Source organism: Stenotrophomonas sp. 116085_Sma (assembly GCF_056479585.1).
The window spans coordinates 1464305-1521842 of record NZ_CM151057.1; the positions used below are offsets into that span (position 1 = coordinate 1464305).

Consider the following 57538-nt stretch of genomic DNA (forward strand, 5'->3'; position numbering starts at 1 on the left):
CGGTATACTGGCGCTCTTTCAGGCCCCGGCCCCCAGGAACCCCTGCCATGCCGGCAGGGGCCCAGGCCCCCAGAGTCCCGCGATTCCATGTCCCAGCTGAACCCCAAAGTCGGCTTCGTCAGCCTTGGCTGCCCGAAGGCCCTTGTCGATTCCGAGCGCATCCTCACCCAGCTCCGCTCGGAAGGCTACGACATCGTCCCGTCCTACGATTCGGCCGATGTGGTGGTGGTCAACACCTGTGGTTTCATCGATTCGGCGGTGACCGAGTCGCTGGACGCGATCGGCGAGGCTATGAACCAGAACGGCAAGGTCATCGTCACCGGCTGCCTGGGCAAGCGCCCCGAGCAGATCCGCGAGGCGTACCCGAACGTGCTGGCGGTGTCCGGTCCGCAGGACTACCAGAGCGTGATGGAGGCGGTGCACGAAGCGCTGCCGCCCAAGCACGATCCGTTCGTGGACCTGGTGCCCGACTACGGCATCAAGCTGACCCCGCGCCACTACGCCTACTTGAAGATTTCCGAAGGCTGCAACCACAAGTGCAGCTTCTGCATCATTCCGTCCATGCGCGGCAAGCTGGTCTCGCGCCCGGTCGATGAGGTGCTGCGTGAGGCCGAGCGCTTGGTGCGTGGCGGTGTGCGCGAGCTGCTGGTGGTGTCGCAGGACACCTCGGCCTACGGCGTGGACGTGAAGTACGCCGAGAAGATGTGGCGCAACAAGGCCTACCAGACCCGACTGAAGGCATTGTGCGAAGGCCTGTCCGAACTCGATGCGTGGGTGCGCATGCATTACGTCTACCCGTACCCGCACGTGGACGAGGTAGTGCCGCTGATGGCCGAGAACCGCATCCTGCCGTACCTGGACATTCCGTTCCAGCACGCCAGCCCACGCATCCTGCGCCTGATGAAGCGCCCCGGCGCGGTCGAGAAGACCCTGGAGCGCGTGCAGAACTGGCGCCGGATTGCCCCGGACATCACCGTGCGTTCGACCTTCATTGTCGGCTTCCCGGGCGAGACCGAGGCCGAGTTCGAAGAACTGCTGTCGTTCCTGGACGAAGCGCAGCTGGACCGTGTCGGCGCGTTCGCCTATTCGCCGGTCGAGGGTGCCACCGCCAACGACCTGCCCGATGCCGTGCCGGAAGAAGTGAAGCAGGAACGCCTGGCCCGCTTCATGGAGAAGCAGGCGCAGATTTCCGCCGCGCGCCTGGAAGCCAGGATCGGTACCGTGCAGCAGTGCCTGGTCGATGCCATCGAAGGTGATATCGCGGTGGCCCGTTCCAGGGCCGATGCGCCGGAGATCGACGGTCTGGTGCACATCCAGAACGCCGATCAGGTGCCGCTGCGTGTGGGCGAATTCGTCGACGTGGAAATCACCGAGAGCGACGAGCACGACCTGTATGGTGACGCGCTGGCGACCGCTACCCGCCCGGCATTCGACCTGAAGATGCTGTGACCGCAGCGACGACCGCCGCCGGTGACGGCAGCGGCGCCCGCCGCTTCGTGCCGCCGCCGCGCGCGGCGGTCGATCCACGGGTGTTCGCGCACCCGCTGTTTGCCGGCTTGCAGGACTTCCGTGATCTGCTGGACGGTGCGGTATGGCCGTCCATCGCTGCACTTGATGCGCGGCTCGCGCTGCCCGGCAAGCGCTTGGTCGAACAGGACGCCGCGCTGCTGGCCGACGGCCTGCATTACGAAGCGCGCATCGCGCAGGGGCATATCGCCACCCGTGCCGGCAACTGGCATGACCTGTTCAATGCGCTGGTGTGGGCCTCCCATCCGCAGCTGAAGCGTGCATTGAACGCGCAGCAATGCCGGCATATCGATGCCATGCCGCCCGGCCAGCGCAATCGCGCACAGGCGGCGCTGACCCAGTTTGATGAAACCGGCGTCATCGTGCGCGTGCGCGATGAGGCGGTGCTGCGCGCGTGGGACCGGCATGACTGGCCTGCATTGTTCGAGCCGTCATGCTGGCAGAGCGGTGACATCGCCATCGCTGTGGTGTTCGGGCATGCGCTGATGGAGCAGGCACTGCTGCCGGGGCGATTGCTGGTCGGCAAGTGCGTGGTGGTGCAGGGCGATGTCGATGCCGCCTGTGTTGACGCGGTGACCGCGGCCATTGCCGAGGGCAGGGCAGTGACTGATCCGCTGCAGCTGCGGCCCCTGCCATTGGCCGGTACTCCCGGCTGGCACGCCGTGCAGGATTGCGCCTTCTATCGCAATGCCGACTATTTTCGCCCGCTGCGAGCAGGACGCGCGTACCCGCCACCGTTGCTGCGGTTGCCGTTGTAGAGCCGAGCCCATGCTCGGCTGCGTTTGCCCATCAGCCGAGCATGGGCTCGGCTCTACATGGGCAGCGCCGTCGAACATGGCTCGACGCTACACAGGCGGGTATTCCACGCTGATCACCGCGAAGGTGAACTGGCCGCCGGGCAGCTCCACTGAAAACTCGTCATCCAGCCGCTTCTTCAGCAGCGCACGCGCCAGCGGCGAATCGATGCTGATCCAGCCCAGGCCCGCATCGGTCTCATCCGGCCCGACAATGCGGTAGCGGCTGGTGTCGCCGCTGTCCACGTTCTCCAGCTCCACCCACGCACCGAAGAACACCGCCTGCGGATCGGTTGGCGTGGTATCGACCACGCGCAGCGATTCCAGCCGCTTGGTCAGGTAGCGCACGCGGCGGTCGATCTCGCCCAACTGCTTCTTGCGGTAGGTGTATTCGGCGTTCTCGGAACGATCGCCTTCCGCGGCCGCGGCGGACAACGCCTTGACCACCTCCGGCCGTCGTACCCGCCAGAGTTCATCCAGCTCGGCCTTCAGGCGCGCATGGCCGGAGGCGGTGATCAGGGCGGTGCTTTTTTCTGCGGGCGGACGCCAACGGGACATGCGGTACGCTTTCTTTTCAGGGGAACGAAGGGGGCAGAGCCCTTCCATCCGGAAGGGAGCCGACCCCGGGGTCAGATCCCTTTCCCACGGAAAGGGCTCTGACTCCACGAAGCGATCTCAGCGCTTGCCGCCGAAAATGCCACCCAGGATGCCGCGCACGATCTGGTTGCCCAGCTTGGTGCCGACGGTACGCGTGGTCTGCTTGGCCATGGTCTCGATCATGCCCTGGCGGCGCTTGGTACCGAAAATCGCATCCTTGATGGACTGGCCGAAGCCTCCCTCCTGCGCCTCGTCCTGCTCACGGCTGCGGGCGGCAGGTGCCTCGGCCTTCTCGGCCGCCTTCTGCGCACGCTGGGCCAGAAGTTCGGCGGCGGACTCGCGGTTGATCGCGGTGTCGTAGCGGCTGCCGACCGGGCTGCCGGCGCGCACCTGCGCGCGTTCGGCCTCGGTGATCGGTCCCATCCGGCAGCGTGGCGGCGCGATCATCGTCTGCTGCACCGGCATCGGCACGCCCTTGTCCTGCAGCGTGGACACCAGCGCCTCGCCGGTGCCGAGCTGGCTGAGCACCTTGGCCACGTCCAGCTTCGGGTTTGGTACGAACGTCTCGGCAGCGGTCTTTACCGCCTTCTGGTCGCGCGGGGTGAAGGCACGCAGCGCGTGCTGCACGCGGTTGCCCAGCTGGCCGAGGATGTTGCCCGGCACGTCATCGGGGAACTGCGAGCAGAAGTACACGCCAACGCCCTTGGAGCGGATCAGCCGAACCACCTGCTCGATGCGCTGCACCAGCGACGCGGGCGCGTCGTCGAACAACAGGTGCGCTTCGTCGAAGATGAAGACCAGCTTCGGCTTGTCCAGGTCGCCCACTTCCGGCAGCTGCTCGAACAGTTCCGACAGCAGCCACAGCAGGAAGGTCGAATACAGCTTGGGCTTGAGCACCAGCTGGTCGGCGGCAAGGATGCCGATCATGCCGCGGCCGTCATGATTGACCCGCATGATGTCGGCCAGTTCCAGTGCCGGTTCGCCGAAGAAATTCTCGCCGCCGTCCTGTGCCAGGCGCAGCACCGAGCGCTGGATCGCGGCGATCGACTGCGCGCTGACCAGGCCGTACTCGGTGGAGATGTCCTTGCGCTCCTCGGCCACCAGGCCGAGCAGGGCACGCAGATCGTCCATGTCCAGCAGCAGCAGGCCACGGTCGTCGGCCAGCTTGAACACGATGTCGAGCACCCCGGCCTGGGTGTCGTTCAATTCGAGGATGCGCGACAGCAGGGTCGGGCCCATCTCGCTGACCGTGGTGCGCACCGGGTGGCCGAGCTTGCCGTACAGATCCCAGAAGATGGTCGGGCTGGCGGCCGGCGCATAATCCACCACGCCGATCTCGGCGGCGCGCTGCAGCAGGTTCTCGGCGCCGGTGCCGGGCACGGCCAGGCCGGACACATCGCCCTTCACATCGGCCAGGAACACCGGAACGCCCAACCGCGAGAAGCCCTCGGCCAGGGTCATCAGGGTCACCGTCTTGCCGGTACCGGTGGCGCCGGCCACCAGGCCGTGGCGGTTGCCGAGTTTCGGCAGCAGGGTGACGGCAACATCGTCGGTAATGCCTTTGCCGAGCAGAATCGGATCCATGGTCCAGCCCTTGTGGTGAATAGCCCAATGTTAACCGCCGGCGGTGACGGGCCGAAGGTCGGCTTGCCCGGACCTTGGCGGCGCCGCTACTCTGCCTGCCTGTTTCGCACACAGTGCCATCAATGCCCGTTCCTGTCCTGATTTCCCGTGGTTGGCCGCTGCTGGCCCTGGCCGGCCTGGTTTCCCTGGCGCCCGACGCCCATGCGCAGCGGGTTTCGGCCCGGGACAAGGTGAAGGTGGATGCGCTGCAGCAGCGCATGACCGCCGCCGAGAAGCGCTACAGCGACGCCCTGTTGCTGGTCGCCAATTCCGACCCGAAGGGCAGCAACGAGGCCGATGCCGCGCTGGAAGACATGGAAGACGTCCTCAACGACTGCGTGAAGCAGAAGGGCTGCCAGATGGGCACCCTGCTGGCCAGCTACAAGCGCCTGCTCAAGCACGACGCCGATGCGGCGGGCAGCGATGAGGTGACCGACGAGAGTGGTGACCGCCTGGAAGCCGACCCCGACCATATCGGCCCGCTCACCGCCGATGTGCCCGAGGCCGCCCGCGCCGCCGCGCTGCTCAACGACAAGCGGCACGCCTTCGACACCATGGTCGAGTACAACCCGGCCGTGCAGGCCGGCATCCGCCGCTGGCTGACCGACATGCGCCCGGCGTTGCTGACCAGCTACGAGAACTACCAAAACCTGCGCGCGGTGATGTGGCCGGAGTGGGAAAAGCGCGGCCTGCCCGAGGCGCTGCTGTTCGGCATCATGGCCAAGGAATCCAACGGCCGCGTGCATGCCTCCTCGCGCGCGGGCGCCGCCGGCCTGATGCAGTTCATGCCGGCCACCGGCCGCCGCTTCGGCCTCGGCCCGGACGGCACCGGCTTCGATACGCGCTTCGATGCACGGAGCGCCGCCGAGGCCAGCGCCAGCTATCTCAACGAACGCCTGCGCGAACTGAACAACAACGTGGAAATGTCGGTGGCCGCCTACAACGGTGGCGAAGGCCGCGCCGCGCGCGTGTTCAAGCAGAGCGGCGGGCAGAGCTTCTGGACCGACAGCGTCTACAACCAGTTCCCCGGCGAGACCAAGGACTACGTGCCGATGGTGATCGCCGCGGCGTGGATCTTCCTGCACCCGCAGCAGTACGGCGTCGAATTCCCGAAGATCAGTGCGCAGCCGGCCACGCTGCGCCTGGCCAAGTCCACCACCATCTATGAACTGACCATCTGCCTGGGCAGCCACGGCACCCGCGATGGCTACATGCGCGCGCTGCGCAACCTCAACCCGCGCTATGAAGCCGACGGCTGGATTCCGGCCGGCACGTTGATCAACGCCACCACCCGCATCGCCGGCCTGTACCAGCGCAACTGCGTCAGCGGCCCGCGTGCGGACCTGGCCCGCACCCTGATCACCGCCGATCTGAACGCAGCCATCGTCCGCCCGACCGCCGCCAGCTACACCGGCAGCGTGGCCGTGGGTGGCGTGGTGCCGGTGGCGGACGCTGCTGCATCCACCAGCGTGCCGACCACGCCGGTCGCTCCGGTGGCTACGCCGCGCCCGGCGGCGCGGCCGAAGCCGGTGCGCAGCCACAAGGTGGGCAAGGGCGAGACCCTGGGTGCCATTGCGGCGAAGTTCCAGTGCGACGTGCCGACCCTGGCCCGCGCCAATGGCCTGAAAGCCCCGGCCTACAGCCTGCGCCACGGCCAGACGCTGAAGCTGCAGGGCTGCGACAAGTAATCCCCCACGACCCCTGGAATCCGCATGGACCTCGAAGACACCCGCAACCTGTTCGCCAACCTCCGCGAAAACACCGACTGGGACATCACCGGCCCGTTGCTGTGGGGGTATTTCTTCGTCCATTCCACCGCTGAGCCACTGCGGGCGCTGGCTGACCATCTGCAGGCGCAGGGCTACACCTTCGTGGAACTGTTCGAGCAGGAGCCGGAAGAGGGCGACGCGCCGTTCCACGTGCTGCATGTGGAGCGCGTGGAGATTCACGACGAAGCCTCGCTGGACCGTCGCAACCAGGAGTTCGCCGCGCTGGCCGCGGAGAAGGGCGTGGAAGACTACGACGGCATGGACGTCGGCCCGGCCCCGGCCCTGCAGTAACGCGTTTCTGGCTGTAGAGCCGAGCCCATGCTCGGCTGTTTTTGCCGGCAGCCGAGCATGGGCTCGGCTCTACAGACCCGGTAGTGCCGGCCGCTGGCCGTCATTCCGTTGAATTCATCCACGCATGGCGTGGATCTACGGTCAGCGCAGCGTTGCCAGCGCCTGGCCCAGCTGCACCGGGCTCTCAGCGCCCAGCTGCGGGGCGAACTCGGCCACGCCCGGCGGCAGCAGCACGATCACGGTGGAACCGTAGTTGAAGCGCGCCATCTCGGCGAAACGCTCAAGCTTGATGCCCTGGCCGCGGTAATCCTTGCGGGTGATGCGGTCACCGTAGGCCGGGATCTCCTCACCGCTCCATACGGTCTCCACGCCGGACACCAGCAGTGCGCCGACCATCACGCTGACCATCGGGCCGAAGCTGGTGTCGAAGTGGCAGACCAGGCGCTCGTTGCGGGCGAACAGGCGCGGTACGCCGTTCACTGCGGCCGGGCCGACGCTGAACAGGCGGCCCGGCACGTGCACGGTCTCGCGCAGGGTGCCGGTCCACGGCATGTGCACGCGGTGGTAATCGCGCGGCGACAGGTACACGGTGGCGTACAGGCCGTCATTGTACGGCTTGGCGTCTTCGTCGCTGCCCAGCAGCTCGGCGGCGGTGAACGACTGCCCCTTGGCCTGGAAGATGCGGCCGGCCTCGATCCTGCCCAGCTGGCTGATGCGGCCGTCGGCTGGCATCACCAGGCTGCGCGGATCGGCGTCGGCCACGCGCGCGCCCGGCTTCAGCGCACGGGTGAAGAACTGGTTGAAGGTGGCGTAGCTGCGCGGGTCCGGGTTGGCCGCTTCGTCCAGATTGACGTTGAACTTGCGGGTGACCGTGTCGATCAGCCAGCGCGACACGCGCGGATCGTCCGAGTACGCCAGCGAACGCGCCATCGAGGACAGCAGGCGGTGGGGCAGGGCGTACGTCAGGGCGGTGGTGAGGCTCATGGGGCGGTTTTCTCGGTCAGCTTCTGCAGGTCGCGGGCAATGGCCGGCGCATTGAACGGGGGGCGCACCAGGCCGGCAAGGCGGCCCTGCGGATCGAGCACGGCCAGGCTGGCCGAGTGCTCGACGGTGTAGTCCTCGGGGTTTTCGTCGAAGTGCTTGCCCGGCACCTTCTGGAACACGAAGCCCAGCGAGGTGGCGAAGCGTTCCAGCGAGGGCACATCGGCGGTGGCGGCCAGGGTGTCCTTGTGGAAGCCGTGCACGTACTCGCCCAGCCGCGTGGCGCTGTCGCGGTCGGGGTCGACCGAGATGAACAGCACCCGCGGGCGCAGCGTGTCAGGCAGCGCTTCCCACTGGTTCTGCGCGCCGGCCAGTTCGGCCAGGGTGGTCGGGCACACGTCCGGGCAGAAGGTGAAGCCCAGGAACACCAGGGTCCAGTGGCCCTTCAGTTCGCCCGGGATCAGGCGGGTGCCGTCGGACTGGGCCAGATTGAAGTCGGGCAGTTCACGCGGCTGCGGGTACAGCGTGACCGCTTCGGTGGCCGGGGCGTTGGCCGGCGGCTTCGGCGCAAACACCTGCTGGGCGGCCAGCAGGCCCAGGCCCGCCGCCAGGGCGATCAGCAGGATGATGCCGGCGTTGCGATTGAACATGGGTGCCCCCGCGCGAAGTGGGCTCCATCATACCGGCTGCGGCCCGATCGTTTCCGCCGCAACGGATGCCGCCGCGGGCGCCAGCCCCTATAATCGGGGGCCACTTTGCCCGCAGTACCGCCATGACCGCTGAAACGGCCGCCGAACTCCACACGATCATCGATCTGATCCGCTACGGCACCAGCCGTTTCAACGAAGCCGGGCTGACCTTCGGCCACAGCTACGACAATGCGCTGGACGAGGCCACCCAGCTGGTGCTGCACAGCCTGCACCTGCCGCACGACCTCGGCCCGGCGTACGGCCAGGCGCGCCTGCTGCAGGCCGAGAAGCTGCGCGTGCTGGAACTGTTCCAGCGCCGCATCGACGAACGCATCCCGGCCGCCTACCTGACCGGCGAGGCCTGGTTCGCCGGCCTGAGTTTCAAGAGCGACAAGCGCGCCCTGGTGCCGCGCTCGCCGATCGCTGAACTGATCGAATGTGGTTTCGAGCCGTGGCTGGCCGGCCGCGATGTCAGCCGTGCGCTGGACCTGTGCACCGGTTCGGGCTGCATCGCCATCGCCATGGGCCACTACTACCCGAACTGGGAAGTGGATGGCGTCGACCTCAGTGACGACGCACTGTCGCTGGCTGAAGAGAACAAGGAACGCCTGCAGGCGCACAATGTCACCCTGCTCAAGTCGGATCTGTTCAACGGCCTGACCGGCCGCCATTACGACCTGATCGTCACCAATCCGCCGTACGTCACCAACGACGAGACCGATGCCCTGCCGCAGGAATACTCCTACGAGCCGGAAATGGGCCTGCGTGCCGGCGACGACGGCCTGGACCTGGTGCTGAAGATCCTGCGCGACGCCCCGCTGCACCTGAGCGAGGACGGCCTGCTGATCTGCGAAGTGGGTGAATCCGAGCAGCACCTGATCAAGCTGCTGCCGGAAGTCGATTTCGCCTGGATCGAGTTCAAGGTCGGCCAGATGGGCATCTTCGCGGTCGAGTGCCGCGAGCTGATCGCCCACAGCGCGCGCATCACCGAACTGGCGGCGCAGCGCCCGTGAGCTCCAATTCGTTCGGCAAGCTGTTCACCGTCACCACGTTCGGCGAGTCGCACGGGCCGGCTATCGGCTGCGTGATCGATGGCTGCCCTCCGGGGCTGGCGCTGGACGCGGCCGAATTCGCCCACGACCTGCAGCGTCGCGCTACCGGCAAGAGCCGGCACACCTCTGCGCGGCGAGAGGCCGATGAGGTCGAGATCCTCTCCGGCGTATACGAGGGCCTGACCACCGGCACCCCGATCGCGCTGCTGATCCGTAACACCGACCAGCGCAGCAAGGACTACGCCAACATCGGCCAGCAGTTCCGGCCGGGTCATGCCGACTACAGCTACTGGCACAAGTACGGCATCCGTGACCCGCGCGGTGGCGGCCGTTCCTCGGCGCGCGAGACCACCATGCGCGTTGCCGCCGGCGTGGTCGCCAAGAAGTGGCTGGCCGAGCGCTTCGGCGTGACCGTGCGTGGCTACCTGTCACAACTGGGCGACGTCACCCCGGTCGGTTTCGACTGGTCGGCGGTGGAAGACAATCCGTTCTTCTGGCCGCACGCCGAGCAGGTGCCCGAGCTGGAGGCGTACATGGATGCGCTGCGCAAGTCCGGTGATTCGGTCGGGGCGCGCGTGGACGTGGTGGCCGACAACGTGCCGCCGGGCTGGGGCGAGCCGATCTACGGCAAGCTCGATGGTGAACTGGCCGCTGCCCTGATGAGCATCAACGCGGTGAAGGGCGTGGAGATCGGCGATGGTTTTCTCAGTGCCGCGCAGAAGGGCACCGAGCACCGCGACCTGCTGACGCCGCAGGGCTTCGCCAGCAACCATGCCGGCGGCATCCTCGGTGGCATCTCCACCGGCCAGCCGGTAGTTGCGTCGATTGCCCTGAAGCCGACTTCCAGCCTGCGCCTGCCGGGCCCGTCGCTGGACACGGCCGGCAACGTGGTCGAGGTGGTCACCACTGGTCGCCACGATCCCTGTGTCGGCATCCGCGCCACCCCGATCGCCGAGGCGATGGTGGCGCTGGTGCTGATGGACCAGGCGCTGCGCCATCGTGCGCAGTGCGGCGATGTCGGCACGATCACCCCGCGCATTCCCGGGCAGATCGATGGCTGACACGCGGCCGACGGTGTGGGTGAGCCAGCCGCTGATCGAGGCGGCCATCGCGCCGTTGCGCGATCGCGTACAGCTGCGCAGCACCGACTCCGTCACCGCCTGGACGCCCGCGCAGATCGCCGAACAGCTGGCCCGCGCCGACGGCGCGATCATCACCCTCAACGAGCGCATCGGTGCGGCCCAGGTGGCCGGCGCCGCGCAGCTGCAGGTGATCGCCAATGTCGGCGTCGGCTACAACAATCTGGATGTCGACGCGCTCACTGCGGCCGGCATCCTCGCCAGCAACACGCCGGACGTCCTGACCGAGACCACTGCCGATCTCGGCTTCGCGTTGCTGATGGCCACTGCGCGCCGGATCACCGAGTCCGAGCGCTGGCTGCGCGAAGGCCAGTGGCAGCAGTGGTCGTTCCAGACCATGCTGGGCGCGGATGTCCATGGCAGCACGCTGGGCATCCTCGGCATGGGCCGCATCGGCCAGGGCATCGCACGCCGCGGTGCACACGGGTTCAGCATGAAGGTGCTGTACCACAACCGTTCGCGGTTGCCGGCCGATACCGAGGCGGCGCTTGGCGCGACCTACGTGGACCTGGACACGCTGCTGGCGCAGTCCGACCACCTGGTCACGGTACTGCCCTACACGCCGGCCTCGCATCACATCATCGATGCGGCGGCACTGGCGAAGATGAAGCCGTCAGCCACCCTGGTGAACATCGCCCGCGGCGGCATCGTCGACGAACTGGCGCTGGCTGACGCACTGGCCCACGGCCGGCTGGCCGCTGCCGGCCTGGATGTCTACGAGGGCGAGCCGACGGTGCGTCCGGAGCTGCTGGCGCTGCGCAACGTGGTGCTGACCCCGCATATCGGCAGTGCCTCGCTGGCCACGCGCACGGCGATGGTACAGCTGGCCGTCGATAATCTGGTTGCCGGGCTCGGCCTGGATGGCGCACCCTCGTGCATGCCGAGCGCGATCAACGCTGACGCGGCCATGGCTGCGCGTGTGACCCTGGGCAAAAAAACCGGGAAACGATAGGGAACCTCCGCGCGCCCCGCCTGAGGAGGTTCCCCGAACCCAGCTGTCGTGCGTGTTTCTTCCCCATTCCCGTTTTCGTGAGAGTTTTCCCCCATGAGCAATGCACAGCGCAGTTTCCACGTTGCCGTCGTCGGTGCCACCGGTGCGGTCGGCGAGACCATGTTGTCGATCCTGGCCGAGCGTGATTTCCCGGTCGGCACCCTGAGCGTCCTCGCTTCGGAACGTTCGGCCGGTGGCGAGATCGAGTTCAACGGCCAGAAGGTCAAGGTGCAGGATCTGGCCACTTTCGATCCGAGCGGTGTCGAGATCGCGCTGTTCTCGGCCGGTGGCAGCGTGTCCAAGGAATACGCACCGAAGTTCGCCGCTGCCGGTGCGGTGGTGATCGACAACTCCTCGGCCTTCCGTTACGACGATGACGTGCCGCTGGTGGTGTCCGAGGTCAATCCGGAACAGGTGGCCAACCGTCCGCGCGGCATCATCGCCAACCCGAACTGCTCGACCATGCAGATGCTGGTGGCGCTGGCGCCGCTGCACCGCAAGTACGGCATCGAGCGCATCAACGTCTCCACCTACCAGTCGGTGTCCGGCGGTGGTCGTTCGGCCACCGAAGAGCTGGGCAAGCAGACTGGCCAGCTGCTCAGCTTCCAGGAAATCGATCCGCAGCGCTTCCCGGTGCAGATCGCCTTCAACCTGATCCCGCACATCGATGACTTCCAGGACAACGGTTTCACCAAGGAAGAGATGAAGCTGATCTGGGAGACCCGCAAGATCCTCGGCGACGACAGCATCCTGGTGAACCCGACCGCGGTGCGTGTGCCGGTGTTCTACGGCCACTCCGAGTCGGTGGCGATCGAGACCCGCGACAAGGTCACCGTGGCCGAAGCGCGCGCGCTGCTGGAGCAGTCGCCGGGCATTGAAGTGGTGGACCGCCATGAAGCCGGTGGTTATCCGACTCCGGTCACCCATGCCTCGGGCACCGATGCGGTGTACGTCGGCCGTATCCGTGAGGACCTGTCGCATCCGCGCGGCCTGAACCTGTGGATCGTGTCGGACAACGTGCGCAAGGGCGCGGCGTTGAATGCCGTGCAGCTGGCCGAGCTGGTCGCCGCCGAGCAGCGCTGATGGAGAGGCCGGGCAATGCCCGGCCTTTTCTGCAGGGCCGGGCTCAGGCCATGCAGCCGGGCATGGGCTCGGCTCTACATGGGTGCGGACCCCGGTCCGCACGCTTTATAGTGTCGCCCATGAATAAACGGGCCAGGGGCGCAAAGCGCCCGCTCCTCTATCTTTCCACCGCGCTGCTGGCCCTGGCCAGCAGTTCGGCACTCGCATTGGGCCTGGGGGACATCCGTGTCCTGTCCAAGCCGGGGCAACCGTTGCTGGCCGAAATCCCGGTGGTGTCGGCTGACCCGTCCGAGCTGGAGAACCTGCGCGTCGCACTGGCCTCGCCGGTTACCTTCGAGCGCGTCGGCCTGCAGCGGCCGACCGGGCTGGTCAGCGAGCTGCAGTTCGAGCTGACCCGCAATGCGCAGGGCAGGGCGGTGGTGCGGGTGACCTCGCAGGCGCCGGTCGAGACCCCGTCGCTGAGCTTCCTGATCGAAGCCGACTGGGGCCAGGGCCGTCTGGTGCGCGAGTACTCGGCACTGGTCGATGCACCGTCCAGCGCGCTGGCCGTCACCGAGCCCGAGATCGTGGCGCCGGCCGGTACCCTGTCCAACACCATCGCGCGCGAGCTGGCACCCGCGCCTGCTGCAACGGTGCCCGATGTGCCACCGCGGGCGCCTGCTGCGGCACCTGCAGCCACGCCGGCTCGGCCGCGTGCGGAACCCGCACCGGTTGCGGCAGCGCCGGCCGACGGCAGCATCACCGTGCAGCGCGGTCAGACCCTGTCGCAGATCGCCAGCGCGGTGGCGCGTGGCAACCAGGTCAGCCGCGACCGCGCGATGATCGCCCTGCTGCGCGCCAATCCCGAAGCCTTCATCCGTGGCAACGTCAATCTGCTCAAGCAGGGCGCGGTGCTGCGCATGCCGGGCAGCGATGCGCTTGCCGCTGTCGATGCCGCCGAGGCCGCTGCGCTGGTGCGCGAGCACGCTGCGCAATGGCGGCAGGCGCGTACCGTGCCGCAACCAGCGGGTGCGGTCGCGCCGGCCGCCAAGGCGGCAACCGCGAACGCTTCTTCCCCGGCTGCCGCCAACGGGGCACGACTTGAGATCGCTCCGGCGCTGGCGTCCGACGCCGCGCACGCGGGCACAACCACCGGCACCGCTGCCGGCAGCGAGGGTGACATGCTGGGCAACGAACAACTGCGCCAGGCGCGTGAGGACATCGCCACCCGCGATGCCGAGATCGGTGAACTGAAGCAGCGCGTGGCCGATCTGGAGAAGCTGAAGGAGCAGCAGCAGTCGTTGATCGCGATGAAGGACAACGACCTGGCTGCCGCGCAGCAGCGCCTGGCACAGGCGCCGGGTTCCCGTGATGCAGTGACGCCGTGGTACTGGCTGGGCCTGCCGGTGCTGCTGCTGGCAGCAGGCGCAGCCTGGTTGCTGCGCCGTCGCAAGCCTTCGCCGCTGCCCCCGCTGCGCGAAGAGGGTGACGCCGCCGGGCTGGCCGCTGCGGTTCCTGCGGGTGCGGCGCTGGACACGCTGGCCGAACAGTCTTCATGGTCGTCGGCGGTGGCCGATGGCGGCCGCCAGGAACCGGCGATGCCAGCCTGGGCGAGCGAGCCCGAGGGCCATGCCGAAGCAGCGGTCGATCCGATCGCCGACCACGCGGTGCAGGCCGACTGGAAGGCTGACATGCTGCGCGACGAAGACGTGGTCGTACTGCCCGAGGCGGTGACCGATCTGCCGCGCTGGGACGAGCCCGCGACCGCACGCGAAGATGTTGTCGAGGCGCCGGTACAGGATGAGCCGGCCGCACCAGGGACGCCATCTGAAGTGGCGGTGCCGGACTACGCGCTGCATGCCGAACAGCAGCCGCAGTTCCGCGGCGTGTTCGATCTGCCGGCCGAAGCGCATCAGAACGCGTTCCCGGTTGATGCCAGGCATCATGACGGAATCGACGGTATCGGCACGTCGCATCCCGAGGAGACTGCGGCGAGCGCGGCTGCGGACAACGGCGATGCCGGCTGGCTGCCGCGTGCCGGCCAGGAGCGCCTCGAGCTTGCCATCGCATACCTGGACCTGGGCGACGCGCAGACCGCGCGTACCCTGCTGCTGGAGGTCGCCGAAGGCGGCGATCCGCACAGCCAGGCCCAGGCCCGCGAACTGCTGGCCCGCCTGCCGTGACCGAACCTGCCGACAAGGACCCTGCCATGAGCCGCGAGCGCCGCATCGACTACGTTGAATTCGCCTCCAGCGACCCGGCCGCCAGCCGTGCCTTCTTCGAGAAGGTGTTCGGCTGGTCGTTCGTCGACTATGGCAGCGACTACACCGCGTTCGACGATGGCCGCCTGCAAGGGGGCTTCTTCCGCGGCCAGCCCCAGCGGGCCAGGGACAGCGGCGCACCGCTGCTGGTGCTGTATGCCGACCAGCTGGTGCCGGTTGAAGCAGCGGTGCGCAACGCTGGCGGTGAGATCGTGCGGCCGGTGTTTTCCTTCCCCGGCGGCAGCCGCTTCCAGTTCGTCGAGCCCGGTGGCAACGAACTGGCGGTCTGGTCCGAACGCGATCCGGCCTGAGCGTCGCCCCATACGCAATATCGAGGTAGCACATGCGTTACGCGCTTGGCGTCGAGTACGACGGCAGCGATTTCAGGGGCTGGCAGAACCTGGGCGAGGGCGGTCCCAGTGTGCAGGCCAGCCTTGAGCAGGCCCTGTCGTCGGTGGCCGATGCGCCGCTGCAGGTGGTCTGCGCCGGCCGCACCGATGCCGGCGTGCATGGCCAGTGCCAGGTCGTGCATTTCGATACCGACGTGGTGCGCGATCCGCGCGCCTGGATGCTGGGCACCACCACCCGCCTGCCGCGTTCGATCGCGGTGCGCTGGTGCGTGCCGGTGGCCGATGACTTCCACGCCCGCTTCTCGGCACGCGCACGCCGCTACCGCTACCGCCTGCTCAACCGCGAGGTACGGCCGGCGCTGGACCGGCAGACCCTCAGCTGGGAGCGCCGGGCGCTGGACGAGACCCTGATGCACGCCGCCGGCCAGGCGCTGATCGGCGAGAACGACTTCAGCGCGTTCCGCTCCGTGCAATGCCAGGCGCTGCATGCGCGGCGTGAGCTGCAGTCGCTGCAGGTCAGCCGCCAGGGCGAGGTGATTGAAGTGGCCGTGCAGGGCAATGCATTCCTTCATCACATGGTCCGCAATATCGTCGGATCGTTGATCCTGGTGGGCAGCGGTGAAAAACCGGTGGACTGGATCGCCGAACTGCTGGCCGGGCGCGATCGCACCGTAGCCGGTCCCACCGCACCGCCGCAGGGCCTGGTGTTCCTTGGGCCCCTGTACCCCGACAACTGGCATCTGCCCGCCGAGGTCACGCTATGAGCCGCTCCTACTACCGCACGCGCATCAAGTTCTGTGGCATGACCCGTGCAGGCGATGTCCGCCTGGCCGGTGAGCTGGGCGTGGACGCAGTGGGTTTCATCTTTGCCCGCGAGAGCAGCCGCAGGGTTGCTCCTGCCGAAGCACGCGCGATGCGCCAGGCGATCGCGCCGATGGTCGATGTGGTTGCCCTGTTCCGCAACAACAGCAAGGAAGAGGTGCGCGAGGTGCTGCGCACGGTGCGGCCGACCCTGCTGCAGTTCCACGGCGAGGAAGACGAGAGCTTCTGCCGCAGCTTCAACATGCCCTACCTGAAGGCGATCGCCATGGGCGGCCGGGAAGAGGTCAATGCGCGCACGTTGCAGTTGCGTTACCCCAGCGCGGCGGGGTTCCTGTTCGACAGTCACGCTCCCGGCGGCGGTGGCGGTACCGGCATGGCCTTCGACTGGGGCCGTATCCCGACCGGCCTGCATCGGCCGTTCCTGCTGGCCGGTGGCCTGAACCCGGAAAACGTCTACGATGCCGTGCTGGCCACGCTGCCGTGGGGCGTGGACGTGTCCAGCGGCATCGAGCTGGAGCCGGGCATCAAGGACGGCTACAAGATGCGTACCTTCGTCGAGGAAGTGCGCCGCGCGGACTGCACGGTCCTGGAGTGATCGGCGTCACCATTTGCCGTTATTCGGACCTGGATTTGAGCCTGCACGTATTCTTCACATAGGATGGACCCAAGCGCGCCAGCCATGAGGGCCGGCGCGGGGATCCACGGGGCGCGCTCTGCGCGTTCCGAACGGGCGATCGCCGCCCACAGCCCAGGAAGGCAAGCGATGCAGGAATTCCTCAGCGTTGTGTTCGGTTTCCCGACCCTGCCGTACAGCATCGTGCTGACGGTATCGCTGATCTATTGGGGGCTTGCCGCATTTGGCCTGGTGGACGATGGCTTCGGCGATCCTGGCGCCGAGGGCGCTCTGGACGGCGGCAACGATCTCAGCGGCCTGTCGGCCCTGCTGCAGCGCTTCGGCCTCGGCGGAGTGCCGGTCATGGTCGTGGTCACGCTGCTGGGCTTCTTCGGCTGGGCGCTGACCTATTTCATCCATCTGTTCGTGCTGCTGCCGTTGCCGGACCTGTTGCGCTGGACGATCGGCGCGGTCGTGGCCGTGCTGGCTCCCCTGCCTGCGGTGCCGGTCACCGCGCTTCTGCTGCACCCCATCCGTCGGTTCCTGCTGCGCCTGCGGCCGGTGGTCCAGGCCTCGTTGCTGGGGCGCATCGGTGTGGTCGCCTCGCCGAAAGTGGATGCCCGCAGCGGCCACGCCACCTTCGATGACGGTGGCGCCGGGCTGGTGCTGCAGGTGCGCAGCGACATCGAACTGCAGCGTGGCGAGCGCATCGTGCTGGTCGAGCACGTGGCCGCACAACACCATTACCGGGTGGTCCGCGCCGATGCGGTCGCCCTCGACTTCCAGGACAACCTGCTTCCGGGCAACAAGGAGAATCACTGATGACGTTGGCAACCATGGCCCCCTTCCTGATCGGCGTCGCCGTCCTGCTGGTCGGGCTGCTCGGCCTGGCCGGCCTGTTCAAGGCCTTCTACCGCAAGGTCGACCAGGGCGTGGCCCTGATCGTCAACGACATGAGTTCCACGCCCAAGGTGCACTTCACCGGTGCGCTGATCATCCCGGTGCTGTACCGCGCCGAGCTGATGCGCATCAGCCTGATCACCCTGCAGATCGACCGCCGCGGCAAGGAAGGCCTGATCTGCCGCGACAACATGCGTGCCGATATCGCCGTGGCCTTCTACCTGCGGGTCAATGAGACCCAAGCCGACGTGTTGCGCGTGGCCAAGGCCATCGGTGCCGACCGCGCCTCGGACAAGCACGCGGTGGACGAACTGTTCAACGCCAAGTTCTCCGAAGCGCTGAAGACGGTGGGCAAGAAGTTCGACTTCACCGAGCTGTTCGAGAAGCGCCAGGAGTTCCGCGACGAGATCATCGCGGTCATCGGCAACGATCTGAACGGCTATGTGCTGGAGGACGTGGCGATCGACTATCTGGAACAGACGCCGAAGTCGCTGCTGGACCAGTTCAACATCCTCGACGCGCAGGGCATCCGCAAGATCACCGAGCTGACCGCCGCGCAGAACGTGGTGACCAACGAGCTGGAGCAGAACGAGAAGCTCGCCATCACCAAGAAGAACGTGGAAGCGCGTGAGGCGCTGCTGGCGCTGGAACGCCAGCAGGCTGAAGCGGAAGCCCGCCAGAAGCGCGAGATCGAGACCATCCGCGCGCGCGAGGAGGCCGAGACCGCCAAGGTGCAGGAAGAGCAGCGCCAGCTGTCCGAGAACGCCCGCATCGAAGCGCAGCAGCTGATCGAGATCCGCGACCAGAACCGCCTGCGCGAAGTGGAAGTGGCCGAGCAGAACCGCCAGCGTGCGGTGGCCATCGAAGCCGAGCGCGTCGAGCGCGCACGCCAGCTGGAGCAGGTCACTACCGACCGTGAAGTGCAGCTGCAGGGCGTGGAACGTGACAAGGTGGTCGAGCAGGGCAAGATGGACGTGGCCAACATCACCCGCGAACGCATCTCCATCGACAAGACCGTGGCCCAGGAAGAAGAGCGCATCAAGGAAGTGCGCGAGGTCTCCGAGGCGGACCGCCAGAAGCAGGTGCTGATCCTGGAAGCCGAGGCCAAGGCGCAGGAATCGCTGGTGCGCGAAGTGAAGGAAGCACAGGCGCGCGAAACGGCGTCGAAGCACCGTGCCGTTGAACTGACCACGCTGGCCCAGGCCGAGCACGAAGCGGCCGGCAAGCAGGCTGAAGCCAAGCGCCTGCTGGCCGACGCGCTGCGGGCCGAACAGGCGGCGCCGGGCCTGGCCGAGGCGCAGGTACGCGAAGCGTCCGCGCTGGCCATCGAGAAGGTCGGTATTGCCGAGGCCCGCGTGATCGAGGCCAAGGCCGAAGCCAGCCTGAAGCAGGGCAGCAACGAGGCCCGGGTGCTGGCCGAGACACTGCAGGCGCAGGCCCAGGGCGAAGAAAAGATGGGCCTGGCGCGTGCCACCGCCACCGAATCGCTGGGCAACGCCGAAGCCGGCGTGGTGCAGAAGAAGCTGCTGGCCGAGGCCGAGGGCCTGGTGCGCAAGTTCGAGGCGATCGCTTCGCTGAGCGACCAGGCGCGCGGCCACGAAGAGTTCCGCATGATGCTGGACAACAGCCTGAAGCAGGCGCTGGCCTCGATCGAAGCCGGCAAGGAAGTCTCGCGCGAGAACGCCAACGTCATCGCCAGCGCGCTGCGTAATGCCGACATCGACCTGGTCGGTGGCGACGGCGGCATGTTCGAGAACCTGGTCAAGGCGGTGTCGCTGGGCAAGTCGATCGAGGGTTTTGCTGGCAAGAGCCCGATCGTGCAGGAACTGATGCAGCGCTACCTGGGCGTGGCCGTGGCCGAGCCGGCACCGCGCCAGATCGCCGAGGACGCCGAAGCGGTGCCCACCGTGTCGGCCACCGTGGTCGACAGCGCCCGTTGATGCATCGGGCGATGGCCACGCCGCCATCGCCCGCCCGCGCCGGCCGCAGATGCGGCCGTTCGCCCGTGAGCCGGAAGCCTGCTGATGTCTGAAACCCATCCGTCCGCCGAAACCACCGCAGCGGAGGCCGGCGGCAACACCGTCGACCAGGCCGTCGCCCAGGGCGGTGCCTATGAAGTCCTGCGCCGCCGCCTGGCCGAGCAGGGCCAGCGCCTGCAGGCCCTGGCCGAAGTGCTCAACCGCCAGCGCCTGGCCGAGTTCGGCGACAGCCGGCTGGAAGTGGTCGGGCGTTTCCGCATCCGCAGCGAGAACAACTGCGTCGGCCGCGACATCGTGCAGGTGGGCCCGGACCGCCTGCTGTTCGGCTACAACGTCTTCATCGGTCTGAAAACCCAGACCCGCATCGAGGATGTGTTCGGCCTGTACCGGCTGGTGCAGGGCAGTGACGGCTACGACGTCGCTGCGCTGGAGCTGAAGGGCAGCTTCCTCGACCAGCCCGGCTTCGTGCACGACTTCAATGAGCTGTACGCCTACTACAAGCACGCGCGCCTGCTGCAGCTGATCGTGGTCGGCGACAAACTGCTGGCCTCGTTCCAGATCGGCGAGCGCAGCAGCGACGTACGCGTGTTCCGCTGGGCGCTGTCGCGCGAAGGCGAGCTGACCTACCTCGACGCGCGCGGCGAACGCGATATCGCGCTACCGCCACCGTTCGATTTTGAATGGACCCGGGCCACGCGTGACCTGGCGGTCAGCGGCCGCCATTCGCACCTGAACATCCTCGACACCCTTTTCGTGGAAACCACCGGCGGTGACCTCACCATCAAGGTGGAGAACAACACCGAGACCGGGCAGGGCATCTACAGCGAACCGGTAGAGGACAGCACGCAGTCGCTGGACGATGCCCAGTTCGAGTTCGCCCGCGTCGGTTCGCTGCTGCTGTTGAAGGTGCTGCCCTATCGCGAAACCGTCTGGCGCGGGCTGATCTACAACACGATCACCGGCGACATCGTGCGCAACGATGCGATCGTGCAGGCCTGCGTGCAGCTGCCCGAAGACCACGGCGTGATCTTCCCGGGCGGCTATTACCTGCAGGGCGGCGAGCACAAGGCGTTCGACGCCTCGATGGCCGGCATGCAGTTCAAGCGCAGCATCCGCTCGCCCAACGGCGAGGACGTGCTGTACATCTTCTACGAACGCGAGGGCGGTCGCTCGGCGCTGTTCGTGTACAACACCATCCAGCGCGTGCTGCAGAACCCCGTGTTCGGCCACGGCTATGCCTTCCTGCAGGATGGGCGCATGGTGTTGTTCCATGCCGAGGGCGCCGAACCGACCCGCATCCATCCGATGCAGGTGTGGCAGACGCCGTTCAGCAGCGACGAATTCGCTGCCAGCCGACCGCCCGGCAATACCTTCATGGGCCGCATCGGCAATGCCGAACTGGTGCGCGGCATCTCCAACCTGTTCAACCTGGCGCGCGAGATCGACGGCCAGCACGTGTCGGTGCAGCGCTACCAGCGCCTGGTCGCCGATACCCGCCGCCTGTTCGACACCCACCACTGGCTGGGCGACGATGCCTGCGATGGTGCCGAGGCGCTGCTGCGGCAGATCAGCGCCACCGGCGAATCGGTGCTGGACGAATACGAGAAGGTGCAGTCGATCCGCCAGCAGTCGGCGCAGGCGATGGTTGACGCCGAGGCCAGGCACAAGGCCCTGCTGGGCCGCCTGCAGCCGCAGAACTGGAACGAGGTGCAGGCCTTCGTCGAGGCGCTGAACGAAATCACCGCGCTGCGCGGGCGGCTGCTGACCATCCGCGAGCTGCGCTATATCGATACCACGCGCATCGAGGCCATGGCTGCCGAACTGGTGCAGGCCCAGGACCGCGTCGGTGCGGCAACCGGTGAATTCCTGGCCGGCGATGCCGCACTGGCACCACTGGGCAGCCGCCTGCAGGCGCTGGACGAAGCCGCCCAGCAGGCCAGCAGCGCGCGCCAGCTGGACGAGCAGCTGGACGGCATGCGCGCCATGGCCGCCGACCTGGACATGCTGTCCGAACTGATGGCCGGGCTGAAGGTGGACGATGCCACCGCGCGCACCCGCGTGGTCGAATCCATTTCCGCGCTGTACGGGCGGCTGAACCAGGCGCGCACCCGCGCCGAACAGCGCCGCCGTACCCTCGGTTCGGCCGAGGCCGTGGCGCAGTTCGCTGCCCAGTTCGCGTTGTTCTCGCAGTCCATCACCAGCGCGCTGGCGATGGCCAACGATCCGGAAAGGGCCGACGAACAGCTGTCACGCCTGCTGGTGCAGCTGGAAGAACTGGAAAGCCAGTTCGGCGAGCATGAGCAGTTCCTCGGCGACATCCTCAGCAAGCGCGAAGAACTGGTCGAGGCCTTCGAAACGCACAAGCAGGCGCTGCTGGACGACCGCCAGCGCAAGGCGCGTTCGGTACTGGATGCTGCCAACCGCATCCTCGATGGACTGGCCAAGCGCACCGAGCGTTTCGCCACCGCCGATGAACTCAATGCGTTCTTCGCCGGCGATCCGTTGATCCTCAAGCTGCGCGAGCTGGCCGAGCGGCTGCGCACGCTGCGCGACAACGTCAAGGCCGATGACATCGAGGCGCGCCTGAAGGGCGTGCGCGACCAGGCCGTGCGCCAGCTGCGCGACCGCAGCGACCTGTACGAAGCCGGTGGCAACGTGGTCCGGCTTGGCCCGCGCCACCGCTTCAGCGTCAACACCCAGGCCCTGGACCTGACCCTGTTGCCGCGCGGCGACACGCTGGCCATCCACCTGACCGGCACTGACTTCCTGGAAACCCTGCACGACCCGGAACTGGAGGCACTCAAGCCGTTCTGGCCGGTGACGTTGGATTCGGAATCCGATGCGATCTACCGCGGCGAATACCTGGCCGGCAGTCTGCTGCTGGCCGCACAGCAAGGCCACGATGGGCTGGACCTGGCCCAGCTGCAGCACGATGTCGCCACACCCGAAGCACTGGATCAGCGCGTTCGTGCCTTCGCTGCGCCGCGCTATCGCGAAGGCTACGAGCGCGGCATCCACGACCACGACGCCGCGCTGATCCTGCGCGCGCTGCTGCCCTTGCAGCGGTCTGCCGGCACGCTGCGTCACGCCCCGCAGGTGCGTGCGCTGGCCCTGCTGTTCTGGGCGGCGCAGCAGCGCGAAGAAGCGGTACTGCAATGGCCCAGCCGCCAGGCCGGAGCGGAAACCATCGCTCGCCTGTTCGGCTCCGACGAAGGGCGTGACGCCCTGCGCGCGGAAATGGCTGCTGCGCTGAGTGCGTTCTCGCAGTCGCAGTCATTGCCCTTCGACGAAGAAGCCGCCGATGCGGCGGCCGCCTATCTGGGCGAAGAACTGGTCAACGGCGAACCCGTGTTCAGCACCAGCAAGCATGCCCAGGCCCTGCTGGAGGCCCTGGCCCATCAGCTGGACCAGGCCGGGCAGCGCGAAGCACTGGAGCGCGCCCTGCAGCGTACGCAGGATCCGCTGGCCGCGCGCTGGGCACTGGCCGGGCAATGGCTGCGCGCGCTGGCCGGCCTGCCTGCACAGGCCGCGCATGCCGGTTATGCGGACGAGGCCGCTGCACTGCTGTTGGTGCAGCGCCAGCTGCGCACGCGGGCCAGCGATGCGCCGCTGCGCGTGGACGTACCGGGCCTGCTTGGCGAACACCCGCGCATCCACAACGGCTCGCTGTCGTTGTCGCTGGATGACTTCCTGGCGCGCCTGCAGCATCATCTCAAGCGCTTCGTGCCGGATTTCCACGCCTACCAGACCGTGCGCCAGGGCATCATCAACCGCGAGCGGCAGACTCTGCGCCTGTCCGAATTCAAGGCGCGGCCGCTGTCTTCGTTCGTCCGCAACAAGCTGATCAACGACGTCTACCTGGGCGTGATCGGCGACAACCTGGCCAAGCAGATGGGCACGGTCGGCGAGAACAAGCGCAGCGACCTGATGGGCCTGCTGATGATGATCTCGCCCCCGGGTTACGGCAAAACCACGCTGATGGAATACGTGGCGCACCGGCTGGGCCTGGTCTTCATGAAGATCAACGGCCCGGCGCTGGGTCACGAGGTGCGTTCGCTGGACCCGGCACAGGCGCCCGATGCCACCTCGCGGCAGGAACTGGAAAAGCTCAACCTGGCGCTGGAGATGGGCAACAACACCATGCTGTATGTCGACGACATCCAGCACACCCATCCCGAGTTCCTGCAGAAGTTCATTTCGCTGTGCGACGGCACGCGCCGCATCGAAGGCGTGTGGCGTGGCCGCACCCGCACCTACGACATGCGTGGCAAGAAGTTCTGCGTGGTCATGGCCGGCAACCCGTACACCGAGTCCGGTGAGGTGTTCAAGATTCCGGACATGCTGGCCAACCGCGCCGACATCTACAACCTCGGCGATGTGCTGGGAGGCATGGAAGCGGCGTTCACCCTCAGCTACATCGAGAACAGCCTGACCTCCAACCCGGTACTGGCGCCGCTGGCCACGCGTGACATGGCCGACCTGTACGTGCTGGTCGATCGCGCGATGGGCAAGGACGTATCCACCAATGGCCTCAGCCACGCCTACAGCAGTGCCGAGATCAACGAGATCACCGCCACCCTGCAGCGCATGCTGCGCGTTCGCGACGTGGTCTACCGGGTCAACCAGCAGTACATCGCCAGTGCCGCGCAGGACGATCGTTACCGTACCGAGCCGCCGTTCCGGCTGCAGGGCAGCTACCGCAACATGAACAAGCTGGCGGAGAAGATCTCGCCGGTGATGAACGAGGATGAGCTGCAGCAGCTGATCTCCGACCACTACCTGGGCGAGGCGCAGCTGCTGACCACCGGCGCCGAGGAGAACCTGCTGAAGCTGGCCGAACTGCGCGGCGTGCTGGATGAGGTGCAGTCGCAGCGCTGGGCCCAGATCAAGCGCGATTTCCTGCGCAACAAGGCCATGGGCGCCGACGACAGCGATGTCGGTGGACGCGTGGTCGCGCAGTTGGCGGACATCGCCAGCGCGTTGCAGTTGCCGCCGCCCGCGCCGGAAGCGATCGCCGTTGCGGACCCGGCGCCGTGGCCGGCGCTGCTGGAGGCCCTGCATCGCCTTTCAGAGGCGCGTCCCGCCGCTGCGCCGCCGCCGGTCGCGGCAGCCCCCAGCGTGCCGGCCACGGCCCTGGCCGAAGACCTCCAGGCGGGCCTGGCGCCACTGGTGGAGCTGCTGGCGGCATCGCAGGCGCAGCAGGTGCAGGTGTCGCAGACCCTGGCCGCGTTCGCCGGCTGGGCGCGACAGCAGGTCGAGCGGGGCACGCCGAGCGCTGTGGTGGCGCAGCGCGCGCGCGTGCGCCGCGCCGCGACGCCGGAGGAGCGGGCGCTGGATGAGGCGCTGATGCGCCACTTCTACGGCGAGTCATTGCCACCGGAAGACGGCGATGGCATGCCGGCATCCACGCCGCAGCCGCCGCCGCTGCCGTGACCACGCGCGTGCCACTGCCGCCACCGATGCTGCCGGATACGGTCGATGTCGCTGCGCTGGCCGACTATGGTGCGCCGTTGCTGCAGGCGCTGGCGCGGCGCGAAACGCCGTTGCCACCGGATGCGGGCGAGCGCCTGGTGGCTGCGCTTGCGCGCATCGCGCTGGCCTTGCAGGCCGGCAACCCGACGCAGATCCGGCAGCAGGAAGGCTGGTGGGGGCGACTGCTGGGGCGCGATGTCGCTCGCGAAGCAGAAGGGCACGCGCTGCAGTCTCAGCTGGGCGTACTGGCCCTGCAGGCGCGTGAGCAGGCTCAGCACCTGCAGCAGCACATGCAGCTGCGGGCCATGGCGATCGTTGAGCATTCCGCCGCAGCCGCGGCGCTGGACGGCTGGGCCGAACTGGCTGCGTCGCGGCTGACGACGCTGGATAGCGCCGGTCAGGCCGCGCTGTCGCATCGGCTGGACCATCTTCGCCGGCTGGCCTCGCTGCACCGCCTGGAAGCCGGCCAATCGCAGCTGCTGCAGGACCAGGACAACATGCTGCTGCAACGCTTCGCGCGCATCCATGACGTGCTGCTGCCGGCCTGGCGGCAGGCTGTACTGGCGAGCCAGGCCGCTGCGGGCGCTGCGTTGGCTGGCAAGGCTGCCACGTTGCACGCACAGATCGATGACGAGGTGGCCGCGGCTCAGGCTAGACTGCCTTGAGCCGGCCGCCGCTGCCGCTTACCCAACTGCAAGGAGACTGCCCGATGACCCAGGACAGCCAGACCCCCGGTGCCCTCGTACCCGGCACGACCACCGCCACTGCGCTCGATGAAGGTACGCTGCAGGCGCTGGGACTGGTACGCGAGGATCTGCCGCGCATCGCCGAGATCCGTCTGGAACTGGACGATCTGCGCCCGGGCAACCTGCAGGTGTTCGGCCGCGAGGCGGCCACGCGCACCGCCGCGTTCTCCAGCCAGTTGCTGGACCAGGTCCGCAATCGTGACCTGGATGCCAGTGGCGAGAAGCTGGGCGAGGTGGTGCGCATCGCGCGCAGCCTGAAGCTGGACGGCTTCGCCCAGCGTTCGAAGGTGCCGGTGATAGGTGGTCTGATCGACCGCATACGCGCCTCCAAGGGCGAGCTGGTGCAGAAGTTCAGCGACACCAACGCGCAGATCGAACAGCTGCTGGCCGACGTCGGCGTGCAGCAGGCGTTGATGGGCAAGCGCGTGGGGGAGTTCGACCGCATGCACGATATCGTCCGCGAAGAACGTCGTGCGCTCGGCCTGTATGCGGCAGCGGGCAAGCAGCGGCTGGCCGAACTGCAGGCCGAACAGCTGGCCGGGCAGGGCAGTGAGGACCCCCAGCAGCGCATCCGCCAGGGCGAGATCGACAATGCGATCCGGTTGATCGAGAAGCGCGTGTCCGACCTGCTGCTGATGCAGCACGCCGCCGACCAGTCGCTGCCGATGATCCGCCTGATCCAGGCCAACGCGCTGCAGCTGATCGAGAAGTTCAACACCGTCCGCGACATCACCATTCCGTCGTGGAAGCGCCAGTTCGCCATCCAGCTCTCGCTGGGCGAACAGAAGGCTGCGGTCGAACTGTCCACGGCCATCGATGACGCCACCAACGAATTGATGCGTCGCAATGCCGACCTGCTTCGCCAGGCCTCGGTGGATACCGCGCGCAGCAACCAGCGCGGCGTGATCGACGTGGCCACGCTGCGCCATGTGCACGACCAGCTGATCGCCACGGTGGAAGAAGTGCGCAGCATCCACCGCGAAGGGATGCAGCAGCGGCAGCAGGCCGAAGTCGAGCTGTCGCGCCTGCGCGAAGACCTGCAGCAGCGCCTGGCCACACCGACCGCCAGCTGAAAAAAGGGGACGGAGGGAATTAAGTCGCAAGTGGCACAAACGACTTAATTCCCTCCGTCCCCTTTTTTTTGTCAGCGGAGTTGCTGGCCCAGCCAGTCGGCGAGCGCATCCACGCGCGCATCAGGTGGTCCGTCCGGTCGCGCCAGCACCCAGAAACCACCGGTGGCGGCAAACCCCCACGGCGCGACCAGTCGCCCGGCGGCCAGATCCTCGGCCACCAGTGGCTCGGGTGCGATCGCCGGGCCCAGCCCGGCCACCGCTGCCTCCAGCAGGTAGTACAGATGCTCGAAGGCCGTCCCCAGCTGCAGCTTCGCGGGGTCCAGAGCGTGCGCCTGCGCCCACGCCGGCCACGCCTGCGGCCGCGAGCTGGTGTGCAGCAGCGTCTCCTGAAGCAGCGCTGCGGGCGGTACATGCCGCAGGCGCTGCGCGGCCGGATGCGAGGGGGCCACCACCACGCCGACCCGTTCCGGGGCCAGCTCACGCACCTGCCAGCCGCGCGGCCACGGCCCCTGCGCCAGCAGCAATACCGCATCCAGTGCCGCCTGTGCTTCGGTGAAGCTGCCATCCAGCGCTGACCACTGCAGGCGCACGCCGGGCAGGGCGGCCTGCAGCGCAGGCAGGCGCGGGATCATCCAGCGCGCCAGCACGCTGCCGCTGCAGCCCAGTACCAGCGCCGGGGCCGCCGCCGGCCGCCGCAGTTCGCGCACGCAGTCTTCGATGCCGCCGAAGGCCTCGCTGCACGCTGCCTGCAGCCGCGTGCCCGCAGCGGTCAGGCGCAGGCCACGACCGGCCCGCTGGAACAAGGCCAGGCCAAGGTGATCCTCCAGCAGCTTCAATTGCCGACTGACCGCACCATGGGTGACGTGCAGGTCCTGCGCGGCGCGACCAACGCCGCCGAGACGGGCCGTGGCCTCGAACGCGCGCAGTGCATTGAGTGGAGGCAGCAGGGAACGGCTCACGTGAGATTTCCTGACGATATGCGCCAGATAATATCCATTTTCCGGTCACGACCCGTGCGCTAGAGTATCCACCTGTCTGAACCACCGGTCGTATCCATGTCTGCCTCCCCCATTGCCGACTATCACGCTTTCCCGGATGCCCAGGGCCACTTCGGCCGCTACGGCGGCAGTTTCGTTGCCGAAACCCTGGTCGGCCCGCTGCAGGAACTGGCCCAGGCCTATGACCAGGCGCGCCAGGATCCCGCATTCCAGCTGGCCTACGACCGCGACCTGGCCCATTACGTGGGCCGGCCAAGCCCGATCTATCACGCCCAGCGCCTGAGCGATCACGTCGGCGGCGCGCAGATCCTGCTCAAGCGCGAGGACCTGAACCACACCGGCGCGCACAAGATCAACAACACCATCGGCCAGGCCCTGCTGGCGGCGCGGATGGGCAAGAAGCGCATCATTGCCGAGACCGGCGCCGGCCAGCATGGCGTGGCCAGCGCCACGGTCGCAGCGCGGCTGGGCCTGGAATGCGTGGTGTACATGGGCGCCACCGACATCGAGCGGCAGAAGATCAACGTCTACCGCATGAAGCTGCTGGGCGCGACGGTGGTGCCGGTCACCTCCGGCTCGGCCACCCTGAAGGACGCGCTCAACGAAGCCATGCGCGACTGGGTGACCAACGTGCAGGACACGTTCTACATCATCGGCACCGTGGCCGGCCCGGATCCGTATCCGCGCATGGTCCGTGACTTCAATGCCATCGTCGGTCGTGAAGCGCGCGAGCAGATGCTGGCCGAGTACGGCCGCCTGCCGGATGCGATCACCGCCTGCGTGGGCGGCGGCAGCAACGCGATCGGCCTGTTCCATGCCTTCCTCAACGACCGCCAGGTCGAGATCGTCGGCGCTGAAGCGGCAGGTGATGGCATCAGCACCGGCCGTCACGCCGCCTCGATCGCTGCCGGTCGCCCGGGCGTGCTGCACGGCAACCGCACCTATGTGCTGTGCGATGACGACGGCCAGATCATCGAGACCCATTCGGTGTCGGCAGGCCTGGACTATCCGGGCGTCGGCCCGGAGCACGCGTTCCTGGCCGATACCGGTCGCGCACGCTATCTCGGCATCACTGACGAGGAAGCGCTGCAGGCATTCCATCTGCTGGCCCACACCGAAGGCATCCTGCCGGCGCTGGAGTCCAGCCACGCGCTGGCGCAGGCGATCAAGCTGGCGCGTGAGCGTCCGCACGACCAGATCGTTCTCTGCAATCTGTCCGGCCGTGGTGACAAGGACGTGCATACGATTGCCGCGCGCGAAGGGCTGGTACTGTGAGCGCGCTGCTGCGGAACAGCGGCGTGCTTCTGCTGGCACTGGGCCTGGCCGCGTGCCAGCCGCCGGAACCACCAGTGCTTGCGCCAGCTGCCAAGGCCACCGCGCAGCCCGCACAGCGGCCGGCCGCCAATGATGACCTGGATCCGATGGCGCGTACGCCCATCATCGATCCGCCCTCCGAAGAGGAGACGAACAGCGATGACGCGCCGGCGGTGGCGTCGGTGGCGCTGGACCACGCCGGTGACGTGCTGGTTGGCCAGCATATGGGGGACCTGAAGTCACTGGGACCTTGGCAGGCACAGGGCGCGAAAGAGTTCTTCGAAGGCGACTGCGAGTACTACGACGGCAGGGGGCTGCCGCCGGGCGTGTCGATGATGACCAACGACGACCGCGTGGTCCGTTTTGACCTGAAGCCGGGCGACGACCCGGAGCTGCCGGTTGAACAGCCCGGTCCGTTCGGCCTGCGCATCGGCATGACCCGTGCCCAGGCCATGGCCCTGTTCCCGAAGCCGCCGGTATCCAGCCCGCATGCCTACGACGGTGACCAGGCTGAGTACCTCACCTGGCAGGATCCGGGTTCGGACCTGGGCATCCGCCTGGAACTGTATGAAGGGAAGGTCACCCGGATGTACTGGGGGACCAGTGATGCGATTGAACTGATTGAAGGATGTGCCTGAGATGCCTGTATCCCGACTCGATGCCTGTTTCCAGCGCCTGCGCGAGCAGCAGCGCAAGGCACTTATCCCCTTCGTCACCGCCGGTGATCCCTCCTTGGAGGCCACTGTGCCGGTCATGCATGCGCTGGTCGAGGCCGGTGCCGATGTGATCGAGCTGGGCGTGCCGTTCTCTGATCCCATGGCCGACGGCCCGACCATCCAGCGCAGCTCCGAACGCGCGCTGGCGCGGGGAGCCGGCAGCCGCTACGTGCTGCAGGCCGTGGCGCAGTTCCGCGAGCGTGACGCGCACACGCCGGTGGTACTGATGGGCTACCTGAACCCGGTGGAGATCCATGGCTACGCGGCCTTCGCCAAGGCGGCCGTGGAGGCGGGCGTGGACGGTGTGCTGCTGGTTGACCTGCCGCCGGAAGAAGCCGGTGAAGCGCAGCAGGCCTTCGATGCAGCCGGCCTGGCGCTGGTGCTGCTGGCCTCGCCGACCACCAGCGAGGCGCGTGCCGACAAGCTGCTGGCGCTGGCGCGTGGCTATCTCTATTACGTCAGCTTTGCCGGTGTCACCGGCGCTTCCGAGCGCCTGGACAGTGATGCCGCCAGTGCCCGTCTGCAGGCGCTGCGCGCGCGCGCCTCGGTGCCGGTGGTGGCCGGCTTCGGCATCAAGGATGCCGACAGTGCCGCGGCCATGGCCCGCCAGGCCGACGGCGTGGTGGTGGGCAGCGCGCTGGTGGCGGCGCTGGCCGAAGCGGATTCGGCCGAAGACGCAGCCCTGCGCGCTCGGACCTTCCTGGCCCCGTTGCGCCAGGCGCTGGACGCGTAATGGTAGCGCCGGGCATGGCCCGGTGCTACCCAGCGCCTAAACGTACGTCCCAGCATGGTTTTTTCCAGCACCCCCATGCCCGGCAAGGGGGTGCACGGGCAGGGAAAGCGGAGCTAGACTGTCCGCCTTTGCGGCCCCCGGGCCGCCCTGAACGGAAGTGTCCTCCCGCATGAGTTGGCTCAGCAAGTTGATGCCGTCCGGCATCCGCACCGACAACACCCCCAGCAAGAAGCGCAGTGTCCCCGAGGGCCTGTGGGAAAAGTGCAGCAACTGCGGCAGCGCGTTGTACCGTCCGGAACTGGAAGAAAACCTGGAGGTCTGCCCGAAGTGCGGCCATCACATGGCGATCCGCGCGCGCGCGCGCCTGGCCGCCCTGTTCGACGCCGACAGCACCACCGAGATCGGTGCGCGCCTGGGGCCGACTGACCTGCTCAAGTTCAAGGATCAGAAGAAGTACAGCGAGCGCATCAAGATCGCGCAGAAGAACACGGGTGAGTACGACGCGCTGATCGCCATGCGCGGCCTGCTCAAGGGCCGTGCGTTGGTCGCCTCGTCGTTCGATTTCGCCTTCATGGGCGGCTCGATGGGCTCGGTGGTGGGTGAGCGTTTCGCGCTGGCTGCTGAAACCGCAGTGGAGATCGGTGCGCCTTACGTGTGCTTCTCGCAGAGCGGCGGCGCGCGCATGCAGGAAGGCCTGTTCTCGCTGATGCAGATGGCCAAGACCTCGGCCGCGCTGGGCAAGCTGCGCGAAGCTGGCCTGCCGTACATCTCGGTGCTGACCCACCCGACCACCGGTGGCGTGTCGGCCTCCTTCGCAATGCTGGGCGACATCAACATCGCCGAACCGCAGGCGCTGATCGGCTTTGCCGGCCCGCGCGTGATCGAGCAGACCGTGCGCGAAAAGCTGCCGGAAGGCTTCCAGCGTTCGGAGTTCCTGCTGGAGCACGGTGCCATCGACCAGATCTGCGACCGCCGCGAGATGCGTGACCGCCTGTCCGATCTGCTGGCCATGCTGGGTCGCCAGCCGGCGCCGGAGGTGGCTTGATGGGAGGCCGCAAGTACTTCGGTACTGACGGCATCCGCGGACGGGTCGGCCAGGGCGTGATCTCGGCGGACTTCGTGCTGCGGCTGGGCAATGCCCTGGGCCGTGTCCTGGTGGCCCAGCGCGGCCAGGACGGGCGCCGACCGATCGTGGTGATCGGCAAGGACACCCGCATTTCCGGCTACATGTTCGAGGCGGCGCTGGAGGCCGGCCTGGTCGCTGCCGGTGCCGATGTGCAGCTGCTGGGACCGATGCCGACGCCGGCAGTGGCGTTCCTGACCCGCACGCTGGGCGTGGACGCCGGCATCGTCATCAGTGCCTCGCACAATCCGCATTACGACAACGGCATCAAGTTCTTCTCCGCCCAGGGCGAGAAGCTCGACGATGCCACCGAACTGGCCCTGGAAGCGGCACTGGACGTTCCGTTCACCACCGTTGAGTCGGAAAAACTGGGCAAGGCATCGCGCGCGCGCGAGGCGGTCGGCCGCTACATCGAGTTCTGCAAGGCCAGCGTGCCGCGCACATTCGACCTGCGTGGCCTGCGCCTGGTGCTGGATTGCGCGCACGGTGCCACCTACCAGATCGCGCCGCTGCTGTTCCGCGAACTGGGTGCCGAGGTGATCGGCATCGGTGCCGAGCCCAATGGCGTGAACATCAACGCCGGCGTCGGTTCCACCCATATCGACAACCTGGCGGCCAAGGTCCGCGAGACGCGTGCCGATCTCGGCATCGCGTTCGACGGTGATGGCGATCGCGTGCTGATGGCTGACGACCAGGGCAACCCGGTGGACGGCGATGACCTGCTGTACATCCTGGCCCGTGCGTGGAAGGCCGAAGGCCGCCTGCGCGGCCCGGTGGTCGGTACGCTGATGAGCAATTACGGCGTGGAGAAGGCGTTCGCCGACCTGCAGATACCGTTCGTGCGCAGCAACGTTGGTGATCGTTACGTGCACCAGGCGCTGGTGGAAGGTGGTGGGGTGCTTGGTGGCGAAGCCTCCGGCCACCTGCTGTGCCTGGACCGGGCCACCACGGGGGATGGCATCGTGAGCGCGCTGCAGTTGCTGGTGGCACTGCGCAACAGCGGCCAGACCCTGCGCCAGGCGCTGAAGGGACTGGAGCGGGTACCACAGAAGACGGTCAACGTGCGGTTGGGCAATGTCTCGGCCAAGGCCACGGTGCAGGCCGACAGCGTGCAGGCCGCGCTGGCGGCCGCGCAGCAGTCGGTAGCCGGTCGCGGTCGCGCGTTCCTGCGCCCGTCCGGTACCGAGCCGGTGGTGCGGGTTACCGTGGAGGCCGATGACGCCACGCTGATGCAGGAAACGCTGGATCGGCTGTCTGCAGCGGTGCGCGAAGCCGCTGCCTGAGGCAGCTGTGCATTGGCCCAAACAAGAACGCCCCGTAAAGTCGGGGCGTTTTTCGTTCAGGCGGCAGGGCTGCGCGAGGCTCACGGCCCCGGCACCATCTTCTTCTGCCGCGCCTTGAAGCCATTGAACAGCGGCGCGATCAGGGGGCTGTAGCTCTGGGCGATGCGCTTGCGCAACCAGCTCGCAGGGCGGTTGCGGATCGCGAAGCGGTAGATGTGTTCCGGATCGCCGCCCACAACGTTGCGGCCGAACGGGTGGGTGGTGTGCAGGTAGCGGAAGCCGTGCTCGCGTGCCACCTCGATGTGGTCCTGGTCGAAATCGCCATAAGGCCAGCACAACGTATCGGACACCTCGCCGAGCTTGTCCCGCAGGACTTCGCGCGAGACTGCCAGATCGTGGCTCAGGCCCGCACGGCGCTGTGCGCGGTCCAGGTCATCGCGGCGCAGCCAGCGGGTGTGGGTATGGGTGTGGCAATGCACTTCGAAGGTGCCGGCGGCGATGGCCGCGCGCGCTTCGCTCCAGCGCATCATCACGTCGTCGCTGCGGTTATGCTCGTAGATCGCCGCTTCGCAGCCGCGGTGGTCCGGCGTGGCAGGCAGCACTGCCCCAGCAAGCCCCGCATGGGGCCGCTCCGAGCCTTCGCCCATCCAGCCGGTGACCACGAACACCACTGCGTGCATGCCGTACTTCTGCAGGATCGGGTGCGCATATACCCAGTTGTCCAGGTAGCCATCGTCGAAGGTGATCACGATCGACTTGCGCGGCACCGGCTTGCCGGCCAGGAAGCCGGCGTACTGGTCCAGTGTCAGCGAAGTCCAGCCGTTGCCGGCCAACCAGGCGATCTGGCTTTCGAAATTCTCCGGTGACACGGTGATCATGCCCGGCGACGGACTGACGTGGTGGTGCATGAGCACCGGTACGGTTCGGGCATCAGCCATGTCCCAGCTCCCTCAGCCACTGGCGGTAGTAGTGTTCGGTGGTCTCACCGTGGCCATCGGGGGTGAACCGGTGCGCGCCGTGCATCCAGTCCCACCCGGCGCGGCCCATCTGCCGCCGCCGTTCCGGATCTTCCACCAGCAGGCGCAGTGCGCCTGTCAGGGCTGCATTGTCGCCCAATCGGGTGAGGATGGCATTGCTGCCATCGACCACCATCTCCGGCACGCCACCCACGCGCGTGGCCACGATCGGCACCCCGACATAGGCGGCCTCCAGGAACACGGTGCCGGCCGCTTCCTTGTGCGAAGCCAGCGCGAAGATGTCGAAGCCGGCCATCAGCCGGCACGCGCCGTCACGATAGCCGAGCAGGTGGACCTGCTGCTGCAGCCCGTGCTCGTCGCGCAGCGCCTGCAGCCGATCCATGACCGGCTGGCCATCGCCGATCACCACCAGATGCAGGTTCGGATGCGTCCTGCACAGCGGCACCATCGCCTGCAGGAGGTCGGCATGACCCTTGGGTTCGCGCAGCACCGCCACGCAGCCGACCACGATGTCCTGTTCGCCGAAGCCGAGCTCGGCGCGCACTTCCGCGCGCACCTCCTGCAGGCATTGCCAGGGATCGGCCTTGCGGATCTCGCTCCAGCGCGGCGGGACTGCCATTGGCGGCACGATGCCGATGTGCTCGGCCGCAATGCCGCGCTCGGCCAGCAGCTGCTTGACGAAGCTGCTGACGGTCAGCACCCGGTGCGGCAGGCCGGTATAGGTCAGCAGCGAGTTGACCGGGCTCATCAGGTGGCGCGAGCGTACTACCAGCGGCGTGCCGCCCAGGCGTGCGCCGGCGGCGGCGATCAACGTGTCACGGCGGCTGGTGGTGTTGACCACATCGTAGCGCTCGCGCCGCACCAGGCGCGAGACTGACCAGATGCCGCGCAGCAGGCGCAGCAGGCCGCCCATGCGCAGGGTGTGCACGGTGAAACCGTCGTCGCGGGCCAGCTTGGCCAGTCGCGCTTCGGGCTGGCACAGCAGCGCCACCTCATGGCCACGCGCGCGCATCACCTGCATGTGGCGAAAGATGTAGATCTCCTGTCCGCCCATTCCCTTGGCGGCTTCGGTGTGCAGGATGCGCAGCGGACGGTTCATGCGGGATCGATCCTTGAAGGTCAGCGGTTGCGGAAGCGGGTCAACGCTTCCCATGCAGTGCGTACGGCAGCCGCATCAGGGGCCTGCTGGGGCAGCGGGAGGTAGTGCCGGTCCAGGGCTGTGGCGTTGCCGAACTTGTCGAACACGTAGATCGCCTCGCCATGGCGTATCGCGCGCTGCGACCAGCTTTCGACCACCAGGGCACGCGGGCCCTGCGGTTCGGCCAGCAGATCCTGGCCGGTGCTGAAGTCGCCCAGTGCGTTCTCGCAGCCCAGGGCATGGCGCATCAGGGTCGGTACCCAGTCCTCATGCGAACTGATGCGTGCTTCGCGGCCGCTGCCCTGGCCGGGCCAGTGCAGCACGAACGGGACCTGCAGCTGGTAGTCGGAGAAGTTGCCGTTGTGGCCCCAATAGTTCATCTTGAGGTCGTTGAACTCTTCGGCATGGTCGCCGGTGACCAGCACGATGGTGTCCTCGGCCAGGCCCTGTGCGCGCAGGTCGTCCAGCAGCGAGCCGATCAGGCTGTCTGCGTAGTGCACCGCGGTGCGGTAGCGGTTGAGTTCCGGCGTAGGGTCATGCTCCGGGCCGAATTTGAGGAAGTCGATGTCCGCGGCCATCGGCGTCGCCACTGGCGGGTAACCGTCGGGCATGTGGTAGGGCGCGTGGGTGGAGTCGAGGAACACGAAGCCGAACCACGGGCGCTGCGCCGCCTGGCTGGCGCGGATGTCCTGCTGCAGTGCACTGATGATCGCGCGGTCGCGGCCGTCGGACTTCAGTGCCGATGGCCCCTGGTGCAGCTGGTCGCGCACATCGGCGAATGCCGTGCGATCGAATTCCGGGCTGTACAACGGCGCACTGCCGTACAGGTGCAGGTCGTAGCCCTGCTGGCCCAGCACCTGGAACAGCTGCGAGCCGCGCTGCTCGTCGAGCATGCTTGGCCAGTAACCACCGGGCAGGCCGTACAGCAGCCCGAACAGGCCGTAGCGGGTGGCATTGCCGGTGCTGAAGTGGTGGTCGAACACGCGCGCGTCCTGCGCCAGCGCCGACGTGTTGGGCATCAGCTGCGGTGTCAGCACGTCCTGGCGCAGCGATTCCAGCACCACCATCAGCACATTGGGACGATGCGGGTTCTGGCAGCGCAGCGGGTGCAGTGGGTACTGCAGCTGCGCATGCCGCGGGTCGGGCAGGCCGGCCTGCTGCTGGCTGACCACGCCCAGGCGCCGCATGAAGCTCTTGGCGGTGATCGGTTGCGCCCACGGCAGGTAGTTCCACTGCCCGATCACATCGCGCTCGCCGCGGGCGTCGTAGTAGGCGGTGGCGACCTGGCCGCCAGCCATCAGAAGCGCGACCGCTGCCCACGTCTGCAGCACCCGTCGCCGGCGCGGCGCTGCCGGCAGCAGCTTCCAGCACGCCCAGGCCAGCAGGCCTTCGGCGGCAAAGACCGCGGCGACCAGCAGCGCGACCTGCAGCCAGGTCTTCCAGGACAGGGCGACCTGGTCCTGCAGGGCGCCGCCGAACACCATATTGACGACCATGGCGTTGAGGTGGAAGCGGTACAGGGTGAACACCTTGGCGTCGACCAGCAGCAGGCACAGCCACAGGCCCTGCAGGAGAACGGCGCTGATGCTCAGCGTACGGGCAGTGCGTGGCCACAGCCCCAGCAGCAACGGCAGCAGGCCGGCCAGCGTGCCGAACGCGAGCAGGTGGCCGGGCAGGGCGATCGCGAGGTAGGCCAGGCCCGCGCTGCCGCCTGGATTGTCCCGCAGCGGCACGTTGCCCAGTGTGATCGCCGCAGCCAGGGCCGCATTGCCGGCGACGAACAGCGACCACCAGGCCAGCCGGCGCCAACGCCGGGTGGAACCTTCAAGGGCGGGTGCGGCAGGGGCGGCTGCGGACATGGCGGGGCGGATTCAAGGAGCGGGCAAAGGGTCGGGCCCAACGTGACGGAAGCGTTAATCCGCGCGCGGGTCGCGCATTGTATCGGTTTGTTTCTTCGTATCGAGTGGCGTCCCCCGGGCGATCTGGCACAATGTTCAGGCGGGCCATGAATACGCGGGCCCCCAGACCCAATGACAAGCCAGGAATCGCTGTGAGCCAGATCCCCACCCTCGACATCACCCGTTTCGACAGCGACCGCGAGGCCTTCGTGGCCGAGCTGGGCGCGGCCTACCGCCAATGGGGATTCGCGGGCATCCGCAACCACGGCATCCCGCAGGCCGACATCGACGCGGCCTACGATGTCTTCAAGGCCTTCTTCGCCCTGCCGGACGAGGTCAAGCGCAAGTACCACGTGGCTGGCAGCGGCGGCGCCCGCGGCTACACCCCGTTCGGCGTGGAAACCGCCAAGGGCTCCAAGCACTTCGACCTGAAGGAGTTCTGGCACATCGGTCGCGAGATCGCCGATGACTCCAAGTACCGTGACGTGATGGCGCCGAACCTGTGGCCGACCGAGGTCGAGGGCTTCCGTGAGCGCGGCTACGGCCTGTACCAGGCGCTGGACAACCTGGGCTCGCGCGTGCTGTCGGCGCTGGCCCTGCACATTGGCCTGCCGGAGGACTTCTTCGCCGACAAGACCAACTTCGGTAATTCGATCCTGCGCCCGATCCATTACCCGCCGATCACCACCGACGACATTCCGAACGTGCGTGCCGGCGCCCATGGCGACATCAACTTCATCACTCTGCTGGTCGGTGCCAGTGCCGCGGGCCTGGAAGTGCAGTCGCATGATGGTGAGTGGGTGCCGTTCACCTCGGACGCGGACACCATCGTGGTCAACATAGGCGACATGCTGCAGCGCCTGACCAACCATGTGTACCCGTCGACCATCCACCGCGTGGTCAACCCCCCGGGCGAGCTGGCCCGCCAGCCGCGCTACTCGGTGCCGTTCTTCCTGCACCCGAACCCGGATTTCCTGATCGACGTGCTGCCGTCCTGCATCACCCCGGAGAACCCGAGCCGGTACCCGGAGCCGATCACCGCCCACGGCTTCCTCGAGGAACGCCTGCGCGAGATCAAGCTGAAGTAATGAAGAAGCCGCCGAAAGGCGGCTTTTTCATTACGGGTAGCGCAGGGCCATGCCCGGCGAGCGCAGCGGAGGGTGTTCGGCAGGGTTGCACCCTGCACCCGCAGAGGCCAAAGCCAAAGCCAAAGCGGCTCTGGATTTCTGCGCCTTCGACAGTTTCCCGGTGACGGTTGGCAAATCGTGATTTCCGGTAGGTGTCGACCTTGGTCGGCACGGTAGATCCACGCCATGCGTGGTTGAGATCTGTCAGATCGAAGCGGGGTAGGGGGCTGGTCCAACCCGGCAGCCACCCGGAATGCCGCTTTTGCTTTTGATCTTCTTTTTCTTTCCGTGGCGGGCGGAACCGCCGGAATGTGTCAGGGGCCGGGCGGGTGGGGCTGGCGGGGGTGTCCGCGGCATGGATGCCGCGGCCAAGCCCCCAGGGACGGGTTTACGGCGTCCCCCGCCAGCCCCACCCGCCCGGCCAAGCCCACCAATCCAACCGGGGCTCTCCTCGACCAACCCCACCTCGCCACGAGGGGCTGCGCCGTTGGCTGAAAATCCATGTAACCGCTTACACGGAAACGGATTTTTGCCGTAACGGGTATCATGACCGGCTGACTTCACACAGGAGCCACCCGCTCATGCGCCGCAAGATCGTCGCCGGAAACTGGAAGCTGCATGGCAGCCGTCAATTCGCCAATGAACTGCTGGGGCAGGTGGCCGCCGGGCTGCCGCTGGACGGGGTGGACGTGGTGATCCTGCCGCCGCTGCCGTATCTGGGTGAACTGGTCGAGGACTTTGGTGACACCGGCCTGGTGTTCGGTGCCCAGGACGTGAGCAGCAACGAGAAGGGCGCCTACACCGGCGAGGTCTGTGCCGCCATGCTGCACGAGGTCGGGGCCCGCTATGGCCTGGTCGGCCACTCCGAGCGCCGCCAGTACCACCATGAAAGCAGCGAACTGGTCGCACGCAAGTTCGCCGCGGCCCTGCATGCCGGCCTGGTGCCGGTGCTGTGCGTGGGTGAGACCCTGGAGCAGCGCGAAGCGGGGCAGACCGAGGCGGTCATCGCCAGCCAGCTGGCACCGGTGCTGGAGCTGGTGGGTGCCGCCGGCTTTGCCCAGGCGGTGGTTGCCTATGAGCCGGTCTGGGCCATCGGTACCGGCCGTACCGCCAGCAAGGAGCAGGCACAGCAGGTGCACGCGTTCATCCGTGGCGAAGTCGCGCGCATCGATGCTAGAATCGCTGATTCACTGCCCATTGTTTACGGCGGTAGCGTGAAGCCCGACAATGCCGGGGAACTGTTCGCGCAGCCGGATGTCGATGGTGGGCTGGTCGGCGGCGCCTCCCTGGTGGCCGCGGACTTCCTGGCCATCGCAAGGGCGGCGGCCGCGAACTAATCCTAGAAGTATTGTCCGAGGGCGGTTTCCAATGCTGATGTTGATCCTCAATGTCGTCTACGTGCTGGTCGCTGTGGCCATGATCGCGCTGATCCTGATGCAGCGTGGCTCGGGTGCGGCGGCGGGTTCGGGCTTTGGTGCCGGCGCCTCGGGTACGGTGTTCGGTGCGCGCGGCGCCTCGAACTTCCTGTCCAAGTCGACCAAGTGGCTGGCTGTCGTGTTCTTCGGCATCAGCCTTTTCATGGCCTGGTATGCCGGTCATGGCAGCCGTCCGGCGGCCGACCAGGATCTGGGCTTGATGTCCGCCCCAGCGGTGACTGCTCCGGCGGCTCCGGCGGGCGAATTGCCGGCCGTTCCGAAGGCCGATGCGGTCCCGGCCGCCCCGGTTCCGGCCGCGAATGTGCCGGCTCAGGCGGAATCTTCGGTTTCTGGTGAAGAAAAGCCTTCGGAAGGCTCCCAGAAACACTGAAGCCGGTTACAATACGCGGCGCATCGGGAAGATAGTCTGATGTGATCGTTTGCCCAGGTGGCGGAATTGGTAGACGCACTACCTTGAGGTGGTAGCGACTTAGGTCGTAGGGGTTCGAGTCCCCTCTTGGGCACCATTTGTAAGTAAAGCGGGTTCGCCTGGCGCGCAAGGCGCCAGGTAGATTCCCGTCCACTCCCCCATGCCAAAGCGCCTGCAGGCGCAGCGGCAGAGGCAAGAGAGAATCGCTGTGCTGGCCGAATATTTGCCGTCTCTGCTGTTTCTGATCGTTGCCACCGGTATCGGCATTACGCTGATGCTGGTTGGTCGATTCCTCGGTCCCCGCCGCCCCGATCTGGAAAAGCTGTCGCCGTATGAGTGCGGCTTCGAAGCATTCGAAGACGCGCGCATGAAGTTCGACGTGCGCTACTACCTGATCGCGATCCAGTTCATCGTCTTCGACCTGGAAATCATCTTCATCGTGCCGTGGACCCAGGTCTTCATGGAACTGGGCGCCCGTTCGCTCGTCACCATGGGCCTGTTCGTCGGCATGCTGTTCCTCGGTTTCATTTACGTCTGGAAGAAGGGAGCGCTGGAATGGGAGTGATTCAGACTCTCGATGGCCTCATGAACAACCCCACGCCGGAAGGTCGGGTTGATGACATCCTGCGGCCGGAAGGCGACAACCCGCTGCTGGAGAAGGGCTTCGTCACCACCAGCGTCGATGCACTGCTGAACTGGGCGCGCACCGGCTCGATGTGGCCGATGACCTTCGGCCTGGCCTGCTGCGCGGTCGAGATGATGCACGCAGGCGCCGCGCGCCTGGACCTCGACCGCTACGGCGTGGTGTTCCGCCCGTCGCCGCGTCAGTCCGACGTGATGATCGTGGCCGGTACCCTAGTCAACAAGATGGCCCCGGCGCTGCGCAAGGTCTACGACCAGATGCCGGACCCGAAGTGGGTCATCTCCATGGGTAGCTGCGCCAACGGCGGTGGCTATTACCACTACTCCTATTCTGTCGTGCGCGGCTGTGATCGCGTGGTGCCGGTGGACGTCTACGTCCCGGGCTGCCCGCCGACCGCCGAGGCGCTGGTGTACGGGATCCTGCAGCTGCAGAAGAAGATCTGGCGTACACAGACCATCGCCCGCTGACCCCTTCACCTGACAAGAGCGCGCCAAGCCCCCATGGCAGAGCAAGCATCCTTCATCGACCGACTCTCCGCACGTTTCGCAGGTGCGAAGGTCATCGTGGTCGAACCCCGCGGCGAAGTGACGCTGGAAGTGCCTGCCGCCGAGTGGCACGCCACCGCCCTGGCGCTGCGTGACGAGTTTGGTTTCGAACAGGCCGTGGATCTCTGCGGCGTCGATTACCTGGGCTATGGCTCCGACGAATGGGACACCGCTGACGTGTCCTCGCAGGGCTTCAGCCGCGGTGTCGAAGGCAAGGCCCAGGGCCGTTTCGCGTGGGGTGAATTCCCCACCGAGGAAAGCGGTGCCGAGGGCGCCCGCCCGCAGCACATGCCGACCCAGCGTTTTGCCGTGGTCGCCCAGCTGCGTTCGTACCAGCACAACCTGATGATGCACCTGCGCTGCTTCGCCCCTGACGAAGCATTGCCGGTGGTGTCCTCGCTGACCGGCATCTGGCCGGGCCTGAACTGGTTCGAGCGCGAAGCGTTCGACCTGTATGGCGTGATCTTCGAAGGCCACCCGGACCTGCGCCGGATCCTGACCGACTACGGTTTCGTCGGTCATCCGTTCCGCAAGGACTTCCCGCTGATCGGCAATGTCGAAGTCCGCTACGACGAAGAAAAGAAGCGCGTGATCTACGAACCGGTCACCTCGGTGGAGCCGCGCGTCGGCGTGCCGCGCGTGATCCGTGACGACGCCCGTCTGCAGACCGCAGAAGGTGAGCGCGCGCAGGAGGCAGTGAAGTGAGCGAGTTCCACCAGGCCCGCGAAGCGTTCGCGAGCAATCCGGCCGAAGCACGGCAGGAAATCCGCAACTACACCATGAACTTCGGCCCGCAGCATCCGGCCGCGCACGGTGTGCTGCGCCTGATCCTGGAAATGGACGGCGAAACCATCATGCGCGCCGACCCGCACGTGGGTCTGCTGCACCGTGGTACCGAAAAGCTGGCCGAATCCAAGCCGTTCAACCAGTCGATCGGCTACATGGATCGCCTGGATTACGTGTCGATGATGTGCAACGAGCACGCCTACGTGCGCGCGATCGAGACCCTGATGGGTATCGAAGCGCCGGAGCGTGCGCAGTACATCCGCACCATGTACGACGAAATCACCCGCATCCTCAACCACCTGATGTGGCTGGGCTCCAACGCACTCGACCTGGGTGCGATGGCGGTGATGCTGTACGCCTTCCGCGAGCGTGAAGAACTGATGGACTGCTATGAAGCGGTCTCCGGCGCGCGCATGCACGCGGCGTACTACCGTCCGGGCGGTGTCTACCGCGACCTGCCGGACCACATGCCGAAGTACAAGGAATCGCGCTGGCACAAGGGCAAGGCGCTGAAGCAGCTCAATGCTTCGCGCGAAGGCTCGTTGCTGGACTTCCTGGAGAACTTCACCGTCGAGTTCCCCAAGCGCATTGATGAATACGAAACCCTGCTGACCGACAACCGTATCTGGAAGCAGCGTACGGTCGGCATCGGCGTGGTCAGCCCGGAACTGGCCCACCAGTGGGGCATGACCGGCGTGATGCTGCGCGGCTCGGGCGTTGCCTGGGACCTGCGCAAGAAGCGTCCGTACGCAAAGTACGATGCCGTCGATTTCGACATCCCGCTGGGCAAGGAAGGCGACTGCTACGACCGTTACCTGGTCCGCGTTGCCGAAATGCGCGAATCCAACCGCATCATCAAGCAGTGCGTGGCCTGGCTGAAGGCCAACCCTGGCCCGGTGATGGTGAAGAACTTCAAGGTCGCTCCGCCCAAGCGCGAGGACATGAAGGACGACATGGAAGCGCTGATCCACCACTTCAAGCTGTTCAGCGAAGGCTACTGCGTGCCGGCCGGCGAGACCTACTCGGCGGTGGAAGCCCCGAAGGGTGAGTTCGGCTGCTACCTGGTCTCCGATGGCGCCAACAAGCCGTTCCGCGTGCACCTGCGTGCACCGGGCTTTGCCCACCTGTCCTCGATCGATTCGATCGTGCGCGGCCACATGCTGGCCGACGTGGTGGCCATGATCGGTACCTACGATCTGGTGTTCGGCGAGGTTGACCGGTAATGCCGTCCGCCACGCCAACGCCCGCTGCAGGCAGCCGGCGCAAGCCGGCGCCGCAGTTTCTGCAATTTCACGTTATGCATTTCGCTGAGGTCGGCCGATGAAGGCGACAGGTAATTTCGAGGCGGCGCGCGACGTCGACCCGATGGTGGTGCTGAGCGACAAGACCCGCGCTCACATCGATCACTGGCTGTCCAAGTTCCCGCCGGACCGCAAGCGCTCTGCCGTGCTGCAGGGCCTGCATGCGGCCCAGGAGCAGAACGAGGGCTGGCTGACCGACGAGCTGATCGCCGGCGTGGCCAAGTACCTGGACCTGCCGCCGGTGTGGGCCTACGAAGTGGCCAGCTTCTACTCGATGTTCGAGACCGAGAAGGTGGGCCGCAACAACGTGGCCATCTGCACCAACATCAGCTGCTGGCTCAATGGCGCCGAAGACATCGTGCGTCATTGCGAGAAGAAACTGGGCATCAAGCACGGTGAATCGACCCCGGACGGCCGCGTCTACCTCAAGCGCGAGGAAGAGTGCCTGGCCGGCTGTGGTGGCGCGCCGATGATGGTCATCAACGGTCACTACCATGAGCGTCTGACCCTGGAAAAGGTCGACGAGCTGCTGGACGGGCTGGAGTAAGGGCATGGCACATCACCACGAATCCAAGGGTCCGGTCGGCCCCGCGCCGCTGCCGCACCAGGTGGTCTACACCACCCTGCATTACGACACCCCGTGGTCGTACGAAAGCTACCTCAAGACCGGTGGCTACGCCGCCCTGCGCAAGATCCTCGAAGAGAAGATCCCGCCGGAGCAGGTCATCGAGATGGTCAAGGCCTCGGGCCTGCGTGGCCGCGGTGGCGCTGGCTTCCCGACCGGCCTGAAGTGGTCCTTCATGCCCAAGGGCAACATGCAGAAGTACATCCTCTGCAACTCGGACGAATCCGAGCCGGGCACCTGCAAGGACCGTGACATCCTGCGCTACAACCCGCATTCGGTGGTGGAAGGCATGGCGATCGCCTGCTACGCCACCGGTTCGACCGTGGGCTACAACTACCTGCGCGGTGAGTTCCACCACGAGCCGTTCGAGCACTTCGAGCAGGCCCTGGCCGACGCTTATGCGAACGGCTGGCTGGGCAAGAACGTGATGGGCTCGGGCGTGGACATCGACATCTACGGTGCGCTGGGCGCCGGCGCATACATCTGCGGCGAAGAAACCGCGCTGATGGAATCGCTGGAAGGCAAGAAGGGCCAGCCGCGCTACAAGCCGCCGTTCCCGGCCAACTTCGGCCTGTACGGCAAGCCGTCGACGATCAACAACACCGAAACCTACGGTTCGGTGCCGGCGATCATCCGCAACGGTCCGGAGTGGTTCAAGGGCCTGAGCCTGACCGCCAACGGCGGCCCGAAGTGCTTCTCGGTGTCCGGCTGCGTGCAGAACGGCGGCAACTTCGAAGTGCCGCTCGGCACCAAATTCCACGATCTGCTGGAAATGGCCGGTGGCCTGCGTCCGGGCCGTACCCTGAAGGGCGCGATCCCGGGCGGTGTGTCGATGCCGGTGCTGACCGCGGCCGAGCTGAAGGACCTGCCGATGGACTACGACACCATCCGTGCACTGGGCTCCGGCCTGGGTTCGGGTGCGATCGTGGTGCTCGACGACAGCGTCTGCTGCGTCAAGTTCGCCTGCCGCATCAGCCAGTTCTTCCACAAGGAATCCTGTGGCCAGTGCACCCCGTGCCGTGAAGGTACCGGCTGGATGCATCGCGTGCTGGAGCGCATCGTCGCCGGCAAGGCCACGATGGAAGACCTGCACCAGCTGAAGGCAGTGGCCGGCCAGATCGAAGGCCACACCATCTGTGCGTTCGGCGAAGCGGCTGCATGGCCCATCCAGGGCTTCCTGCGCCAGTTCTGGGACGAGTTCGAGTACTACATCGTCAACGGTCATTCGATGGTTGACGGCAAGAAGGTGGAGGCAGCCGCTGCATGAGCGCGCAACCCGTAAATCCGAGCGTCCCACCCGATCACGTCACCATCGAGATCGATGGCAAGTCGCTGGTCGTGCCCAAGGGCTCGATGATCATCCAGGCCGCCGACAAGGCCGGCATCTCCATTCCGCGCTTCTGCTACCACGAGAAGCTGCCGATCGCCGCCAACTGCCGCATGTGCCTGGTGGACGTGGAGAAGTCGCCGAAGCCGGCGCCGGCCTGCGCCACTCCGGTCATGGATGGCATGAAAGTCGCCACCCGCAGCGAGAAGGCACTGAAGTTCCAGCGCTCGGTGATGGAGTTCCTGCTCATCAACCACCCGCTGGACTGCCCGATCTGCGATCAGGGCGGCGAGTGCGAGCTGCAGGACGTGTCGCTGGGCTATGGCCGTTCGGTCAGCCGCTTCAACGAGCGCAAGCGCGTGGTGCCCGACGAAGACATGGGCCCGCTGGTCGCCACCGAGATGACCCGCTGCATCCAGTGCACCCGCTGCGTCCGCTTCACCGCCGACGTTGCCGGTACCTACGAACTGGGTGGCATGTACCGCGGTGAGAACCTGCAGATCGGTACCTTCGACGGCAAGCCGCTGACCACCGAACTGTCCGGCAACGTCGTCGACGTCTGCCCGGTCGGCGCGCTGACCAACAAGGTGTTCCAGTTCCGCGCCCGCCCGTGGGAACTGACCGCGCGCGAGTCGCTGGGTTACCACGACGCGATGGGTTCGAACCTGTTCCTGCACGTGCGTCGCGGTGAAGTGCTGCGCACCGTGCCGCGCGACAACGAAGCGGTGAACGAGTGCTGGCTGTCCGACCGTGACCGCTACTCGCACCAGGGCCTGTACAGCGAAGACCGTGCGGTCAAGCCGCTGCGCAAGGTCAATGGCGAGTGGAAGGAAGTGAGCTGGGCCGAAGGCCTGGCCGCGGCCGCCGAGATCCTCAAGGCGAACCAGGGCGACAACCTGGGCGTGCTGGTGCATCCGTCCACCTCGAACGAGGAAGGCGCGCTGCTGGCCCGCCTGGCCAATGGGCTGGGCTCGAGCAACATCGACCACCGCATCAACAACCGCGATTTCTCCGACGCCGCAACCGCCGAAGTGTTCGGCCTGCCGCTGGCCGAGATCGAAGGCGCCGACCGTATCGTCGTTCTGGGCAGCAACATCCGGCACGAACTGCCGCTGCTGCACGCCCGCCTGCGCAAGGCGCAGACCACCAAGGGCGCGAAGATCCACGTCGTCAACCCGGTGGACTTCGACTTTGCCTTCAGCATCGCCGGCAAGCAGATCGTTGCCCCGTCGAAGTTCGTCGACGCGCTGGCCAACGCCGAGCTGCGTTCGGCCGTGCAGGGCGGCAACAACACCGTGCTGATCGTCGGTGGCATCGCCGAGAACCACCCGCAGGCTGCCGCGATCCGCGCCGCTGCGCGTGAGTTCGCTGCCGCCACCGGTGCCAAGCTGTGCCGCATCCCGCAGGGCGCCAATGCCGTGGGTCTGACCCGCGCCGGCGTGCTGCCGGCCGGCAAGGACGTCGCCGCGATGCTGGCGCAGCCGCGCCAGGCCTACGTGGTCTACGGCCTGGAGCCGGGCCTGGACTTCGCCGATGCCCCGTCCGCGCGCAAGGCGCTGGCCGGCGCCCAGGTGGTGGCCTTCAGCCAGTTCGCCTGCGTGTCCACCCGCGACGTTGCCGACGTGATCCTGCCGATCGGTGCGCTGCCGGAAATCGATGCCACCCTGACCAACCTCGATGGTCGCGAGCAGTCGGCGCGTGCCGGCGGCAAGCTGCCGGGCGAGGCCCGTGAAGGCTGGCGCGTGCTGCGCGCCCTGGGCGGCGACATGGCGCTGGCCGGTTTCGACTTCACCGACCTGGCCGGCCTGCGCGCCAGCCTGGCCCCGGTGTCGGTCACCGTTGCCGCTTCGGCGCAGCCGGTGGTTGCCGGTGAAGGCCTGGAAGTGGCTTCGACCGCCGCGATCTACCGCACCGATGCGGTGGTCCGCCGCGCCCCGGCGCTGCAGTCGCATCCGCTCAACAACGCCCCGCGCATCGTGCTGAACGCTGACGATGCCGCGCGCCTGCAGCTGCAGGAAGGGCAGATGGCCAAGGTCGGCACCGATGCCGGCAAGGCTACCCTGCCGGTGGTGGTCGACGCCCGCGTCGCTGCGGGTTCGGTCTGGATTGAATCGGGCCACGGCGCGACCGCGCCGCTGGGTGCCGCTCGCGTATCGGTGGTGGCTGCATGAACGAATTGCTGTTGAACGCGGTCGACCCGCTGCACCAGTGGCTGCTTGGCCTCGGTGACATCGGCGCGCTGATCTGGATCATCCTGAAGATCCTGGTGATCACCGTACCGGTGATCGTCTCGGTGGCCTTCTACGTGGTCTGGGAACGCAAGCTGATCGGCTGGATGCACGTCCGCCACGGCCCGATGTACGTGGGCATGGGCATCTTCCAGGCCTTCGCCGACGTCTTCAAGCTGCTGTTCAAGGAAGTGGTCCAGCCGAGCAGCGCCAACAAGGCGATCTACCTGCTGGCGCCGCTGATCACCCTGGCCCCGGCTTTCGCGGCCTGGTCGGTGGTGCCCTTCGATTCGCAGATCGTGCTGTCCAACGCCAACGCCGGCCTGCTGTACCTGCTGGCGATGACCTCGCTGGGCATCTACGGCATCATCCTGGCCGGTTGGGCGTCCAACTCGAAGTACGCGTTCCTGGGTGCGATGCGCGCCTCGGCGCAGATGATCAGCTACGAAATCGCCATGGGCTTCGCCCTGGTCGGCGTGATGATCGCCGCTGGCAGCCTGAACCTGAGCAACATCGTGATGGCGCAGGCCGGCAATTCCGGTTTCTTCGACTGGTTCCTGCTGCCGCTGTTCCCGCTGTTCGTCATCTACTGGGTGTCGGGCGTGGCTGAAACCAACCGCGCGCCGTTCGACGTGGTGGAAGGCGAGTCGGAAATCGTCGCCGGCCACATGGTTGAGTACTCCGGCGGTGCCTTCGCCCTGTTCTTCCTGGCCGAATACGCGAACATGATCCTGATCAGCTTCCTGATCTCGATCTTCTTCCTCGGCGGCTGGCTGAGCCCGGTCCAGGGCTGGGTCAACTTCGGCGATGTCTCGCCGCTGGTCGACTGGATCTGGAAGGGCGGTGCACCGTGGCTGTTCGTCAAGGTGTTCTTCTTCGCCAGTGCCTACATCTGGTTCCGTGCCAGCTTCCCGCGCTTCCGCTATGACCAGATCATGCGCCTGGGCTGGAAGGTCTTCATCCCGCTGGCCATTCTGTGGATCGCGGTTACCGCCGTCATGGTGTTCTTCGGCGTGATTCAAAAGGGCGTCTAAGTGATGAACAGGATTACCCATTACTTCAAGAGCCTGCTGCTGCTCGAACTGCTGGCCGGCCTTTGGCTGACGCTGAAGTACAGCTTCAAGCCGAAGTACACGATGATGTACCCGATGGAGAAGTTCCCGCAGTCGCCGCGCTTCCGTGGCCTGCACGCACTTCGCCGTTATCCCAACGGCGAAGAGCGCTGCATTGCCTGCAAGCTGTGCGAAGCGGTGTGCCCGGCCCTGGCCATCACCATCGACTCGGCCAAGCGCGAGGACGGCACCCGCCGCACCACCCGCTACGACATCGACCTGTTCAAGTGCATCTTCTGCGGCTTCTGCGAAGAAAGCTGCCCGGTGGACTCGATCGTCGAAACCCACATCCTCGAGTACCACTTCGAGAACCGTGGCGAAAACATCGTTACCAAGCCGCAGCTGCTGGCCCTTGGCGATCGTCTCGAAAACGAGATCGCCGAGCGTCGTGCCGCCGATGCCGCTTACCGCTGAGGTCGAGAGATGGATTGGGTAAATATCGCTTTCTGGGTGTTCGCCATCGCGGCAACGGTTTCGGCCGGTGCGGTGATCAGCGTGCGCAACCCGGTGCATGCAGTGCTGTGCCTGGTGCTGACCTTCTTCTCCATTGCCTGCGTGTGGCTGCTGGTGGGCGCCGAGTTCCTCGGCGTGGCGCTGGTGCTGGTCTACGTCGGCGCGGTGATGGTGCTGTTCCTGTTCGTGGTGATGATGCTGGACATCGATCCCACCAAGATGCGTGAAGGCTGGGTGCGCTACCTGCCGGTCGGTCTGATCGTGGCGGTGGCGATGCTGGTGCAGATGCTGATCCTGATCGGCGTGAAGGGCAGGGCGGTCAACCCGTTCCCGGCCGACAACGCCGCTGCGGTCGCTGCCGACAGCTCCAACATCACCTGGCTGGCACGCACGCTGTTCACCGAGTACCTGCTGCCGTTCGAGTTCGCCGCCGTCATCCTGACCGTGGCCGTGGTTGCCGCCGTGATGCTGACCCTGCGCCGCCGTACCGGCGTGAAGAGCCAGAACCCGGGCGAGCAGACCATGGTCAAGGCCGGCCAGCGCCTGCGCATGGTCAAGATGGGTGCCGAAGCACCGGTCGTGCACAGCAACAGCAAGCCGGCCACCGGCGAGGAGACCCAGCCGTGATTACCCTTGGCCACATCCTTGCGCTTGGCGCGGTGCTGTTCGCCATCAGCCTGGCCGGCATCTTCCTCAACCGGAAGAACGTCATCGTCCTGCTGATGTCGATCGAACTGATGCTGCTGTCGGTGAACATCAATTTCGTCGGCTTCTCGCGTCAGCTGGGCGATCCGTCCGGCCAGCTGTTCGTGTTCTTCATCCTGACCGTCGCCGCCGCGGAAGCCGCCATCGGCCTGGCGATCCTGGTGACCCTGTTCCGTACCCGCCGCACGATCAATGTCGGCGAAGTCGATTCGCTGAAGGGCTGATCCACAGATGGAAATCACTCTCTCCAAGAGTCTGTTGATCGCAGTGGTGCTTGCACCGCTGTTCGGCAGCATCATCGCCGGCCTGTTCGGTCGCCAGGTCAAGCGCTTCGGCGCGCAGACCATCACCATCCTCGGCGTCGCGGTAGCCTGCGGCCTGTCGATGTACACGTTCTACCAGCTGATGTGGGGCGGCGCGCAGCCGTTCAACCAGAACATCTACACGTTCTTCGAGGTTGGCCAGTACTCGGCCCACGTCGGCTTCATGGTCGACAAGCTGACCGCGATGATGATGGTGGTGGTGACCTTCGTGTCGCTGCTGGTCCACATCTACACGATCGGCTACATGCAGGACGATCCGGGCTACCAGCGGTTCTTCAGCTACATCTCGCTGTTCACCTTCTCGATGCTCACCCTGGTGATGAGCAACAACTTCCTGCAGCTGTTCTTCGGCTGGGAAGCGGTGGGCCTGGTGTCGTACCTGCTGATCGGCTTCTGGTTCAAGCGCCCGACCGCGATCTTCGCCAACATGAAGGCGTTCCTGGTCAACCGCGTTGGCGACTTCGGCTTCCTGCTGGGCATCGCCGGCGTGCTGTGGGTGTTCGGCACCCTGGACTACTCGCAGGTGTTCTCGCAGGCCGGCATGCTGGCTGACCCGCGCGCCCAGCTGCAGATCTGGGACGGCACGATCCTGGGCATGCAGCTGCTGAACGAGCCGGTGATCTGGTCGATCGCCACCGTCATCTGCATCTGCCTGTTCATCGGCGCCATGGGCAAGTCGGCCCAGGTCCCGCTGCATGTGTGGCTGCCGGACTCGATGGAAGGCCCGACCCCGATCTCGGCACTGATCCACGCCGCGACGATGGTGACCGCCGGTATCTTCATGGTCACCCGCATGTCGCCGCTGTTCGAGCTGTCGCAGACCGCGCTGAACTTCGTGCTGTTCATCGGTGCCACCACCGCGTTCTTCACCGGCCTGATCGGCATCGTGCAGAACGACATCAAGCGCGTCGTCGCGTACTCCACGCTGTCGCAGCTGGGCTACATGACCGTCGCCCTGGGCGTGTCGGCCTACTCGGCCGCCGTGTTCCACCTGATGACCCACGCCTTCTTCAAGGCCCTGCTGTTCCTGGGCGCCGGCTCGGTCATCATCGCGATGCACCATGAGCAGGACATGCGCAAGATGGGCGGGTTGCGCAAGTACATGCCGATCACCTTCATCACCATGTGGATCGGTACGCTGGCACTGGTCGGCACGCCGTTCTTCTCCGGCTTCTACTCGAAGGACACCATCATCGAGGCGGCCGAGATCCATGCCCACATGCAGAACAGCTGGGTGGCCACCTATGGCTACTGGGCGGTGCTGGGTGGCGTGCTGGTGACCAGCTTCTACAGCTTCCGCCTGCTGTTCATGACCTTCCATGGCAAGGAACGCTTCCGCGACGCGCATGACGATCATGGCCATGGCCATGACGATCACCACGCCGCCGACGCCCACCATGGCGATGCCCATGACGACCACGGCCATGGCCACGGTCCGCATGAGCCGCATGAAACTCCGTGGGTGGTGACCCTGCCGCTGGTCCTGCTGGCCATCCCGTCGATCGCCATCGGTTTCTTCAGCATCGGTCCGATGCTGCACGGCACCGACTGGGCTGGCCACCATGCCCACGAGGCGATCAAGGGCCAGGCACAGACGTTCTTCACCGGCATCGTCGATTTCTACGATCCGGCCAAGAACACCGTGGCGTTCCTGGGTGAAGAGTTCCATGGCCCGGTCGCGTTCGCGCTGCACGGCATGATGCTGCCGCCGTTCTGGCTGACCCTGGCGGGCTTCCTGCTGGCTGCGCTGTTCTACCTGTGGAAGCCGGACCTGTCGGGCAAGGCACGCAAGACCTTCGCCCCGATCGTTTCGGTGCTGGAAAACAAGTACGGCTTCGACAAGCTGTGGATCGATGGCTTTGCCGGCGGCAGCGTCAAGCTGGGCAAGGTCTCGCGCTGGATCGACAGCAACATCGTCGACGGCGTGGTCAATCTCTCGGCACGTGTTGTGGACGTTGCAGCCGGCGTGCTGCGTCGTACCCAATCCGGTTTCCTCTATCACTACGCCTTCGCGATGATCATCGGCCTGATTGCCCTGCTGGGCGTGCTGATGCATTACCTGCGTTGATGACCTGTACGGAATAAGAAGACGTGTCGAACTGGCCTCTACTCAGTGTCCTCATCTGGCTGCCGATCATCGGTGGCGCCCTGATCCTTGCGATCCGTGATGCACAGACTGCCCGCTGGGCGTCGCTGGGCGTCGCGGTGCTCACCTTCGTTGCAAGCCTCTCGCTGCTGAGCGGCTACAACGCGGGCATCGACGGTCTGCAGTTCGTCGAGACCCATGCCTGGATCCCGGCGTACAAGATCGGCTACAACCTGGGCGTGGACGGCATTGCCGTGGCGCTGATCCTGCTGACCACCCTGGTCAGCGTGCTTGCCCTGATCGGCGCCTGGAGCGCCATCGACAAGCGCGTGAATCAGTACGTGGCGGCCTTCCTGATCCTGGAAGGCGTCACCGTCGGCATCTTCGCCGCGACGGACGCGATGCTGTTCTACGTGTTCTTCGAAGCCATGCTGATCCCGATGTTCCTGATCATCGGTGTCTGGGGCGGCCCGCGCCGCATCTACGCTGCGCTGAAGTTCTTCCTGTACACCTTCCTCGGCTCGGTGCTGATGCTGGTGGCGCTGATCTACCTGTACATGAAGGGCGGCAGCTTCCAGCTGGCCGACCTGTACGCACTGCCGCTGTCGGCCAAGGAACAGACCTGGATCTTCTTCGCCTTCCTGATCGCCTTCGCGGTCAAGGTGCCGATGTTCCCGGTCCACACCTGGCTGCCGGACGCCCACGTGGAAGCGCCGACCGCCGGTTCGGTGATCCTGGCCGCCATCGCGCTGAAGATCGGTGGCTACGGTTTCCTGCGTTTCAACCTGCCGATCGTTCCGGACGCCTCGCAGGAATGGGCGTGGCTGGTGATCGCGCTGTCGCTGATCGCGGTGATCTACGTCGGCCTGGTCGCCCTGGTGCAGGACGACATGAAGAAGCTGATCGCCTATTCGTCGATCGCGCACATGGGCTTCGTCACCCTGGGCACCTTCATCGCCCTGTGGCTGGTGCGTGAAGCCGGCAACGCCGACGCCGCCCGCCTGGGCCTGCAGGGCGCCATGGTGCAGATGATCTCGCATGGCTTCGTGTCCGGCGCGATGTTCTCCTGCGTCGGCGTGCTGTACGACCGCATGCACAGCCGCCGCATCGCCGATTACGGCGGCGTGGTCAACGTGATGCCGTGGTTCGCCACCTTCGCCATGCTGTTCTTCATGGCCAACGCGGGCCTGCCGGGCACCAGCGGTTTCGTCGGCGAGTTCATGGTCATCCTGTCGGCCTTCCAGCGTAATCCGTGGATCGCACTGGGCGCGGCCACCACCCTGATCATCGGCGCCGCCTACACCCTGTGGCTGTACAAGCGCATCTTCTTCGGCGAAGTGGCCAACAGCCACGTGGCCGAACTGAAGGACATCAACGGCCGCGAATGGCTGGTGCTGGGCGTGTTCGCCATCGGCGTGCTGGCCCTGGGCATCTACCCCAAGCCGCTGACCGACCTGATGGAGCCCTCGATCGCGAAGCTGGCGATGCAGATCGCATCCAGCAAGCTGCTGTAATTCCAGGATTTGATGATGACCACCTCGCCGCTGCTGCCATTGACCGCCGCTGACCTGCCACCGCTCGCTCCCGAGCTGGTGCTGATCGGCAGCGCCTTCGCCCTGATGATCCTCGACCTGTTCGTCAGCAACCGGAACAAGATCGTCACCCACCTGTTCTCGCTCGCTGCGCTGGCCGTGGTGCTGTTCATGCTGGCCACCGGCGTGGGCGGGCAGGGGGAGGTCTTCCATGGCATGTTCGTGCGCGATACCGCCGCGGACGTGATGAAGACCGGGATCGTGCTGCTCAGCGGCCTGACCCTGGTCTACGGCTGGCGCTATCTGCGCGACCGCAATCTGTTCCAGGGCGAGATCCCGGTGCTGATCCTGTTCGGCACTGCCGGCATGATGATCCTGGTCTCGGCCGGCAGCCTGCTGATGGTCTACCTGGGCCTGGAACTGCTGGCGCTGTGCTCCTACGCCCTGGTCGCCAGCAACCGTGAAAACGGCCTGGCCTCGGAAGCGGCGATGAAGTACATCGTGCTCGGCTCGCTGGCCTCGGGCCTGCTGCTGTACGGCATGTCGCTGATCTACGGCGCCACCGGCAGCCTGCACCTGGACGTGATCCGTGACGCCATCCCGCACTCGGAAGAGCGCGTGCTGCTGATCACCGGTGCGGTGTTCATGATCGCCGGCGTTGCCTTCAAGCTGGGTGCCGCGCCGTTCCACATGTGGCTGCCCGACGTGTACCAGGGTGCCCCGGCGCCGATCGCGCTGTTCATCAGCTCGGCACCGAAGCTGGCCGCCTTCGGCATGGCCTACCGCCTGCTGGAAATGGGCGTGGGCCCGCTGTCGACCGAACTGCAGCTGCTGATCGCCGGCCTGGCCGCGGTCTCGCTGGTCATCGGCAACCTGATGGCCATCGCGCAGAGCAACCTCAAGCGCATGCTGGCGTTCTCCACCGTCTCGCACATCGGCTTCCTGCTGATGGGCATCGCCGGTGGTGGCGCGCAGGGCTATGCAGCAGCGCTGTTCTACGCACTGGCCTACGCCATCATGTCCACCGCCGCCTTCGGCGCGATCATCGCGCTGTCGCGTGCCGGCTTTGAAGCCGAGAACATCGAGGACTTCAAGGGCCTCAATGCCCGCAACCCGTGGATGGCCGGCCTGGTGCTGTGCATCATGGCGTCGCTGGCCGGCATCCCGCCGTTCCTGGGCTTCTGGACCAAGCTGGCGGTGCTGGGCGCGGCCGTCAACGGCGGCCTGCTGTGGCTGGCCATCCTCGGCGTGCTGTGCGCCGTGGTCGGCTGCTTCTACTACCTGCGCGTCATCAAGGTCATGTACTTCGATGAGCCGGTGGGCGAGGCCATGCCGCGCAGCAACGACCGCGTGCTGGGCCTGGTGCTGGGCGTGAACGCGCTGGCGCTGCTGGCGCTGGGCCTGGCCTGGAACCCGATCATGGTCTGGTGCCAGCAGGCATTTGCGCATCTTGCATAAAAGTTGACACAAAGCTGCGCGATTCGTGTAATATGCGCAGCCTGAGTTGTCACTGCAGCGGTTCAGCCAGAACATCGTTGCGGTAGCCCTCCTCGAAAGAGCAGGGCAGCAGTTCAAACACTTCCGGTGCGGGGTGGAGCAGTCTGGCAGCTCGTCGGGCTCATAACCCGAAGGTCGCAGGTTCAAATCCTGCCCCCGCTACCAACACATCGAATCGGCGCCAACCAGTTCGATGAATGAGGAAAAGCTTGCAGGTTTTGAAGTTATGCCTCATAATTCCGCTTCTGATGCGGGGTGGAGCAGTCTGGCAGCTCGTCGGGCTCATAACCCGAAGGTCGCAGGTTCAAATCCTGCCCCCGCTACCAAGTAAAGAGATCGCCTTCGAAGTCCTGCTTCGAGGGCGTTTTTCTTTGGGTCTGCGTCGTTTTCGCTGGGTTGGGGTCAGATCCCTTTTCCAGAGGAAAAGGGATCTGACCCCTGGCCCGCACCTTGCACCAGCGCGGTGCAGCCGCTATCATCAGCGGCCTAGCAGTACCCCTGAAGGCGGCCTCCCGGCGGGAGTCCGGACCCGGAAGGAGGGCCGCAACCGGCAGGCACTGCAGGTTGCAACCGGAATCCAGTCACCGGAGTCTTTCCGGAAAAGGGGCCCAGCGGGCCCTTTGTCGTTTCCGGGGCGTCATGTTTTCACGCCGGCCAAGGCCGGCACCCAACCAAGAGATCAAGGCAGGCTGTGAGCGACAAGGCAACCGACATCGCGAATCTGCTCGCCCCGACCGTTGTGTCGCTGGGCCTGGAGCTGCTGGGCGTTGAGTATCTGCCGGCCCCCGGCGGTGCGACCCTGCGCCTTTACATCGACGTGCCGCTGGCTGAACAGCCCGAGCGCATCATCAATGTCGACGACTGCGAGCGGGTCAGCCGCGAAGTGTCGGCGCAGCTGGACGTCGAAGACCCGATCAGCGGCAATTACACGCTGGAAGTGTCCTCGCCGGGCGTGGATCGCCCGCTGTTCAACCTGGAGCAGTTCGCTCGCCACCAGGGTGAATCGGCCAAGGTCACGCTGAAGCTGCCGCAGGACAACCGTCGTCGCCTGCAGGGCCGTATCGAGGCGACCGACGAGGCCGCAGGCACCATCACCTTCATCGTCGACAAGACCGAAGTGGTGGTGTCGGCCGACAACATCGACAAGGCACGGATCATGCCCGACTGGGTGGCGCTGGGGCTGGCCCCGAGCAAGCCGACCGGTCCGGCACCGAAGCGTCCGAAGCCGAACACGAATTCTTCTTCCAACGAGCCGGCGGCAAAGAAGCCGCGCGCGGAGTGAGCCAATGAGCAAGGAACTGTTGCTGGTAGTCGACGCGGTCGCCAACGAGAAGGGCGTGCCGCGTGAAGTGATCTTCGATGCCATCGAGGCCGCCCTGGCCTCGGCAGCGAAGAAGCGCTATCCCGACGAGGAAGTGCTGACCCGTGTGGTCATCGACCACAAGGATGGCAGCTACGAAACCTACCGCCGCTGGGAAGTGGTGGCCGATGACGTGGTCATGGAATCGCCGGACCGCCAGATCCGCCTGATGGATGCCGTCGATGAAGCCGAAGGCGTGGACGTCGGCGACTACATCGAAGAGCAGATCGAGAACCCGGACTTCGGCCGCATCGCCGCCCAGGCCGCCAAGCAGGTCATCGTCCAGCGCGTGCGCGAAGCCGAGCGCCAGCAGGTCGTGGATGCGTGGAAGGATCGCGTCGGCGAACTGATCACCGGTGTGGTCAAGCGTGCCGAGCGCGGCAACATCTACGTCGACCTCGGTGGCAACGCCGAAGGCTTCATCCCGAAGGACAAGGGCATTCCGCGCGACGTGCTGCGCGCCGGCGACCGCGTGCGCGGCTACCTGGCCGAAGTCCGTTCGGAACCGCGTGGTCCGCAGCTGTTCATCAGCCGCGCCGCCCCGGAATTCATGATCGAGCTGTTCAAGCTGGAAGTGCCGGAAGTCGGCCAGGGCCTGGTGGAAATCAAGGCCTGTGCCCGCGATCCTGGCGACCGCGCCAAGATTGCCGTGCTCGCCCACGACCAGCGCACCGATCCTATCGGCGCCTGCATCGGCATGCGCGGTTCGCGCGTGCAGGCCGTGTCCAACGAGCTCAATGGCGAGCGCGTGGACATCGTGCTGTGGAACGACAACCCGGCCAACTTCGTCATCAACGCTATGGCACCGGCCGAAGTGCAGTCGATCATCGTCGATGAAGACAAGCACTCGATGGACCTGGCCGTCGCTGAAGACCGCCTGGCCCAGGCGATCGGCAAGGGCGGCCAGAACGTGCGCCTTGCCAGCCGCCTGACCGGCTGGCAGCTCAACGTGATGACCCAGGACCAGGTCACCGCCAAGTCGGAAGCCGAGCAGGCTTCGGCCCGCCAGCTGTTCATGGACAAGCTGGAAGTGGACGAAGAGATCGCCGGCATCCTGGTCAGCGAAGGCTTCGGCACCGTCGAGGAAATCGCTTATGTCCCGGTCGGCGAACTGCTGGCCGTGGAAGGTTTC

Annotated in this window: 49 protein-coding genes and 3 tRNA genes (1 of these 52 only partly in view); 44 read left to right on the forward strand and 8 right to left on the reverse strand. The window is 66.4% G+C overall.

Annotation, left to right across the window (positions count from 1 at the left end):
* Positions 1-87: 87 nt before the first annotated feature.
* Together rimO and ACZK0Z_RS06765 are read left to right on the forward strand one after the other, a co-directional pair.
* Positions 88-1449 (forward strand): 30S ribosomal protein S12 methylthiotransferase RimO, encoded by a 1362-nt coding sequence (gene rimO / locus ACZK0Z_RS06760; protein WP_197633339.1) that lies wholly within the window; start codon positions 88-90, stop codon positions 1447-1449.
* Positions 1446-2285 carry a DUF3025 domain-containing protein gene (locus ACZK0Z_RS06765; RefSeq protein WP_197633338.1) on the forward strand — a complete coding sequence of 280 codons (840 nt, stop codon included), beginning with the start codon at positions 1446-1448 and terminating at the stop codon, positions 2283-2285. The genes rimO and ACZK0Z_RS06765 overlap by 4 nt, the downstream gene beginning before the upstream one ends.
* 87 nt (positions 2286-2372) lie before the next feature.
* On the opposite strand, the gene greB is transcribed toward ACZK0Z_RS06765, so the two are convergent.
* Together greB and ACZK0Z_RS06775 are read right to left on the reverse strand one after the other, a co-directional pair.
* The gene (gene greB / locus ACZK0Z_RS06770) at positions 2373-2879 is read right to left on the reverse strand and encodes a transcription elongation factor GreB (protein WP_049432400.1); all 507 of its coding nucleotides are present in this window, start codon (positions 2877-2879) and stop codon (positions 2373-2375) included.
* Positions 2880-2996: 117 nt separating this feature from the next.
* Positions 2997-4502: a helicase HerA-like domain-containing protein gene (locus tag ACZK0Z_RS06775; RefSeq protein WP_049432398.1), complete on the reverse strand. Its 1506-nt coding sequence runs from the start codon at positions 4500-4502 to the stop codon at positions 2997-2999.
* A 122-nt stretch (positions 4503-4624) separates the two neighbouring features.
* Between ACZK0Z_RS06775 and ACZK0Z_RS06780 the strand changes: the two genes are divergently transcribed.
* Both ACZK0Z_RS06780 and ACZK0Z_RS06785 read left to right on the forward strand, forming a co-directional pair.
* The gene (locus ACZK0Z_RS06780; protein WP_106548845.1) at positions 4625-6229 is read left to right on the forward strand and encodes a transglycosylase SLT domain-containing protein; all 1605 of its coding nucleotides are present in this window, start codon (positions 4625-4627) and stop codon (positions 6227-6229) included.
* 24 nt (positions 6230-6253) lie between these two features.
* Positions 6254-6601 carry a ribonuclease E inhibitor RraB gene (locus ACZK0Z_RS06785; protein WP_049432396.1) on the forward strand — a complete coding sequence of 116 codons (348 nt, stop codon included), beginning with the start codon at positions 6254-6256 and terminating at the stop codon, positions 6599-6601.
* 141 nt (positions 6602-6742) lie between these two features.
* On the opposite strand, the gene asd is transcribed toward ACZK0Z_RS06785, so the two are convergent.
* Positions 6743-7585, reverse strand: a complete 843-nt coding sequence (gene asd, locus ACZK0Z_RS06790; protein ID WP_197633535.1) for an archaetidylserine decarboxylase — start codon at positions 7583-7585, stop codon at positions 6743-6745.
* A complete protein-coding gene (locus ACZK0Z_RS06795) occupies positions 7582-8232 on the reverse strand; it encodes an SCO family protein (protein ID WP_049432390.1) in 651 nt (216 codons plus the stop codon). The genes asd and ACZK0Z_RS06795 overlap by 4 nt, the downstream gene beginning before the upstream one ends.
* Positions 8233-8354: 122 nt before the next feature.
* Between ACZK0Z_RS06795 and prmB the strand changes: the two genes are divergently transcribed.
* The 13 genes from prmB to ACZK0Z_RS06860 all read left to right on the forward strand — a co-directional run bounded on the left by prmB (position 8355) and on the right by ACZK0Z_RS06860 (position 26731).
* The gene (gene prmB, locus ACZK0Z_RS06800) at positions 8355-9284 is read left to right on the forward strand and encodes a 50S ribosomal protein L3 N(5)-glutamine methyltransferase (protein ID WP_005410487.1); all 930 of its coding nucleotides are present in this window, start codon (positions 8355-8357) and stop codon (positions 9282-9284) included.
* Positions 9281-10384, forward strand: coding sequence for a chorismate synthase (gene aroC / locus ACZK0Z_RS06805; protein ID WP_049432386.1), 1104 nt, complete (start codon positions 9281-9283; stop codon positions 10382-10384). The genes prmB and aroC overlap by 4 nt, the downstream gene beginning before the upstream one ends.
* Positions 10377-11414 (forward strand): NAD(P)-dependent oxidoreductase, encoded by a 1038-nt coding sequence (locus ACZK0Z_RS06810; RefSeq protein WP_197633536.1) that lies wholly within the window; start codon positions 10377-10379, stop codon positions 11412-11414. The genes aroC and ACZK0Z_RS06810 overlap by 8 nt, the downstream gene beginning before the upstream one ends.
* Before the next feature lie 93 nt (positions 11415-11507).
* Entirely contained in the window at positions 11508-12536 is a 1029-nt protein-coding gene (locus ACZK0Z_RS06815) for an aspartate-semialdehyde dehydrogenase (protein WP_012511725.1), read from the forward strand.
* Between the two features lie 119 nt (positions 12537-12655).
* Positions 12656-14698, forward strand: coding sequence for a FimV/HubP family polar landmark protein (locus ACZK0Z_RS06820; protein ID WP_197633537.1), 2043 nt, complete (start codon positions 12656-12658; stop codon positions 14696-14698).
* A gap of 26 nt (positions 14699-14724) precedes the next feature.
* Positions 14725-15087 (forward strand): VOC family protein, encoded by a 363-nt coding sequence (locus ACZK0Z_RS06825; RefSeq protein ID WP_197633538.1) that lies wholly within the window; start codon positions 14725-14727, stop codon positions 15085-15087.
* Between the two features lie 32 nt (positions 15088-15119).
* Positions 15120-15890, forward strand: coding sequence for a tRNA pseudouridine(38-40) synthase TruA (truA, locus tag ACZK0Z_RS06830; RefSeq protein ID WP_049429514.1), 771 nt, complete (start codon positions 15120-15122; stop codon positions 15888-15890).
* Positions 15887-16543, forward strand: coding sequence for a phosphoribosylanthranilate isomerase (locus ACZK0Z_RS06835; RefSeq protein ID WP_197633539.1), 657 nt, complete (start codon positions 15887-15889; stop codon positions 16541-16543). The genes truA and ACZK0Z_RS06835 overlap by 4 nt, the downstream gene beginning before the upstream one ends.
* A gap of 168 nt (positions 16544-16711) precedes the next feature.
* Positions 16712-17383, forward strand: coding sequence for a hypothetical protein (locus tag ACZK0Z_RS06840; RefSeq protein ID WP_197633540.1), 672 nt, complete (start codon positions 16712-16714; stop codon positions 17381-17383).
* Positions 17383-19401, forward strand: a complete 2019-nt coding sequence (locus tag ACZK0Z_RS06845; protein ID WP_180852598.1) for a hypothetical protein — start codon at positions 17383-17385, stop codon at positions 19399-19401. The genes ACZK0Z_RS06840 and ACZK0Z_RS06845 overlap by 1 nt, the downstream gene beginning before the upstream one ends.
* 84 nt (positions 19402-19485) lie before the next feature.
* Entirely contained in the window at positions 19486-24873 is a 5388-nt protein-coding gene (locus ACZK0Z_RS06850) for a DNA repair ATPase (RefSeq protein ID WP_197620068.1), read from the forward strand.
* Positions 24870-25577: a hypothetical protein gene (locus tag ACZK0Z_RS06855; RefSeq protein WP_049429519.1), complete on the forward strand. Its 708-nt coding sequence runs from the start codon at positions 24870-24872 to the stop codon at positions 25575-25577. Before ACZK0Z_RS06850 ends, ACZK0Z_RS06855 begins: the two co-directional genes overlap by 4 nt.
* A 44-nt stretch (positions 25578-25621) precedes the next feature.
* Entirely contained in the window at positions 25622-26731 is a 1110-nt protein-coding gene (locus ACZK0Z_RS06860; RefSeq protein ID WP_197633542.1) for a toxic anion resistance protein, read from the forward strand.
* 71 nt (positions 26732-26802) lie between these two features.
* Here ACZK0Z_RS06860 and ACZK0Z_RS06865 read toward each other — a convergent pair whose 3' ends face one another.
* Positions 26803-27690 carry a LysR family transcriptional regulator gene (locus tag ACZK0Z_RS06865; RefSeq protein WP_197620070.1) on the reverse strand — a complete coding sequence of 296 codons (888 nt, stop codon included), beginning with the start codon at positions 27688-27690 and terminating at the stop codon, positions 26803-26805.
* 96 nt (positions 27691-27786) lie between these two features.
* Here ACZK0Z_RS06865 and trpB point away from each other — a divergent pair, with 96 nt between their 5' ends.
* The 5 genes from trpB to glmM all read left to right on the forward strand — a co-directional run bounded on the left by trpB (position 27787) and on the right by glmM (position 32898).
* A complete protein-coding gene (trpB, locus tag ACZK0Z_RS06870; RefSeq protein WP_049429522.1) occupies positions 27787-29004 on the forward strand; it encodes a tryptophan synthase subunit beta in 1218 nt (405 codons plus the stop codon).
* The gene (locus tag ACZK0Z_RS06875; RefSeq protein ID WP_197633543.1) at positions 29001-29681 is read left to right on the forward strand and encodes a hypothetical protein; all 681 of its coding nucleotides are present in this window, start codon (positions 29001-29003) and stop codon (positions 29679-29681) included. Before trpB ends, ACZK0Z_RS06875 begins: the two co-directional genes overlap by 4 nt.
* Before the next feature lies 1 nt (position 29682).
* Positions 29683-30492 (forward strand): tryptophan synthase subunit alpha, encoded by an 810-nt coding sequence (trpA, locus tag ACZK0Z_RS06880; RefSeq protein WP_197633544.1) that lies wholly within the window; start codon positions 29683-29685, stop codon positions 30490-30492.
* A gap of 169 nt (positions 30493-30661) precedes the next feature.
* A complete protein-coding gene (accD, locus tag ACZK0Z_RS06885; protein ID WP_005410473.1) occupies positions 30662-31537 on the forward strand; it encodes an acetyl-CoA carboxylase, carboxyltransferase subunit beta in 876 nt (291 codons plus the stop codon).
* The gene (gene glmM / locus ACZK0Z_RS06890) at positions 31537-32898 is read left to right on the forward strand and encodes a phosphoglucosamine mutase (RefSeq protein ID WP_049429525.1); all 1362 of its coding nucleotides are present in this window, start codon (positions 31537-31539) and stop codon (positions 32896-32898) included. Before accD ends, glmM begins: the two co-directional genes overlap by 1 nt.
* A gap of 80 nt (positions 32899-32978) precedes the next feature.
* Here the strand turns inward: glmM and ACZK0Z_RS06895 are convergent, their stop codons facing one another.
* From ACZK0Z_RS06895 to ACZK0Z_RS06905, 3 genes are read right to left on the reverse strand one after another with little or no spacing between them, the layout of a single operon-like run.
* On the reverse strand, positions 32979-33836 hold the full coding sequence (locus tag ACZK0Z_RS06895; RefSeq protein ID WP_197633545.1) for a polysaccharide deacetylase family protein: 858 nt from the start codon (positions 33834-33836) through the stop codon (positions 32979-32981).
* Positions 33829-34974: a glycosyltransferase family 4 protein gene (locus ACZK0Z_RS06900; protein WP_049429527.1), complete on the reverse strand. Its 1146-nt coding sequence runs from the start codon at positions 34972-34974 to the stop codon at positions 33829-33831. The genes ACZK0Z_RS06895 and ACZK0Z_RS06900 overlap by 8 nt, the downstream gene beginning before the upstream one ends.
* A gap of 20 nt (positions 34975-34994) precedes the next feature.
* Positions 34995-36872, reverse strand: a complete 1878-nt coding sequence (locus ACZK0Z_RS06905; protein ID WP_197633546.1) for a sulfatase-like hydrolase/transferase — start codon at positions 36870-36872, stop codon at positions 34995-34997.
* Between the two features lie 146 nt (positions 36873-37018).
* Between ACZK0Z_RS06905 and ACZK0Z_RS06910 the strand changes: the two genes are divergently transcribed.
* The 22 genes from ACZK0Z_RS06910 to nusA form a co-directional block, all read left to right on the forward strand.
* Positions 37019-37999, forward strand: coding sequence for an isopenicillin N synthase family dioxygenase (locus ACZK0Z_RS06910; protein WP_049429529.1), 981 nt, complete (start codon positions 37019-37021; stop codon positions 37997-37999).
* A gap of 620 nt (positions 38000-38619) precedes the next feature.
* The gene (gene tpiA / locus ACZK0Z_RS06915; protein WP_197620720.1) at positions 38620-39375 is read left to right on the forward strand and encodes a triose-phosphate isomerase; all 756 of its coding nucleotides are present in this window, start codon (positions 38620-38622) and stop codon (positions 39373-39375) included.
* 31 nt (positions 39376-39406) lie between these two features.
* Complete coding sequence (secG, locus tag ACZK0Z_RS06920; protein WP_049429531.1) at positions 39407-39844, forward strand: preprotein translocase subunit SecG; 438 nt, start codon at positions 39407-39409, stop codon at positions 39842-39844.
* A gap of 51 nt (positions 39845-39895) precedes the next feature.
* Positions 39896-39980, forward strand: a tRNA-Leu gene (locus ACZK0Z_RS06925).
* A 111-nt stretch (positions 39981-40091) separates the two neighbouring features.
* Positions 40092-40448: an NADH-quinone oxidoreductase subunit A gene (locus tag ACZK0Z_RS06930; protein ID WP_005414075.1), complete on the forward strand. Its 357-nt coding sequence runs from the start codon at positions 40092-40094 to the stop codon at positions 40446-40448.
* On the forward strand, positions 40439-40993 hold the full coding sequence (locus ACZK0Z_RS06935) for a NuoB/complex I 20 kDa subunit family protein (protein WP_005410463.1): 555 nt from the start codon (positions 40439-40441) through the stop codon (positions 40991-40993). Before ACZK0Z_RS06930 ends, ACZK0Z_RS06935 begins: the two co-directional genes overlap by 10 nt.
* Before the next feature lie 33 nt (positions 40994-41026).
* Positions 41027-41776, forward strand: a complete 750-nt coding sequence (locus ACZK0Z_RS06940; RefSeq protein WP_049429533.1) for an NADH-quinone oxidoreductase subunit C — start codon at positions 41027-41029, stop codon at positions 41774-41776.
* Positions 41773-43080 (forward strand): NADH-quinone oxidoreductase subunit D, encoded by a 1308-nt coding sequence (locus ACZK0Z_RS06945; RefSeq protein WP_049429534.1) that lies wholly within the window; start codon positions 41773-41775, stop codon positions 43078-43080. The genes ACZK0Z_RS06940 and ACZK0Z_RS06945 overlap by 4 nt, the downstream gene beginning before the upstream one ends.
* A gap of 97 nt (positions 43081-43177) precedes the next feature.
* Positions 43178-43705, forward strand: coding sequence for an NADH-quinone oxidoreductase subunit NuoE (gene nuoE / locus ACZK0Z_RS06950; protein ID WP_006381132.1), 528 nt, complete (start codon positions 43178-43180; stop codon positions 43703-43705).
* A 4-nt stretch (positions 43706-43709) separates the two neighbouring features.
* Positions 43710-45050: an NADH-quinone oxidoreductase subunit NuoF gene (nuoF, locus tag ACZK0Z_RS06955; RefSeq protein ID WP_005410459.1), complete on the forward strand. Its 1341-nt coding sequence runs from the start codon at positions 43710-43712 to the stop codon at positions 45048-45050.
* Positions 45047-47281, forward strand: coding sequence for an NADH-quinone oxidoreductase subunit NuoG (gene nuoG, locus ACZK0Z_RS06960; RefSeq protein ID WP_049429535.1), 2235 nt, complete (start codon positions 45047-45049; stop codon positions 47279-47281). The genes nuoF and nuoG overlap by 4 nt, the downstream gene beginning before the upstream one ends.
* Positions 47278-48372 carry an NADH-quinone oxidoreductase subunit NuoH gene (nuoH, locus tag ACZK0Z_RS06965; protein ID WP_049429536.1) on the forward strand — a complete coding sequence of 365 codons (1095 nt, stop codon included), beginning with the start codon at positions 47278-47280 and terminating at the stop codon, positions 48370-48372. The genes nuoG and nuoH overlap by 4 nt, the downstream gene beginning before the upstream one ends.
* A 3-nt stretch (positions 48373-48375) precedes the next feature.
* The gene (gene nuoI / locus ACZK0Z_RS06970; RefSeq protein ID WP_005410456.1) at positions 48376-48864 is read left to right on the forward strand and encodes an NADH-quinone oxidoreductase subunit NuoI; all 489 of its coding nucleotides are present in this window, start codon (positions 48376-48378) and stop codon (positions 48862-48864) included.
* Positions 48865-48873: 9 nt separating this feature from the next.
* Positions 48874-49530 (forward strand): NADH-quinone oxidoreductase subunit J, encoded by a 657-nt coding sequence (locus ACZK0Z_RS06975; RefSeq protein WP_049429537.1) that lies wholly within the window; start codon positions 48874-48876, stop codon positions 49528-49530.
* A complete protein-coding gene (nuoK, locus tag ACZK0Z_RS06980; protein ID WP_005417921.1) occupies positions 49527-49832 on the forward strand; it encodes an NADH-quinone oxidoreductase subunit NuoK in 306 nt (101 codons plus the stop codon). Before ACZK0Z_RS06975 ends, nuoK begins: the two co-directional genes overlap by 4 nt.
* 7 nt (positions 49833-49839) lie before the next feature.
* A complete protein-coding gene (gene nuoL / locus ACZK0Z_RS06985; RefSeq protein WP_049429538.1) occupies positions 49840-51999 on the forward strand; it encodes an NADH-quinone oxidoreductase subunit L in 2160 nt (719 codons plus the stop codon).
* Positions 52000-52022: 23 nt separating this feature from the next.
* A complete protein-coding gene (locus tag ACZK0Z_RS06990) occupies positions 52023-53531 on the forward strand; it encodes an NADH-quinone oxidoreductase subunit M (protein ID WP_005410452.1) in 1509 nt (502 codons plus the stop codon).
* A 15-nt stretch (positions 53532-53546) separates the two neighbouring features.
* The gene (gene nuoN, locus ACZK0Z_RS06995) at positions 53547-55007 is read left to right on the forward strand and encodes an NADH-quinone oxidoreductase subunit NuoN (RefSeq protein WP_005410451.1); all 1461 of its coding nucleotides are present in this window, start codon (positions 53547-53549) and stop codon (positions 55005-55007) included.
* Between the two features lie 127 nt (positions 55008-55134).
* A tRNA-Met gene (locus ACZK0Z_RS07000) sits at positions 55135-55211 on the forward strand.
* A gap of 84 nt (positions 55212-55295) precedes the next feature.
* Positions 55296-55372 (forward strand) — tRNA-Met (locus ACZK0Z_RS07005).
* A 365-nt stretch (positions 55373-55737) separates the two neighbouring features.
* Complete coding sequence (rimP, locus tag ACZK0Z_RS07010) at positions 55738-56328, forward strand: ribosome maturation factor RimP (RefSeq protein ID WP_005410450.1); 591 nt, start codon at positions 55738-55740, stop codon at positions 56326-56328.
* Between the two features lie 4 nt (positions 56329-56332).
* Positions 56333-57538, forward strand: partial view of a transcription termination factor NusA gene (gene nusA / locus ACZK0Z_RS07015; RefSeq protein ID WP_006458580.1) — the 5' portion only. Its footprint extends 306 nt past the window's final position; 1206 of the gene's 1512 nt are visible here — the first part of the coding sequence; the start codon lies at positions 56333-56335; its stop codon lies beyond the right edge, outside the window.

What these genes read in the sequence shown, in the direction of transcription:
- asd (WP_197633535.1), bottom strand. Translation starts at nt 7,585, where the DNA reads ATGAGCCTCACCACCGCCCTGACGTACGCCCTGCCCCACCGCCTGCTG.
- ACZK0Z_RS06835 (WP_197633539.1), top strand. Translation starts at nt 15,887, where the DNA reads ATGAGCCGCTCCTACTACCGCACGCGCATCAAGTTCTGTGGCATGACC.
- glmM (WP_049429525.1), top strand. Translation starts at nt 31,537, where the DNA reads ATGGGAGGCCGCAAGTACTTCGGTACTGACGGCATCCGCGGACGGGTC.
- ACZK0Z_RS06775 (WP_049432398.1), bottom strand. Translation starts at nt 4,502, where the DNA reads ATGGATCCGATTCTGCTCGGCAAAGGCATTACCGACGATGTTGCCGTC.
- ACZK0Z_RS06900 (WP_049429527.1), bottom strand. Translation starts at nt 34,974, where the DNA reads ATGAACCGTCCGCTGCGCATCCTGCACACCGAAGCCGCCAAGGGAATG.
- nuoH (WP_049429536.1), top strand. Translation starts at nt 47,278, where the DNA reads ATGAACGAATTGCTGTTGAACGCGGTCGACCCGCTGCACCAGTGGCTG.
- nuoI (WP_005410456.1), top strand. Translation starts at nt 48,376, where the DNA reads ATGAACAGGATTACCCATTACTTCAAGAGCCTGCTGCTGCTCGAACTG.
- ACZK0Z_RS06860 (WP_197633542.1), top strand. Translation starts at nt 25,622, where the DNA reads ATGACCCAGGACAGCCAGACCCCCGGTGCCCTCGTACCCGGCACGACC.
- nuoL (WP_049429538.1), top strand. Translation starts at nt 49,840, where the DNA reads ATGGAAATCACTCTCTCCAAGAGTCTGTTGATCGCAGTGGTGCTTGCA.
- tpiA (WP_197620720.1), top strand. Translation starts at nt 38,620, where the DNA reads ATGCGCCGCAAGATCGTCGCCGGAAACTGGAAGCTGCATGGCAGCCGT.
- ACZK0Z_RS06825 (WP_197633538.1), top strand. Translation starts at nt 14,725, where the DNA reads ATGAGCCGCGAGCGCCGCATCGACTACGTTGAATTCGCCTCCAGCGAC.
- truA (WP_049429514.1), top strand. Translation starts at nt 15,120, where the DNA reads ATGCGTTACGCGCTTGGCGTCGAGTACGACGGCAGCGATTTCAGGGGC.
- prmB (WP_005410487.1), top strand. Translation starts at nt 8,355, where the DNA reads ATGACCGCTGAAACGGCCGCCGAACTCCACACGATCATCGATCTGATC.
- ACZK0Z_RS06895 (WP_197633545.1), bottom strand. Translation starts at nt 33,836, where the DNA reads ATGGCTGATGCCCGAACCGTACCGGTGCTCATGCACCACCACGTCAGT.
- ACZK0Z_RS06780 (WP_106548845.1), top strand. Translation starts at nt 4,625, where the DNA reads ATGCCCGTTCCTGTCCTGATTTCCCGTGGTTGGCCGCTGCTGGCCCTG.
- ACZK0Z_RS06795 (WP_049432390.1), bottom strand. Translation starts at nt 8,232, where the DNA reads ATGTTCAATCGCAACGCCGGCATCATCCTGCTGATCGCCCTGGCGGCG.
- secG (WP_049429531.1), top strand. Translation starts at nt 39,407, where the DNA reads ATGCTGATGTTGATCCTCAATGTCGTCTACGTGCTGGTCGCTGTGGCC.
- greB (WP_049432400.1), bottom strand. Translation starts at nt 2,879, where the DNA reads ATGTCCCGTTGGCGTCCGCCCGCAGAAAAAAGCACCGCCCTGATCACC.
- ACZK0Z_RS06910 (WP_049429529.1), top strand. Translation starts at nt 37,019, where the DNA reads ATGAATACGCGGGCCCCCAGACCCAATGACAAGCCAGGAATCGCTGTG.
- nuoE (WP_006381132.1), top strand. Translation starts at nt 43,178, where the DNA reads ATGAAGGCGACAGGTAATTTCGAGGCGGCGCGCGACGTCGACCCGATG.
- nuoF (WP_005410459.1), top strand. Translation starts at nt 43,710, where the DNA reads ATGGCACATCACCACGAATCCAAGGGTCCGGTCGGCCCCGCGCCGCTG.
- trpA (WP_197633544.1), top strand. Translation starts at nt 29,683, where the DNA reads ATGCCTGTATCCCGACTCGATGCCTGTTTCCAGCGCCTGCGCGAGCAG.
- ACZK0Z_RS06935 (WP_005410463.1), top strand. Translation starts at nt 40,439, where the DNA reads ATGGGAGTGATTCAGACTCTCGATGGCCTCATGAACAACCCCACGCCG.
- ACZK0Z_RS06940 (WP_049429533.1), top strand. Translation starts at nt 41,027, where the DNA reads ATGGCAGAGCAAGCATCCTTCATCGACCGACTCTCCGCACGTTTCGCA.
- nuoN (WP_005410451.1), top strand. Translation starts at nt 53,547, where the DNA reads ATGACCACCTCGCCGCTGCTGCCATTGACCGCCGCTGACCTGCCACCG.
- rimO (WP_197633339.1), top strand. Translation starts at nt 88, where the DNA reads ATGTCCCAGCTGAACCCCAAAGTCGGCTTCGTCAGCCTTGGCTGCCCG.
- ACZK0Z_RS06820 (WP_197633537.1), top strand. Translation starts at nt 12,656, where the DNA reads ATGAATAAACGGGCCAGGGGCGCAAAGCGCCCGCTCCTCTATCTTTCC.
- ACZK0Z_RS06850 (WP_197620068.1), top strand. Translation starts at nt 19,486, where the DNA reads ATGTCTGAAACCCATCCGTCCGCCGAAACCACCGCAGCGGAGGCCGGC.
- ACZK0Z_RS06975 (WP_049429537.1), top strand. Translation starts at nt 48,874, where the DNA reads ATGGATTGGGTAAATATCGCTTTCTGGGTGTTCGCCATCGCGGCAACG.
- ACZK0Z_RS06810 (WP_197633536.1), top strand. Translation starts at nt 10,377, where the DNA reads ATGGCTGACACGCGGCCGACGGTGTGGGTGAGCCAGCCGCTGATCGAG.
- accD (WP_005410473.1), top strand. Translation starts at nt 30,662, where the DNA reads ATGAGTTGGCTCAGCAAGTTGATGCCGTCCGGCATCCGCACCGACAAC.
- ACZK0Z_RS06785 (WP_049432396.1), top strand. Translation starts at nt 6,254, where the DNA reads ATGGACCTCGAAGACACCCGCAACCTGTTCGCCAACCTCCGCGAAAAC.
- ACZK0Z_RS06845 (WP_180852598.1), top strand. Translation starts at nt 17,383, where the DNA reads ATGACGTTGGCAACCATGGCCCCCTTCCTGATCGGCGTCGCCGTCCTG.
- ACZK0Z_RS06840 (WP_197633540.1), top strand. Translation starts at nt 16,712, where the DNA reads ATGCAGGAATTCCTCAGCGTTGTGTTCGGTTTCCCGACCCTGCCGTAC.
- nuoG (WP_049429535.1), top strand. Translation starts at nt 45,047, where the DNA reads ATGAGCGCGCAACCCGTAAATCCGAGCGTCCCACCCGATCACGTCACC.
- ACZK0Z_RS06815 (WP_012511725.1), top strand. Translation starts at nt 11,508, where the DNA reads ATGAGCAATGCACAGCGCAGTTTCCACGTTGCCGTCGTCGGTGCCACC.
- ACZK0Z_RS06905 (WP_197633546.1), bottom strand. Translation starts at nt 36,872, where the DNA reads ATGTCCGCAGCCGCCCCTGCCGCACCCGCCCTTGAAGGTTCCACCCGG.
- trpB (WP_049429522.1), top strand. Translation starts at nt 27,787, where the DNA reads ATGTCTGCCTCCCCCATTGCCGACTATCACGCTTTCCCGGATGCCCAG.